The following is a 55,655-nucleotide window of genomic DNA, read 5'->3' on the forward strand; positions in this document are numbered from 1 at the left end:
GATGTATGGCCGCCAGCCCACCGTCTTCCTGCAAAGCGCGCAGCAGCATGGCGCCTGCGTGCGCGACGGCCTGGGCATGCTGGTGGAGCAGGCGGCCGAAGCCTTCCACCTGTGGCGTGGCGTACGTCCGGCCACCGCCGACGTCTTCGCCAGCCTGCGCCGGCAACTGGCACAGTGAAGTGCTCTCCTAGACCATGGATCTCTGCATGGCGGTATGACTGCAGGCGTGCATGACGCCAGGATGGCTGGCATGAACACCGGACCGTATCGGCCGGCAATCGTCACATTCCGTAACGACAGAACAAGAACAGGCACATGAAATCCCTACGCAAGCTGCTCTTCTGGATCATCGTCCTGCCCATCGCACTGGTGCTGCTGCTGCAGGCGTATTTCTTCGTCCAGATCTGGTGGTGGAAGGATCACAACCCCGAGTCCACCAGCTTCATGCGTCAGCAATTGTCATTGCTGCGCGAGAAGGATCCCAACGCGCAGCTGCAATTCCGCTGGACGCCTTATGCGCGCATTTCCAACAATCTCAAGCGCGCCATCATCGCCTCCGAGGATTCCAACTTCTCCGAGCACGACGGCATCGACTGGGAAGCCCTGCAAAAAGCCTACGAAAAGAACGAGAAGAAGGGCAAGGTGGTCGCCGGCGGCTCCACCATCACCCAGCAGCTGGCCAAGAACCTGTTCCTCTCCGGTGAGCGCAGCTACCTGCGCAAGGGCCAGGAATTCATCATCACCTACATGCTGGAATTCCTGCTGGACAAGCAGCGCATCTTCGAGATCTACCTCAACGTGGTGGAGTGGGGCAATGGCGTCTTCGGCGCCGAGGCCGCGGCCCAGCACTATTACCGCACCACGGCCGCCGGTCTGGGCCCTGAGCAGGCGGCGCGACTGGCGGTGATGCTGCCGCGTCCGCGCTACTACGACCGTAATCGTGGTTCGGCCTATCTGGCGGCCCGTACCGGGCTGATCCTGCGCCGCATGAACGCCGCCACGCTGCCGCCGACCCACAAGTGAGCGATTTTCTTGCCGCGTGCGCATGACCGGCGTATGACGTCAGGCTGCCGGCACGGGCCTGACAACAGGCCCCGCGTCGTGCTTGCCTGGCGCCGGGGTTGAACGTACACTTGCGCACGTTTCGCGCCTGAGGTCGCGCCGGCCTGCACCGGCGGCAGCGGGTCGCCGCACTCCCACCCGCGTTCCATCCAGCGAGAGCCCATGATCAATGTATTCGTGTTGCAAAACGGACGACTGAGCCAGGTCAACATCGACAGCCGCACCGACCTGGAACAGGCGGCACCGGTCTGGGTGGACCTGACCGAGCCGAACGACGAGGAGCGCGCCTGGGTCAAGAGCATCTATGGCGTGACCCTGCCGGACGAGGACGAATTCAGCGACATCGAAGCTTCGGCCCGTTACTTCGAAGCCGAGAACGGCGACCTGCACCTGCGCACCGACTTCCTGTTCGAAGGGGATGACGATTCCTCCTCGACCATGACGGTGGCCTTCATCCTGGCCCGCAACATCCTGTTCTCGGTGCATGCGGAAGATCTGCCGGTGTTCCGCCTGGTGCGCATGCGTGCCCGCTCGCGACCCGGCTCCATCGGCGACTACCGCGACGTGCTGCTGGATCTCTACGAGACCGATGCCGAATATTCGGCCGATGCGCTCGAAGGCATCTACCAGAAGCTGGAAACGGTCAGCACCAGCGTGCTCAAGAAGAGCCTGTCCGACCAGGATGCCGCTGACGTACTGAACACCATCGCCCACGAAGAAGACCTGAACGGCCGTATCCGTCGCAACATGATGGATACCCGCCGCGCGGTCAGTTTCCTGATGCGCGGCCGGCTCCTGAGTTCGGAGCAGTTCGAGGACGCCCGCCAGATCCTGCGCGACATCGAATCGCTGGACGGCCACACCGCCTTCCTGTTCGACAAGATCAACTTCCTGATGGATGCCACGGTCGGCTTCATCAACATCAACCAGAACAAGATCATCAAGATCTTCTCGGTGGCCTCGGTAGCCTTCCTGCCGCCCACGCTCATCGCCAGCATCTATGGCATGAACTTCAGGCTCATGCCGGAACTGGACTGGCCCATCGGCTATCCGCTGGCGATCCTGATGATGATCGGTTCGGCGATTGCGCCCTTCTGGTATTTCCGTCGGCGTGGCTGGCTGAACTGACGCTGTCTGCTGACGGCGACGTCCTCATTCCTCTGACATGGCTTCCCGCGCTTGGCCGATGCCGCCGGCGCGGGCAAGGCGGCACACTGTGCCCATCGACAGTCACTACGCCGCAGAGGAGAGCCCCATGTCCACTCGTCATCACTATGTTTCGCTGGCCATCGTCAGCGCCAGTTTCGCCGGTCTCCTGATCGGTTGTGCCAGCCCGCAGCAGCAATATGGTGCGGCCCCGCAATCGCAGAATTATGAACGCGTGGCGTCCTATTCCGGTACCGGGGTGGTGGAAGCCATTGAAGTCACCCACAAGGAAAGCAACGGCGTCGCCGGTGCGGTGGTGGGCGGGGTGGCCGGTGGCCTGCTCGGTAATGCCGTCGGTGGCGGTACCGGCCGTGTGCTGGCTACGGTCGCCGGGGCCGCAGGCGGGGCCTATGCCGGTAACCAGGTCCAACGTAACAGTGCGGCCGGCCATCAGGTCTACAACATCCGCGTGCGCATGAGCGATGGCTCGCTGCAGACCTTTGCGCAGGAGGATAATACCGACTTCCGCGTGGGGGACCGGGTGCGCCTGGATAACGGCCGCATCTCGCGCTACTGATCGCTGTCCACCGGTGTCGTTCATGAGCTGCGTGTGACCCGGCGAGACATCCGTTCTTGAGGACGCTGGCGGGCCGAATGGTCCGGCCTGTCGGCGTGAAAGTTTGGGCCGTCCCGCTTCTGGCAGGACGGCCCTTTTCTTCCTGCGCGGGTGGCCCGAGCGCTCAGGCCGGATAGAGTGCGCCCAGTATGCGTAGCCCGCGCGCGCCTGTCACGGCCGGCAGGTTGCCAGCCAGGCGCAGATCGAAGCGCCGCGCCAACCAGGCGAAGGCCAGCGCTTCCACGTGCTGTGGCGACACACCGAGCGCGGCGGTCGATTGCACACCGGCCCGGCCTTGCAACTGCTCCTGCAGCAGGCGCATCAGGAAGGCGTTTTCGGCCCCGCCACCACAGACATAGACCTGATCCGCGCGGGGCGCATGCGCCACAATGGCGTCGGCAATCGTGGTGGCGGTGAGCATGGTCAGCGTGGCCTGGACGTCGGGCGCCGACAGGGTTTCCCCGGTACGCAGCAGGGCCGCCTGCAGCCAGTCCAGATGGAACAGGTCACGTCCAGAGCTCTTGGGCGGCGCAGCGCGGAAGAAGGCTTCATCACGCAGTTGCGCCAGCAGGCCGGCGTGTACCTGGCCGCTGGCGCCCCAGTCGCCGTTGGCGTCGTAGTTGCGTTGCAGGTGCAACTGTATCCAGCCATCCATGAGCGCATTGCCCGGGCCGGTATCGAAACCATAGGCCTCTTCTTCACCGGCCGGCAGGATGCTGACATTGGCGATGCCGCCGATATTGACCACCACCCGCGATTGCGACGCATCGCCGAAGATGGCGCGATGAAAGGCCGGCACCAGCGGCGCTCCCTGGCCGCCGGCGGCTACGTCCCGACTGCGGAAGTCGGCCACTACGTCGATGCCGGTCAACTCCGCCAGCAGCGCCGGGTTGTTGGTCTGACGGGTGAAGCCCAGTTCCGGGCGATGGCGGATGGTCTGCCCATGCACACCCACCATGCGCAGGTCGGACGCCGACTTGCCGGCCTGCAGCAACAGCTGCGCCACGCAGTCGGCATAGTGCACCGCCAGCGCATTGGCGGCCATGGCCTCGCGTTCGATCTCGTTGGGACCGGCCGCCTGCAGCGCCATCAGATCAGCCCGCAGATGTGCGGGAAAGGGGACGTAGGCCGCAGCCAGCGTCGCCGAGACGGCCTGGCCGTCGAAGTCGGCCAGCACGCCATCGACGCCATCGAGGCTGGTGCCGGACATCAGGCCGATATACAGGGTGGAGGAAACACGCATGGCAAGAACCGGGGAAGAAAAAGAAAAGGGCGGTCGCTGATTCTACAGCGGCCGCCCTGGTACAGGCAGGATGGGTGCCGGCGGGATTACTTGACCGATGCCAGCTTCACATCCGGTGCTCCCGGCACACGCAGCATGGCCATGCGGTGCTGCATGTCGTCGGCCACCGCGCGGAAGCGCTGCATCTGCGGGCCGGTCAATGCCTGGACATTGGGCACTTCCACCGACAGCGGGTTGCGCGGCTGGTTGTTGACGCGGAACTCGTAGTGCAGGTGCGGCCCGGTCGCCCAGCCGGTCATGCCGACGAAACCGATGACGTCGTTCTGACTGACCTTCATGCCCTTCTTGATGTTGGGCGCGAAGCGGCTCATGTGGCCATAGGCGGTGGAGTAGCCGCTCCAGTGCTTGATGACGACGATGTTGCCATAGCCGTTCTGCTGACCCACGAAGTCGACCACGCCATCGGCCGCCGCATGGATGGGAGTGCCGGTCGGTGCCGCGAAGTCCACGCCGGTGTGCTGTTTCCACTGGCCCAGGATGGGGTGCAGGCGCATCGAGAAGCCCGACGAGATCCGGGTGAAGGCCAGTGGCGACTTCAGGAAGGCCTTCTTGAGCGACTTGCCGTCGAAGGCGTAGTAGCCGCCACCACCGGTCTTGCTGGCCGGGTCGCTGAACCACACGGCCTGGTAACGGTTGCCGGCATTGTCGAATTCGCCGGCCAGCACGCGCCCGGTGCGCACCAGGTCACCGTTCTGGTAATAGGTCTCGTAGACCACGTTGAAGCGGTCGCCGCGGCGCAGGTCGGAAGCGAAGTTGATGTTGGTGGCGAACATGTCCACCAGCTGCATGGCGATGGCGTCCGGGATCTGGGCCGCATCGGTGGCCGCGAACAGCGAGGAGAAGATGGTGCCGGCGCGCATTTCCACGCGCCGCTCCAGCACCGCCGGCTGCGCCTGGGCGGTCAGCTTGCCGTCCTGGCGCGAGATGACCAGGTTCTTCGGGGTGTCGCTGCCATCGTCGAGGGTGGCCGACAGCTTGACCAGCTCGCCATTATCGTCGGTCTGGGCCACCACGCGCTTGCCGGCGCGCAACTGCATCACCGCGCGCGCCAGGGTATCGGACTTGATGAAGGCCGTGGCCTCGTCGTCGTCCACGCCCAGGCGATTGAGCAGGGTGGCCAGGGTATCGCCGCTGCGCACCTTCTCTTCGTTGACGTAATACTGCGATCGCTCTTCCAGGGCACTGATCTGCTGTTGCAGGTCAGGCAAGGCCAGTTCCTTGGAGATCGGGTTGACCGGGGCATCCCGCAGATCGGGCTCAGCCGGCGCGAAGCCGGCGGCACCGATGGTGAAGGCCGCCAGGAACAGGGCGCTGGCGCCGAGAATGCGGGTCTTGGGCGAAGAGGCGGCGACTTTGTGTTGGCAGGACTGCAACGCGGAGAAGCACAGGGACGAGAGGTGCTTGAGTTTATCTTGTGGGAACATGCAATGCGAATACGTTAAAATCTGACGTTTCCGTGGCGGATGGCGGGTACGGCTGCAATGCGGCGTTTCCTGTCCCCCCGCCGTGTTGCGCCCGCGTGATTCTTCATACGCACGGTTGTGAATATTGTTCCTGCTGATGAGCTTCTGAGGCGGCGTCCTGGCGCCCAGCAGAAAAACGAAAGTCGGAATTATAGCAACACGATTTAGCGCTCCTGTCCTACAAATGCCTATTTTTTAGTTATATCGATGAACGCCGACCAGTCCACTTCCCCTGCCGCCCCCTCCAAACTGCCCCTCTCCGACAAGGTCCAGGAGGCGCTGGCTATTACCAAGCGCGGCATCGATGAACTGCTCATCGAAAGCGAATTCGCGCAGAAGCTGGCGCGCGCCGAGCAGAGCGGCCAGCCGCTGCGCATCAAACTGGGACTGGACCCGACCGCACCTGACCTGCACCTGGGCCACACGGTGGTCCTGAACAAGATGCGCCAGCTGCAGAACCTGGGGCACCAGGTGATCTTCCTGATCGGTGACTTCACCTCCATGATCGGCGACCCGTCCGGTCGCAATGCCACCCGTCCGCCGCTGTCGCGCGAGCAGATCGAGATCAACGCCAAGACCTATTTCGCCCAGGCCAGCCTGGTGCTGGACGCCAGCAAGACCGAAATCCGCTACAACTCCGAATGGTGCGATGCCTTGGGCAGCCGCGGCATGATCCAGCTGGCCTCGCGCTACACGGTGGCGCGCATGATGGAGCGCGACGACTTCACCAAGCGCTTCAAGGAAGGCACGCCGATCTCGGTGCATGAATTCCTCTACCCGCTGATGCAGGGCTACGATTCGGTGGCCCTGAAGTCGGACCTGGAACTGGGCGGCACCGACCAGAAGTTCAACCTGCTGGTCGGTCGCGAACTGCAGAAGGACTTCGGCCAGGAGCCGCAGTGCATCCTGACCATGCCGCTGCTGGAAGGTCTGGACGGCGTGGAAAAGATGTCCAAGTCCAAGGGCAACTATATCGGCATCACCGAACCGGCCAACACCATGTTCGCCAAGGTGATGAGCATTTCCGACGTGATGATGTGGCGCTACTACGACCTGCTGTCGTTCCGCTCCATCGCCGAGATCGCCACCTTCAAGGCCGAGGTCGAAGCCGGCAAGAACCCGCGCGACATCAAGGTGGCGCTGGCCCAGGAAATCGTGGCGCGCTTCCACTCGCAGCAGGCTGCCGAGGACGCGCTGGCCGACTTCGTGAACCGCTCCAAGGGCGGTATTCCCGACGATATCCCCGAGGTCTCGCTGGCGGGCGCGCCGCTGGGCATCGGCCAGTTGTTGAAGCAGGCCAACCTGTGCGCCTCCACTTCGGAAGCACTGCGCATGGTGGAGCAGGGTGGCGTGCGCATCGACGGCACCGTCATCAGCGACAAGGGCTTGAAGGTCGAGGCCGGCCAGTGCGTGGTGCAGGTCGGCAAGCGCAAGTTCGCCCGCGTCACCCTGGCGTAAGCTGGTGCGCGCATGATTGCCCTGTTGCAGCGGGTCAGCCAGGCCGCCGTGGTGGTGGACGGCCAGACGCTGGGCGCCATCGGCCCCGGCCTGATGGTATTGGTCTGCGCCGAACGCCATGACGGCGTGGCCCAGGCCGATGCCCTGCTCAAGAAGCTACTGGCCTATCGTGTCTTCAGCGACGAGGCCGGCAAGATGAATCGCAGCGTTGCCGATGTGCAAGGCGGCCTGTTGCTGATCCCCCAGTTCACGCTGGCGGCTGATACCAATTCCGGTACGCGCCCGTCCTTCACGCCCGCAGCCGCGCCGGAACCGGGGCGGCAGCTGTTCGAGCACTTCGTGGCGCAGGCGCGCGCGCAGCATGGACCGGACAGGGTCGGCACCGGTCGCTTCGGTGCCGACATGAAGGTGTCGCTGACCAACGACGGGCCGGTCACGTTCTGGCTGCAGGTCAAGCCGCCGGTGTCGGTGTCGTGAAGCACGGCCCGGCTTGAAGCGCGGCCGGACGTCCCCAAATGGATTCGTAAAGCGTGTTGAATGTGGCCTTACTTTTAGGAGGTGATATGAAATTCTGGAGCGATTCTTTCAAGGACGGCGCCTACATCCCCGGCGAATTCGCCTTTGCGGTGATGGATCCCAAGACCCACGTCGCCCTGTCCGGCAATCGCAACCCGCACTTCGCCTGGAGCGACCTGCCGGCCGGCACCAGATCGCTGGCGCTGGTGGTGCACGATCCGGATGTGCCTTCGCGCGGCGACGACGTCAATCAGGAAGGCAAGACCGTACCGCTGGAATTGCCGCGCGTCGATTTCTATCACTGGACCCTGGTGGACATCCCGGCCGAGGTCAGCCAGATCAAGGCCGGCCAGTTCAGCAGTGGGGTGACCGCGCGCGGCAAGCCTGGACCGGCGGTGCTGGGCGACGTCATGCCCGGTGCGCGCCAGGGCATCAACGACTATACCGGCTGGTTCGCCGGCGACGGCGACATGCGCGGCGACTACTTCGGCTACGACGGTCCCTGCCCGCCGTGGAACGATGCGCTGGTGCACCGCTACATCTTCACCCTCTATGCACTGGACGTGGAACAGCTGCCGGTGGCCGGCAACCTGGAAGGTTCGGTGGTGGTGACCGCGTTGCGCGACCATGTGCTGGAGCAGGCCTCCCTCACCGGCCTGTATACCCTCAACCCCAACGCCGTCCCGCGCCCCTGAAACCTCGCATGACCGACATCCTGCTGATCCGCCACGGCGAAACCGACTGGAACGTGGACAAGCGCCTGCAAGGGCATATCGATATCCCGCTGAACCAGGCCGGTCTGCGCCAGGTGCAGGCGCTGGGTGAGCTGCTGGCCGAAGAGGGCATCGATGCCGTCTTCGCCAGCGATCTGCAGCGTGCCCGTGACACGGCCCAGGCCGTAGCCAGTGCCAGCGGACGCCAGGTGCTCATCGAGACCGGCTTGCGCGAGCGCTGCTACGGTGCCTTCGAAGGTCTGCGTCATGTGGAGATCGAGGCGCGCTATCCCGAGGCCTATCGGCAGTGGAAAGCCCGTGAGCCGGATTTCCGCTACCCGGCCGGCGAGCGTATTGCCGAGACCATGCGCGAGTTCTACCAGCGTTCGGTGGCAGCGGTGCAGCGGGTGCTGGCCTCGGGCCCCTACCGCAAGGTGGCCATCGTCACCCATGGCGGCGTGCTGGAGTGCGTGCATCACTGGGCCAGCCAGACCTCCTTCGCCCAGCCGCGTAACTTCGATATCTTCAATGCCAGCGTGAACCGTCTGCATTGGGACGGCCAGCGCGCGCACATCCGTTCCTGGGGAGAAATCGGACATCTGCAGCGCGAGACCCTGGACGAGGTCGATCGCTGAATCATCGGCCCGGATTCTTGCGGGATGGCAATCGGCATTGGCATTGTGCCAACAATTGATTTTGCCCAATAAATAATCAGCCCCAAAGATGTAACCGCGCCCGATTCTTGTTGGGCGAGCCGGTCAATCGCGCTAAAATAGCGCCCTTCCCCGTACCTCCCCCTGATCCACGTCGTGAACATTGGGCCTTATTCCCTGCGCAACAACGTGTTCGTCGCCCCCATGGCGGGCGTGACCGACCGTCCTTTCCGCCAGCTGTGCAAGCAGCTGGGGGCAGGGTATGCCGTGTCCGAGATGGCGGCTTCCGATCCGCGGCTGTGGCACAGCGAGAAGACCTCGCGCCGTATCAACCACGATGGCGAGATGGAACCCAAGGCGGTGCAGATCGCCGGTGCCGATCCGGTGATGCTGGCCGACTGCGCGAAGTACAACGTCGAGCGCGGTGCCCAGATCATCGACATCAACATGGGCTGTCCGGTCAAGAAGGTCTGCAACAGCTGGTGCGGTTCGGCGCTGCTGCAGGATGAGGAACTGGTGGCGCGCATTCTGGATGCCGTGGTGTCGGCGGTGGATGTGCCGGTGACGCTGAAATTCCGCACCGGCTGGAACCGCGCCAACAAGAATGCCCTGAAGATCGCCGCCCGTGCCGAAGCGGCCGGCATCGCCATGCTCACGCTGCACGGCCGCACCCGCGCCGACGGCTACAGCGGTGAAGCGGAATACGAGACCATCGCCGCGGTCAAGGCCGCGGTCAGCATTCCGGTGGTGGCCAATGGCGACATCACCACGCCGGACAAGGCGCGCGAGGTCCTGCGCATCACCGGTGCCGACGCCGTCATGGTCGGCCGTGCCGCACAGGGCCGGCCCTGGATCTTCCGCGAGATCGACCATTTCCTGCGCACCGGCCAGTATCTCCCGGCGCCGCTGGTGAGCGAGGTGGTGCAGCTGATGGATGAGCATCTGCAGGCCCACTACGCATTCTATGGCGAGTACCTGGGCGTACGCACGGCGCGCAAGCATATCGGCTGGTATGTGCGGGAGCTGCCGGGCGGCGAGCAGTTCCGCCGCGGCATGAACCGCATCGAGGACTGCCACCAGCAACTGCAGGCGGTGCGGCAGTTCTTCGCCGATCAGGCCGCGTATGGCGAGCGCCTGCAGTATGGCCTGGCGCAGACGTGCGATGCGCAAGCCGGGCTGGAGCAGGTGGCACTGGCTGCCTGAACCGACCTGGCGGCAGCAGGACAGGACGGATTGCGGGTATCAGGATTCAGGTATCGGGTATCGGATGCGCCTCGCGCGCAATTGATCAACAACACGGCAGATCACGCAGGCCGGCGCGGTTTTATCGGCGCCCGGGCATGCGGTGATCATGCCGGCACAAGAACAGAAGCTATAACGCCATGAGCAAAGAAAGTATCGAGGATGTCGTCAAGAAGAGCCTGGAAAAGTATTTCCGGGATCTCGGAGAGCAACTCCCCACCAATGTCTACGACATGGTGCTGGCCACGGTCGAAAAACCGGTCTTCGAGACCGTGATGGCGCGCGCCGAGGGTAACCAGTCCCAGGCCGCCGAGATCCTCGGCATCAACCGCAATACGCTGCGCAAGAAGCTGCAGCAGCACGGCCTGCTGTAGCCTGCGCAAGGCCGGCGCCGCAGTGCAGGGGGCCGGTTCATGCAGGGGTACAGCCTCCTTCCACGGTTTTTCAGGTTTCCTTTCCCTTACCAGTCTTGCCTACCATGATCAAACAAGCACTCATTTCCGTATCCGACAAGGCAGGCGTGCTCGAATTCGCGCGCGCGCTGTCCGCCATGGGCGTCAACATCCTGTCCACCGGCGGCACCGCCAAGCTGCTGGCCGACAATGGCGTGCCGGTCACCGAAGTGGCCGACTACACCGGTTTCCCGGAAATGCTGGATGGCCGCGTGAAGACGCTGCATCCCAAGGTGCATGGCGGCATCCTGGCGCGTCGTGACTTCCCCGAGCACGTGGCCGCCCTGGACCAGCACGGCATCCCCACCATCGACATGGTGGTGGTGAACCTGTATCCGTTCCAGCAGACCGTCGCCAAAGAAGAGTGCTCCCTGGAAGACGCCATCGAGAACATCGACATCGGCGGCCCGGCCATGCTGCGTTCCTCGGCCAAGAACCACAAGGACGTGATCGTCCTCTGCGACCCGACCGACTACGAAGGCGTGCTGGCCGAGCTGAAGTCGGGCGGCGACCTGCCCTATGAAAAGCGCTTCGCGCTGGCCAAGAAGGTCTTTGCCCACACTGCGCAATACGACGGCGCCATTACCAATTACTTCACCTCCCTGGGCGAAGACAAGCAGCACACCACCCGCAGCGCCTACCCCGCGACCCTGAACCTTCACTTTGAGAAGGTCCAGGACATGCGCTATGGGGAAAACCCGCACCAGAGCGCCGCCTTCTACCGCGACATCAAGAAGGTCGAGGGCGCCCTGGCCAACTACACCCAGCTGCAGGGCAAGGAACTGTCCTTCAACAACATCGCCGATGCCGATGCGGCGTGGGAATGCGTCAAGAGCTTCGACCCCGCTACTGAAGCCGCCTGTGTCATCATCAAGCACGCCAACCCTTGCGGCGTGGCCATCGGTGCCAACCCGCTGGAAGCCTATAGCAAGGCCCTGCAGACCGACCCGACCTCGGCCTTTGGCGGCATCATCGCCTTCAACCGCGAAGTGGATGCGGCTGCGGCCGAAGCGGTGGCCAAGCAGTTCCTGGAAGTGCTGATCGCCCCGTCCTTCAGTGCCCAAGCCAAGCAGATCTTCGCCGCCAAGCAGAACGTGCGCTTGCTGGAAATCCCGCTGGGCAATGGCTTGAACGGCTACGACTTCAAGCGCGTCGGCGGTGGCCTGCTGGTGCAGTCGCCGGATGCCAAGAACGTGCTGCTGGCCGACGTGAAGGTGGTCAGCAAGAAGCAGCCGACCCCGCAGCAACTGCAGGACCTGATGTTTGCCTGGCGTGTGGCCAAGTTCGTCAAGTCCAACGCCATCGTCTTCTGCGGCAATGGCATGACCCTGGGTGTGGGCGCCGGCCAGATGAGCCGCATCGACTCCGCCCGTATCGCCTCGATCAAGGCGCAGAACGCCGGCCTGACCCTGGCGGGTTCTGCCGTGGCCTCCGACGCCTTCTTCCCGTTCCGTGACGGCCTGGACGTGGTGGTCGATGCCGGTGCCACCTGCGTCATCCACCCGGGTGGCTCCATGCGCGACCAGGAAGTGATCGACGCCGCCAACGAGCGCGACGTGGTGATGCTGCTGACCGGAACCCGTCACTTCCGTCACTGATCCTTCGTAGCCTGAAACAAAGACGCCCGGCCTGTGTGCCGGGCGTTTTGCTTGAGGGCGTTGCGGATTGTGGGCCTCATGGCTGTTCCGCGATCAGCCCTTCATGCTGCGCAATGCGGCTCAGGGCGGTCTCGAAGCGATGGCGCGATTCCGCTGTCAGTTGCTGCAGGAACTGGTGCAGTTGCGCATCGGCCTCGTTGCGATTGGCGCACTGCGCGCTGTAGCGCTCGAACTGCGACAGCTGCATCAGCAGTTCGGCCACATGGCGCGGGCATTCGCAGGCTACCGTCGTGGACCGGTTGGCGAAGGCGATCAGTTCCTGGTCGCTCCAGCGGCGCGGTGCCGGTGCCTGCGGCGGCCACGCCGGCGCGCTGCGCGGCGGTGCCGACAACGCCAGCAGGCCGCGCAACCACTGCAGGATCACCACATCGGGCTGCGGCGCGCGCAGCAGGCTGATGCCCACCGCCGCCAGCGTTTCGCATACCGCCTCGCTGGCAAAGCCGTACAGCACCGCCATGGGCAGCCCGCTCAGGCCCGGTGCCGCACTTTCCAGCGCTCCCAGCCAGCCGGCATGCAATTGCGGTTCGTGCAACAGCAGGGCGTCGACCTCATCCCGCTTCAAGGCGAGGCCGGCCTGTTCGATGGTCTCGAAGGGGCCCAGCAATTGCAGCGGACGCCCCAGGCGCTGCAGCAGTCCGGGCTTGTCCAGGCGCTGCGCCAGACTGGTCCCGACCACGGCCAGCCGCCACTGCCCCTGTGCCGCCTGCGGCGGGGTGGGGCGGGCTGCATGCAGCTCCGCATGGGTGGCAGCGACTTGCTGCAACTGCTCCATGTCCAGCCCGGCCAGGCTGCCGATGGCATGCCCCAGTTCGGTCAGTTGCCGGATCAGGGCCAGGCGCCGCACGTCGGCTTCCGAATACAGACGCTGTCCGCTGGCCGAGAGCTTGCCCTGGGTCAGCGCATAGCGCCGCTCCCAGACCCGCAGCGTGGCCACCGGCATGCGCAACATGCGGGCCACCGCCCCGGTGCGGCGCAGTGACTCGGTGGCCGGTCGGTCGCCCGCAACGCTGGCCGGGGGCGCTTTTTCTGGGGACATGACTTCTCCTTTGAATCCGAATTGACGCAGATTATAGGGGATAAATGCGGCCAATGAATCAATGTTGCCGCATTTAATGCGTACAATCCTGAGTCATGAAATCATCCACCTCCTTTGGCGGACACCGCGGCAACAAAGCGCACTTGCCCAGCAAGCTCTGCGCCGTCTGCGGCTTGCCCATGAGCTGGCGGCGCAAATGGGCCAGGAACTGGGATGAGGTCAAATACTGTTCCGACGCCTGTCGCCGCAAGCGTGCTCACGCTGGTTCCTGAGGAGTCGAGTCATGTACCGCAAACACCAATTCGACCTGGTGCTGGACGTCGTGTCACCGGAAGAAGCGGCGCCAGCCACGCCGCAAGTCCGGGCGACCCCGGTGCTGCCCACCCTGGCTGCCGCCCGTCAGCGCATCGCCGCCGTGCGCCCGGGCACCTATGCGCGCACCCGCAACAGCCTGGATGGCGCGGTGACCGGTCTGTCGCCCTACCTCACCCATGGCATGGTCACGTTGCGCGAGGTGCTGGCTGGCGTCTGCGCGCGCCATGCGCTGGAGGTGCAGCACAAGTTCGTCTACGAGCTGGGCTGGCGCGCGTTCTACCGCTATGTCTGGGCGCGCCGTGGCGCCCGCATCTTCGATTCGCTGCATCCCGGTCCGCTGCCGGAGTCGGCCTATGCGCGCGAGTTGCCGGCCGATATCCGCGAGGGCGCCACGGGCCTGCCGGTGATCGACCAGGCCGTGCGCACCCTGTATGCCACCGGCACCCTGCACAACCACGCCCGCATGTGGCTGGCCAGCTATATCGTGCATCTGCGCAAGCTGCACTGGCGCGCCGGTGCCGACTGGATGGTCGGCCACCTACTGGATGGCGACCTGGCCAGCAATCACCTGAGCTGGCAGTGGGTGGCCGGCACCGGCAGTCACAAGCCCTATCTCTTCAATGCCGAGAATGTGGCCAGGTACGCGCCTGCTGCCTGGCATAGCCCGGGTACGGTGCTCGACACCAGCTATGAAGCGCTGGGCCAGATTGCCCTGCAGCCCGATCCGGTGGCGCCTGAACCCGCGGCCTCTGCCCGCGCTTGCCCGCGCATGGCCGAGCCACCCCTGCTGGCGGCACCCCCGGCCAGCCTGGATAGCGTCGCCCCCGACCCGCAGGCCGTGGCCGGACGTGACGTCTGGCTGGTTCATCCCTGGAGCCTGGGCGAACTGCCGGCCGATCTCGCACCCGATACGCTGGTGGTGGGGCTGTACCTCTCCGACTTCCATCTGCTGTGGCCGTGGGCCCGCCGCCGCTGGGACTTCGTCGGCGCGCGCATGCGCGAACTCACGCCAATCTGCTGGCACGGCGACGCCGCCAGCGTGGGACGCGCCCTGAAGGCGGCACGCAGCGTGCGCTGCCAGTCCGACCCGCACCTGGGGCCGTGGCTGCCGCTGTGGGCGCAGTGCATTGCACCGGCAGGGCTGTTTCCGGCGGTGGACAAGCCCAGCGATCTGTTCACCCAGTGGTGGCGACGCAGCACGCACGGCCTGCAGATGGCGACGGAACTCCTGGCGCGCGAGGGTGGGCGCGATGGCTGAGCGCGAACACCAGGAGGGCGGACTGACCGTGCTCTATGACGGCGCCTGCCCCTTGTGCCGCCGTGAAATCGGCCTGTACCAGCGCCTGGGTGAAGAGGCATCGCTGCGCTTCTGCGATATCAGCCGGGAGGGGGCGGAAGTGGCGCTGCCGCCCGGCCTCAGCCGCGCCCAGCTAATGGCGCGCTTTCACGTCCAGCGTGCCGATGGCACGGTCTTGAGCGGTGCTGCAGCCTTCGTGCAGCTGTGGGCCAGCCTGCCGGGCTGGCGCTGGCTGGCCCGGCTGGCGCGCCTGCCCGGCATGCTGTGGCTGATGGAGCGCAGCTATCGCGGCTTCCTGCGTCTGCGGCCGGCGCTCCAGCGTCTGGTCCTGCGCCTGGAAGGGCGCTCGCGGCGGTCCTGATGTCGGTCGGCCTGGTCTGGTTCAAGCGCGACCTGCGCTTGCGCGATCATCAACCGCTGGCGCAGGCGGCACAGTGCGAACGCGCCTTTGGCCTGTTCATCATCGAACCCGCCTGGTTGCAGAGTTTCGAATGCGATCCGCGCCACGTGGATTTCCTGCTGCGCTCGCTGCAGCCGCTGCAGATCGAGCTACGACAGCGTGGCATGCCGCTGTTGGTACGTATCGGCGAGGCGGTGCAGGTGCTGGAAGCGCTGCGTCGCGAATGGAAGCTCACCCATCTCTTCAGCCACGAAGAAACCGGCCCCGCCTGGAGCTATGCCCGCGATATCTCGGTGGCCCGCTGGAGCCGCATCCAGCATGTCCACTGGCAGGAATGGCCGCAGACCGGCGTGATCCGCCGTCTGCGCAGTCGCGATGGCTGGGCCGCGCGCTGGCTGCAGCGCATGGAGGCGCCGCAGGTGGCGATGCCTGCCGGCTTTCGCGCCCCGCCGGGCATGCAGCCCGATCCGCTGCCCACGCTGGCCGATCTCGGCCTGCCCACGCCGCACCTGCAGCCGCCCGCCGGGGAAGCCGATGCCTGGGAGCGCCTGCGGGTCTTTCTCGGCGGTGCCGGACGCGATTACCGGCGTGCCCTGTCCAGCCCGCTGACTGCGCCCGACGCCTGCAGCCGTCTCAGCGCGCACCTGGCCTTCGGCACGTTGTCCATGCGCAGCGTGCACCAGGCCACCGAGCTGGCCATTGAACACACACCGGACCGCGAGCTGGCCTACGGTCTGCGCGGCTTTTCCAGCCGCCTGCGCTGGCATTGCCACTTCATGCAGAAGCTGGAAGACCAGCCCGATCTCGAATGGCGCAATATCGCGCGCTCGCTCGATGGCCTGCGCCCCGGAGATGGCGGGCCGTGGGGCGCACTGGCACAGGAACGCTTCGATGCCTGGTGCGAAGGGCGTACCGGCTATCCCATGGTGGACGCCTGCATGCGCCAGCTATGCAGCACCGGCTGGCTCAACTTCCGCATGCGCGCCATGCTGGTCAGCTTCGCCGCCTACCACCTGTGGCTGCACTGGCGCGCGCCGGGACTGTTCCTGGCACGCCAGTTCCTGGATTTCGAACCCGGCATCCACTGGAGCCAGATGCAGATGCAATCCGGCACCACCGGCATCAATACCCTGCGCATCTATTCGCCGGCCAAGCAGGCGCGGGATCATGATCCCCTGGGTGAGTATGTGCGGCGCTGGGTGCCGGAATATGGCACGCCAGCCTATCCCGCGCCCATCGTCGACGAAAAGAGCGCGCTGGCCCAGGCCAAGGAGGCGCTCTACGGCCATCGTCACAGCCCGGTCGCCCGTCAGGAAGCCGACGCCATCCAGGACAGGCACGGCTCGCGCAAGAGCGGCCTGCCCGCGACCACGCAACGACGCGGCCGCAAAAAGACCGTCGACCCCGGTCAGGGCGTGTTGTTCTAGGGCCTGGGGCGGTCCGATCGGTTAGACTGGCGGGCATGAAAATCCTAGGTATCGACCCTGGCTTGCGCACCACCGGTTTCGGGGTCATCCACAAGCAGGGCAACACGCTGTCCTATATCGCCTCCGGCACCATCAAGACGCCGGATGGCGATTTGCCGTCCCGGCTCAAGGTGATCCTCTCCAGCGTCGGCGAGGTGGTGCGGACCTATGCCCCTGACTGCGCCGCCATCGAGAAGGTGTTCGTCAACGTCAACCCGCAATCCACGCTGCTGCTGGGGCAGGCCCGGGGCGCGGCGATCTGCGCCATGGTCGCGGCTGACCTGGCGGTGGCCGAATACACGGCGCTGCAGGTCAAGCAGGCCGTGGCCGGCCATGGACGGGCGCAAAAGGCGCAGGTGCAGGAAATGGTGGCGCGGCTGCTGAAACTGCCCGGCTTGCCCGGTACCGACGCCGCCGATGCGCTGGGCGTGGCGATCTGCCATGCGCACGGGGGAGGGGTCTTGTCCGACCTGGGGGCGCTGGCCCCGGCGCTGGCGCGCAAGGGCATCCGCATGCGCGGCGGGCGGCTGGTCGGTTAGTTTTTCGTCCTGAAGAGCGCCAGCACGCGCTGCGCCAGCTTCACTATCACCAGCACCACCGCACCGGCGACCACGCCGAAGAGCGCATTCAATACCGCAGGCGCAATCGCGCCCAGTACCGGGCCGATCACCGCAACGCCCTCTACGGCAACCGCTGCCGCTTCGATGGCGTGATGGGCGAACGGCAGGCCGTGGGTCAGGATGCCGCCGCCCACCATGAACATGGCGATGGTGCCGATCACCGACAGGCTGCGCATCATCTTCGGCGCTGCCGCCAGGATGGCGCGGCCCACCACGGCCTTCAGACGGCCCCAGGCGCTGGCGCCGGCATGCTGCACCAGGTACAGGCCACCGTCGTCGAGCTTGACGATGCCCGCCACCAGGCCATAGACACCGGCCGTCATGATCAGCGCAATGCCCACCAGCACCGTGATCTGCTGCTGCAGCGGGGCGCCGGCCACTGTCCCCAGCGTGATGGCGATGATCTCGGCCGAGAGGATGAAGTCGGTGCGCACGGCATCCTTGATCTTCTCGCGCTCGTAGCTGACCGGGTCGATGTCCTCGGGCGCGGCAGCAGCCACTTCGTGGTGTTCCTCGTCATGCGGCAGGTATTTGTGGGCCAGTTTCTCGAAGCCCTCGAAGCACAGGAAGGCGCCGCCCAGCATCAGCAGCGGTGTCACCGCCCAGGGAATGAAGGCGCTGATGGCCAGCGCCGCCGGCACCAGGATGGCCTTGTTCTTCAGCGAGCCCTTGGCGACCGCCCACACCACCGGCAATTCGCGCTCGGCGCGCACCCCGCTGACCTGCTGGGCATTGAGGGCCAGGTCGTCGCCCAGCACGCCGGCGGTCTTCTTGGCCGCGACCTTGGTCATCAGGGAAACATCGTCGAGCACCGTGGCGATGTCGTCGATCAATGCGAAGAAGGCGCTGCCGGCCATGGTTGTCCTTTATTCAAGCTTGTTATCGTTGGATACTGTTTATCCGAACAGTGCTGTATCATCCCGGGATTATCACAGAAGCTGCAGCTCACGCACATCAAAGACGCCATGATCGGTCGCCTCTCAGGAATTCTTCTAGAAAAAATCCCCCCGAATCTGCTGGTCGACTGCCAGGGCGTCGGCTACGAGGTGGTGGTGCCGATGAGCACCTTCTACAACCTGCCCGGGCTGGGTGAGAAGGTGACGCTGCTGACCCACCTCGCCATCCGCGAGGATGCCCACATCCTGTTCGGGTTTGGGACCGCCGAGGAACGCAATACGTTCAAGGAGCTGATCAAGATTTCTGGCGTCGGCGCCCGTACCGCGCTGGCCATCCTCTCGGGCATGTCGGTGGCCGATCTGGCCCAGGCCGTCACGCTGCAGGAGGCCGGTCGACTGACCCGTGTGCCGGGCATCGGCAAGAAGACCGCCGAACGCCTGTTGCTGGAACTGAAGGGCAAGCTCGGTGCCGACCTGGGCGCGGTGGCCGGCGTGGTCCACAGCGACGCCACGGCCGACATCCTCAACGCCCTGCTTGCGCTGGGGTATTCGGACAAGGAAGCCAGCCTGGCCATGAAGCAGGTTCCCAAGGACGCCAGCGTCTCGGACGGCATCAAGCATGCCCTCAAGGCCCTCTCCAAGGGCTAGGCCAGGGCCGACAAGGATCAGAGCATGAGCATCCAGACCGACGATTTCTCCGAACAGCGCATCATCGCCGCCACTCCGGCTTCGGCCAACGAGGAGGCCATCGAACGCGCCCTGCGGCCCAAGCACCTGGACGAATACGTCGGCCAGGAAAAGGTCCGCGCCCAGCTGGAAATCTTCATCTCGGCCGCCCGCAAGCGCGGCGAACCGCTCGACCACACCCTGCTGTTCGGCCCGCCCGGCCTGGGCAAGACCACCATGGCCCACATCATTGCCCGCGAGATGGGCGTGAACCTGCGCCAGACCTCGGGCCCCGTGCTGGAGCGCGCCGGCGACCTGGCGGCGCTGCTGACCAATCTCGAAGCCAACGATGTGCTCTTCATCGACGAAATCCACCGCATGTCGCCGGTGGTGGAGGAAATCCTCTACCCGGCCCTGGAGGATTATCAGATCGACATCATGATCGGTGAAGGCCCTGCAGCCCGCTCGGTGCGGCTGGACCTGCAACCCTTCACCCTGGTCGGCGCCACCACCCGTGCCGGCATGCTGACCAACCCGCTGCGCGACCGCTTCGGCATCGTCGCCCGGCTGGAGTTCTACACCCCGCCCGAGCTGGCGCGCATCGTGACCCGCAGCGCCGGACTGCTCAACGCCCCCATCGTCGACGATGGCGCGCTGGAAATCGCCCGCCGCAGCCGTGGCACGCCGCGTATCGCCAATCGCCTGCTGCGCCGGGTGCGCGACTATGCCGAGGTCAAGGGCCAGGGCCGCATCACCCGCGAGATGGCCGACGCCGCCCTGGTGATGCTGGACGTGGACCCGGTCGGCTTCGACCTGATGGACCGCAAGCTGCTCGAGGCCGTGCTCTTCAAGTTCGGCGGCGGCCCGGTGGGGCTGGACAACCTGGCCGCTGCCATCGGCGAGGAACGCGATACCATCGAAGACGTGCTGGAACCCTACCTGATCCAGCAGGGTTACCTGCAACGCACCCCGCGTGGCCGCATCGCCACCGGCGCGGCCTATCAGCACTTCGGCGTGGCAGCCCCGCGCACCGGTCCCAATGGCGAGCTGTGGGGCGCCTGACCCATCTGTGACATTCCGTTTTCTCGCCAGTTAGGTGACTTTTGCAACAGCTGAAAAACAGCATGACGCGTGACGAGGCAATCAGATGAAATTTTTGTCAGATCTCGTCAAAAAGCGAGTTTTTGCTTGTGCAAAAATTAATCGTCATCGACAATGGATAGCTATTCACTATCTTTCGATGTGAGCCCTCCATGCTAATGTCGAGCCAAGCCCTTCGATACGCGCATCAGCTGCTCGATGCGCGCGCCCAGTCTCGCATCATCCCGCGCATCTCCGAATCCGAACCGCTGTCGGTGGACGATGCCTACGACATCGCCCACAACATCCGCAACATCCGTGTCGCCCAAGGTGAGCAACCCGTGGGCCGCAAGATCGGTTTCGTGGTGCGCAAGAACTGGGAGCGCTACGGCATCATCGACGACACCCGCATCCCCACCTGGGCACCGATGTGGGACACCACGGTACGCTTCGCCGACGACAACCACGGCGCCCAGTCGCTCACCGGCGCGGTGCAGCCGCGCATCGAACCCGAGATTGTCTTCAAGCTCGGCAGGACCCCCGCAGCCGATGCCTCCCTGGATGAGCTGGCCGATTGCCTGGAGTGGATGGCGCATGGCTTCGAAATCGTGGTCTGCCCCTTCCCCAACTGGGAATTCACGGTGGCCGATTCGATTGCCGCCTTCGGCCTGCATGGCACCCTGATCGTGGGCGAGCCGCATGTGCTCTCCTCGGCCACCAAGCATCACCTGCCGCAGATCCTGGCCGGCGCCAGCGTATCGCTGTCCTGCAATACCGAGTCGTCCAGCGTGCTGCGCGCCGCCGGCTTCTGCAATGACGAGATGGACAGCCCTCTGCATGCGCTGTGGCACCTGCACCAGCTGCTGCAGAAGCAGAGCCGCTTCCGCAAGCTGCAGGCTGGCGAAATCATCAGCACCGGCACCTGGACCGACGCCTGTCCGATCGAACCGGGGCAGACCTGGACCACCGCCTTCTCCGGCGTGACCCTGCCGGGTCTGACGGTATCCTTCGTCTAGCCACGGGACGGCGTTTTCATCTTGGCCATCTGGGTTGATGCGGACGCCTGTCCGGGCGTGATCAAGGAGATGCTGTTCCGGGTCGCCGACCGTACCGGCATCATTGTCACGCTGGTGGCCAACCGGCCGCTGCGCACCCCGCCTTCACGCTTCATCAAATCCATGGTGGTCCCGGCCGGTTTCGACGTGGCCGATCGCGAGATCGCCCGCCAGGTTGCGCCCGGAGACCTGGTGATCACCGCCGACATCCCGCTGGCGGCCGACGTCATCGGCCGCGGCGCGCTGGCGCTCAATCCGCGCGGCGAGCTCTATACCGGCCAGAACATCGGCCATCACCTCAGCACCCGCAACTTCATGGAAGAACTGCGCAGCAGCGGCGTGGAAACCGGCGGCCCGGCCGCCTTCAGCACCAGTGACGGGCGCGCTTTCGCCCGCGAACTGGACCGCTACGTCCTCAAGGCCGCCCGCCCCGCCTGAGTCGCGCTTACTGTTCGCGCAGCCAGGTCTGGGTCCGACCCAGCATGGGCATGCCGACATAGCCGCGCACGTTGAGCTTCTGGCCATCGTCGACCACGCTCAGCTTGCTTTTGTAGACCTTGCCATTGGCCGGATCGATGATTTGCCCACCGTTGTACTCGTCCCCGTCCTTCTTCAGGCCCGACAGGATGGTCATGCCGATGACCGGCTTGTCCTTCAGATCTCCTTCGCATTTCTGGCAGACCGGGTTCTGGTCTTCCTCGGGGGCGCGGAACAGCTTTTCTATCCGGCCGCTCAACTCGCCATTGTTCTCGGTGATGCGGATCAGTGCCTTTGGCTTGCCGGTGGAGTCGTCGATACTCTTCCACAGACCGAGCGGAGAGCCATCGGCCCAGGCGGCGGCGCTGGCCAGCAGGCCGGCGATGAGGAGGGTGCGCCCGAGCAGGCGGGCGGGGGATGCGGTGCGGGTCATGCTGGTCTCCTGTTCATCAAGTCGAATGCCATAAAAAAGCACGATTGTTCTAATTTTTTCGATTCAGTCTAGACAAGCCCGCCCTGCAAGGCAAGCACAAAAAAACAAAAGCCGCCGTCCCGGGCTGGGACGACGGCTTGGGCAGGAAAAGGCCGGGCTTACTTCAGCTTGGCCAGTTGTTCCTTCACCTTCTCCAGCGTGGCGCTGAAGTTGGCAACACGTTCCTTCTCCTGCGCCACCACGGCCTCAGGGGCACGCGCCACGAAGCTCTCGTTGGACAGCTTGCCGTTGGCCTTGGCGATCTCGGTGGTCAGGCGGGTGACTTCCTTGCCCAGGCGCTCACGCTCGGCGGCCACATCGATTTCCACCTTGAGCATCAGCTTGACTTCGCCGACGATGGCCACCGGTGCCGGCGACTCCGGCAGCTGCGCCACGATCTGTGCTTCCGACAAGCGTACCAGGCCTTGCAGGTAGGGCAGGAAGGACTCCACCGCAGCGGTGTCGGCCGCTTCCACGATCAGCGGCACGCGCAGCGACGGCGCCAGTTGCATCTCGCCACGCAGGTTGCGGCAGGCATCGGTATAGGCCTTGAACTGGGCGACCCAGGCTTCGGCCTCGGTGTCGATCTTTTCCAGGTCGGGACGCGGATAGGCCTGGCGCATGATGGAGTCGCCCGCCGGATCGGGTTTGCGGTCGGTCAGCGGCGCCACGCTCTGCCACAACTGCTCGGTGATGAAGGGCAGCACCGGGTGCGCCAGGCGCAGCACGCTTTCCAGCACGCGCAGCAGGGTACGGCGGGTGGCGCGCTGTTGCGCCTCGTTGCCGCTCTGGATCTGGGCCTTGGCCATTTCCAGGTACCAGTCGCAATACTCGTCCCAGACGAACTTGTAGATGGCAGTGGCGATGTTGTCGAAGCGGTAGTCGGCAAAGCCCTTTTCCACCTCTGCCTCGGTACGCTGCAGCAGCGACACGATCCAGCGGTCGGCCTTGGAGAACTGCAGCTTTTCCTTGTCGCAGACGCCCTTGACGTGACCGTCGAAACCGCAGTCCTGGCCTTCGGTATTCATCAGCACGAAGCGGGTGGCGTTCCAGAGCTTATTGCAGAAGTTGCGATAGCCTTCGCAGCGGTTCAGGTCGAAGTTGATGTTGCGGCCCAGGGTCGCCAGCGAGGCGAAGGTGAAGCGCAGCGCATCGGTGCCGAAGGCCGGGATGCCCTCGGCGAATTCCTTGCGGGTGGCCTTCTCGATGCTGGGTGCCCGCTTGGGATCCATCAGGCCAACCGTACGCTTTGCCACCAGATCGTCCACCCCGATGCCATCGATCAGGTCGATCGGGTCCAGCGTATTGCCCTTGGACTTGGACATCTTCTGCCCCGAGGCATCGCGCACCAGACCGTGCACGTAGACAGTGTCAAACGGCACCTTGCCGGTGAAGTGCGTGGTCATCATGACCATGCGCGCGACCCAGAAGAAGATGATGTCGAAGCCCGTCACCAGCACCGACGAGGGCAGGAACAGCTTGTAATCCGGGGTTTCTTCCGGCCAGCCCAGGGTGGAGAAGGGCACCAGTGCCGAGGAGAACCAGGTGTCGAGCACGTCTTCATCGCGCTTGACGGTCTTGCCGCCGGCCTGTGCCTTGGCTTCTTCTTCGGTGCGGGCGACATAGATGCCGCCGTCCTCATCGTACCAGGCCGGGATCTGGTGGCCCCACCACAGCTGGCGCGAGATACACCAGTCCTGGATGTTGTTGAGCCACTGGTTGTAGGTATTGGTCCAGTTTTCCGGCACGAACTTGATCTCGCCCGAGGACACCTTCTCCAGCGCGGTCTCGGCAATCGATTTGCCCGGGAAGTAGGTCCCTTCCGGCGCCGGCTTGCTCATGGCCACGAACCACTGGTCGGTCAGCATCGGCTCGATCACCACGCCGGTACGGTCGCCACGCGGCACCATCAGCTTGTGCGGCTTGACCTGTTCCAAGAGGCCCAGCGCCTCCAGGTCGGCCACGATCTGCTTGCGCGCCTCGAAGCGGTCCAGACCCTGGTACTTCTCGGGGGCGTTCTCGTTGATGGTCGCCTTGAGGGTGAAGACGCTGATCTTTTCCAGGTTGTGGCGGGCGCCGACCTGGTAGTCGTTGAAGTCGTGCGCCGGGGTGATCTTCACGCAGCCGGTGCCGAATTCCTTGTCGACGTATTCATCCTGGATGATAGGGATTTCGCGGCCCACCAGCGGCAGCTTGATCATCTTGCCCACCAGCGGCGCATAGCGCTCGTCGGTCGGGTCCACGGCCACGGCGACGTCGCCCAGCATGGTTTCCGGACGGGTGGTGGCCACCACGATGTGACCGCTGCCATCGGCCAGCGGATACTTGATGTGCCACATGGAGCCGTCTTCTTCCTCCGACACCACTTCCAGGTCCGAGACGGCGGTGCCCAGCACCGGATCCCAGTTCACCAGGCGCTTGCCGCGATAGATCAGGCCTTGTTCGTACAGGCGCACGAACACTTCGGTGACGGCCTTGGACATCTTCGGGTCCATCGTGAAGTATTCACGGGCCCAGTCGGTGGAGGCGCCCATGCGGCGCATCTGGCCGGTGATGGTGGAGCCGGATTTCTCTTTCCACTCCCACACCTTCTCGACGAACTTTTCACGGCCCAGGTCGTGGCGCGAGACCTTCTGCGCATCCAGCTGGCGTTCCACCACGATCTGGGTGGCGATACCGGCGTGGTCGGTGCCGGGAATCCAGGCAGTGTTGAAACCGCGCATGCGGTGGTAGCGCGTCAGGCCATCCATGATGGTCTGGTTGAACGCGTGACCCATGTGCAGGGTGCCGGTCACATTGGGCGGCGGCAACTGGATGGAAAACGAGGGCTTCTCCGCGTCGGTGGTGGCGGCGAAGTAACCGCGCTTTTCCCACTCCTCGCGCCAGAATTTCTCAATCTCGGCAGGCTCGAACGACTTGGCTAATTCCATGATTTGACGTGTGTTTTTGCGAAACCCAACATTATAAGGGACGGGGAGGGCAAATCCCTCCACGGGCGCGAAATTGACGCGTCCCCGGGGGCAGGGCAGAAATGCGCAAGGGCGACCCTCAACATGTTGCCGCCAGGCAGCCTGATGGCTTCAATTGCCGCGCTGCACCTCCAGCTCATCCAAAATGAAGCCTTGTTCATCGCCGTATTTGGAGTAAAATCCGGCCCACGACAAGGTCCGCGCAAGCGGCCCGCGTCGCATCGCTAGGGGTCCTGGCACCGGAGCACATGCTCTGGCAGCCGGGTGAGAAATACCCTTGAACCTGATCTGGATAATGCCAGCGAAGGGAAGCAACCGGCAGCATGACGTACCCACGGCACCGTCCCATCCCCGCCGTCCGTCCTCTTCCGCAACCTCCTTTGCTGGCTCCGAGCCAAGAGTCATCAAGCAAAGGAGCCGAAATGAATGCCAACCCGAAATTCCTGTCCGCGACGGCCACCGTCGACGAGGCAGCCGTCCAGCCTCTCCCGAATTCCCGCAAGATCTACGTGACCGGCTCGCGCCCGGACATCCGCGTGCCCATGCGCGAGATCAGCCAGGCCGATACCCCGGCCATGTTCGGCTCGGAAAAGAATCCCCCGATCTATGTCTACGACACCTCCGGCCCCTATACCGACCCGGACGTCAAGATCGACATCCGCGCCGGTCTCTCCACGCCGCGCCTGCCCTGGATCCTGGAGCGCGACGATACCGAAGAGCTGCCCGGCCCCACCTCCGAATACGGCCAGCAGCGCCTGAACGACCCGGCCCTGGCCGAACTGCGCTTCAACCTGCACCGCAAGCCGCGTCGTGCCAAGGCGGGTGCCAATGTCACGCAGATGCACTACGCCCGTCGCGGCATCATCACGCCCGAGATGGAATTCATCGCCATCCGCGAAAACCTGCGCCGCAAGGAATACCTGGAGCAACTGAAGGCCTCCGGCCCCATGGGCAACAAGCTGGCCGACCTGATGGGCCGCCAGCATCCGGGCCAATCCTTTGGTGCGTCGATCCCGGCCGAGATCACCCCGGAATTCGTGCGTGAGGAAGTCGCCCGTGGCCGCGCCATCATCCCCGCCAACATCAACCACCCGGAAGTGGAGCCGATGATCATCGGCCGCAATTTCCTGGTCAAGATCAATGCCAACATCGGCAACTCGGCCGTGACCTCCTCCATCGGCGAGGAAGTGGAAAAGATGACCTGGGCCATCCGCTGGGGCGGCGACAACGTGATGGACCTCTCCACCGGCAAGAACATCCATGAAACCCGTGAATGGATCATCCGCAATTCGCCGGTCCCCATCGGCACCGTGCCGATCTACCAGGCACTGGAAAAGGTCAACGGCAAGGCTGAAGACCTGACCTGGGAAATCTTCCGCGACACCCTGATCGAACAGGCCGAGCAGGGCGTGGACTATTTCACCATCCACGCCGGCGTACGCCTGCAATACGTGCCGCTGACGGCCAAGCGCATGACCGGCATCGTCTCGCGCGGCGGCTCCATCATGGCCAAGTGGTGCCTGGCGCATCACCGCGAGTCCTTCCTCTACGAACACTTCGAAGAGATCTGCCAGATCATGAAGGCCTATGACGTCAGCTTCAGCCTGGGCGACGGTTTGCGTCCCGGCTCCATCTACGACGCCAATGACGAAGCCCAGCTGGGCGAGCTGCGCACCCTGGGTGAGCTGACCCAGATCGCCTGGAAGCACGACGTGCAGGTCATGATCGAAGGCCCCGGCCACGTGCCCATGCACCTCATCAAGGAAAACATGGACCTGCAGCTGGAGCAGTGCCACGAAGCGCCGTTCTACACCCTCGGCCCCCTGACCACCGACATCGCCCCCGGCTACGACCACATCACCTCCGGCATCGGCGCGGCGCAGATCGGCTGGTACGGCACGGCCATGCTGTGCTACGTCACCCCCAAGGAACACCTGGGCCTGCCCAACAAGACGGATGTGAAGGACGGCATCATCACCTACAAGATCGCCGCCCACGCCGCCGACCTGGCCAAGGGCCATCCCGGCGCACAGATCCGCGACAACGCCCTGTCCAAGGCGCGCTTCGAGTTCCGCTGGGAAGACCAGTTCAACATCGGCCTGGACCCCGACAAGGCACGTGAATTCCACGACGAGACCCTGCCCAAGGACTCGGCCAAGGTGGCGCACTTCTGCTCCATGTGCGGCCCGCACTTCTGCTCCATGAAGATCACCCAGGAAGTGCGCGACTACGCCGCCAAGGAAGGCATCTCCGAGATCGACGCCTTGAAACAGGGCATGGAAGTGAAGTCGGTCGAGTTCGTCAAGATGGGCGCCGAGATCTACTCGAAGCAGTAAGCGCAGCCATGCAGATCGAACTGAACGGCAAGCCTCACCCGCTGCCCGAGGGCGCCACGCTGGAACAGCTCATTGCCGGCCTCTCCCTGGCCGGCAAGGCGGTGGCCGTGGCGGTCAACCGCCAGGTGGTGCCCGGCGCGCGCTGGCCCACGCACGCGCTGGCCGAGGCTGACAAGGTAGACGTGGTGCGTGCCATCGGCGGCGGCTGACTGCCTATCGCCATGCAGCGCACCTCACAGACAAGGAATCGACATGAACATGAATGACGCCCCCCTTCAGCAAGAAGACCAGGGCCTGACCATCGCCGGCAAGACCTATCGCTCGCGCCTGCTGGTGGGTAGCGGCAAGTACAAGGACCTCGACGAAACCCGCGCCGCGACTGTGGCCAGCGGCGCCGAGATCATCACGGTGGCGATCCGCCGCGTCAACATCGGCCAGGACCCCAACGCTCCCAGCCTGCTGGACGCGGTGCCGCCCTCCGAATTCACCATCCTGCCCAATACCGCCGGCTGCTACAACGCCGCCGATGCCGTCTACACGCTGCAACTGGCGCGTGAACTGCTGGGCGGTCACAAGCTGGTCAAGCTGGAAGTGCTGGGCGATGAAAAGACGCTCTTCCCCAACATGCCCGAAACCCTCAAGGCCGCCGAAACGCTGGTCAAGGATGGCTTCGACGTGATGGTCTATTGCAGCGACGACCCCATCCAGGCGCGCATGCTGGAAGACCTGGGCGTAGCCGCCGTCATGCCGCTGGCCTCGCTGATCGGTTCCGGCATGGGCATCCTCAACCCCTGGAACCTGTCGCTGATCATCGAGCAGTCGCGCGTGCCGGTGCTGGTCGATGCCGGTGTGGGAACGGCCTCGGATGCCGCCATCGCCATGGAACTGGGCTGTGATGGCGTGCTCATGAACACCGCCATTGCCGGCGCGCGGGACCCCATCCGCATGGCGCGCGCCATGAAGCTGGCGGTGGAGGCGGGGCGTGAAGCCTTCCTCTCCGGTCGCATCCCGCGCAAGTTCGCCGCCTCGCCATCCTCGCCGATGGCGGGTCGCGTGGCCTGACGATGCAAGCCGCCTATCGTCCCACGCCGCCCTGCGTGCTGGTCTTCTCCGGCTCCGACCCCAGCGGCGGGGCCGGCATGCAGGCCGACATCCCGGCCATCACGGCGCTGGGTTGCCATCCCTTGTCGGTACCTACGGCGCTGACCGTGCAGGACAACGTCAGCGTCTTCGCCGTGCAAGCGCTCGATCCGGATCTGGTGCGCTACCAGGCCCAGGTCTTGATCGACCGTTTCGATATCGCCGCCGTCAAGCTGGGTATTGCCGGCAGTCATGCCAATGCGGAGATGATTGCGTCGCTGATCCGCCAATTGCGCAAGCGCAATCCGGAGATGCCGGTGGTGCTTGATCCGGTGCTGGCCAACGGCCGTGGTGACCAGCTTTCGCGCGACGATGCGGCGCGCGTGATCGAGCCGCTCTACGACCTGGCCACCGTGATCACGCCCAACCTGAACGAGGCGCGGCGCCTGTGCGGCGATGTCGCCCCGGCGCGGCAGGCGGCAATGCTGATGCAGCGTGGCTGCGGCCATGTCCTGCTCAAAGGTGGGCATGGTCCGTTGGAAGAGGATGTGATCAATCGCTGGTATGGCCAGGGGTTCCGCTCGGAATTCGCCGAGGACGCCATCGAAAGCGCCCGCTGGCGCTGGAGTCGTCTGCCGGATGAATTCCACGGCAGTGGCTGCACGCTGGCGGCGGCGCTGTCGGCCTGCCTGGCGCGTGGCCTGCCCATGCGCACGGCCATCGAGCTGGCCCAGCGCTACACCCAGCACGCCTTGTCCACGTCCTACGCCATCGCCGCCGGGCAGCGCATCCCCAACCGCGTGCCCGTGTTCGAACCCGAAGTTGATGCCGCTGCGGCGGCAGGAGCCTGACATGAAACCCGACTACACCAACCATCTGCGCGGCCTCTACATCGTCACCCCCGACTGGGACGACACCGCGCAACTGCTCGCCGCCACCGAGCTGGCACTGCAGAATGGCGCCGCGCTGGTGCAGTATCGCCACAAGACCGCCGGCCCCGTCCAGCGGCGCGACCAGGCCAGTGCACTGCTGGCCCTGTGCCGCCAGCATCAGGTGCCATTGATCATCAACGACCACGTCGACCTGTGCCTGGAGATCGATGCCGACGGCATCCACGTCGGCGGCACCGATGCTTCCATTGCCGAGGTGCGTCGCGCAGTGGGGCCGGACCGCATCGTCGGCGCCTCCTGCTACGGCACGCTGGAGCTGGCGCATGCGGCCTATCGCGATGGCGCCAGCTATGTGGCCTTCGGAGGGTTCTATCCCTCGCGCGTGAAGAAGTACGATTTCCGTACCGCGCCGGAAATCATTGCGCAATCCAAACGCGAGATTCCCCTGCCGGTGGTGGTGATCGGCGGTATCACCCTGGAAAATGCGCCGCCGCTGGTGGCGCAGGGAGCGGATATGGTGGCCGTCATCAGCAGCGTCTACCTGGTGCCGGTACAGGAACGCAAGACCAGGCAGCTGGCGGATCTCTACGCCTGATCCGAGACCCGACGCAGCATCGCAGAACGAAAAAAAACCATCCGCGAGGATGGTTTTTTTTCTTGCAGGCCGGTTGCGCGATGTCGATCAGCCTTCCAGCAGGCTGCGCAGCATCCACGCATTCTTTTCATGCAGTTGCATGCGCTGGGTCAGCAGGTCGGCGGTCGGCTCGTCGGCAGCGGCATCGACGGCGGGGAAGAGCGAACGTGCGGTGCGGGTCACGGCTTCCTGCCCTGCCACCAGCTGGGCGATCATTTCCTGTGCATTGGGTACGCCATCGGCTTCGGGGATCGAGGACAGCTTGGCGAATTCCTTGTACGAACCCGGTGCCGGATAGCCCAGGGCGCGGATGCGTTCGGCGATCAGGTCCACCGCCAGCGCCAGTTCGGTGTACTGGCCTTCGAACATCAGGTGCAGGGTATTGAACATCGGACCGGTCACGTTCCAGTGGAAGTTGTGGGTCTTCAGGTACAGCGTGTAGGTATCGGCCAGCAGCTTGGACAGGCCGTCGGCGATCTTCTTGCGGTCCTTGTCGTTGATGCCGATGTTGATCGAGGGGGCTGCCACGTTTTTCTTTGCCATCTTTCGCTCCTTAGCTGTTCGGTTTTTCATAAGCGGGTGAACACAACATTGCGATTCTATTGCAAATCGCATGGGGACAAGCTGCGGCCACGCATTATTGATAAGACAGTGAGGCCGACGTTCCCTATTTCAATCGATTTTTGCGATCAATGCAGGCATATAAATCAATGGGGCCGATAGATAAAAATCTGTCGGCCCCATCGTTTTATTGTTCTCGTCGTATTCAGATCATGGCTTGCCGCGTTGCTGCGCGCTGCGATACAGCGACAGCGACAAGGCCACCGCGCCGATGGCCGCAATGGCCGCGAACAGGAAGACCTGTGGATACCCCAGCTGGCCGGCGATGGCACCGGCCACCGGACCGGTGATGCCCAGTGCCAGATCGAGGAAGACGGAATATGCCGCCAGTGCGGCGCCACGATTGGCGGGCGACACCAGATTCACCGCTTCCACCCCCAGCGACGGGAACACCAGCGCGAAACCGAAGCCGGCCAGGCCTGCGCCCAGCAATGCCAGTTCCGGCGTGGTGGCGCTCCACAGCAGCAGCAGGCCCACCGCTTCGGTCAGGAAGCTGACCACCGCCACCCGATAACCGCCGAAGCGCGTGATCGAATTGGCAAACAGCAGGCGCGCACCGACGAAGGCGCTGGAGAAGGCGGTCAGCGCGAAGGCCGCGCCACTCCAGTGCTGGTCGGCGTAATACAGCGTGATGAAGGTGGCGATCGAGCCGAAGCCGATGGTACCGAAGGCCAGACCCATGCCATAGGCGAACACCTTGCGCAGCACCAGCTTGAAGGACAGCTGTTCGCCCTGCACCACCGGCGTGACCGGGCCGCCACGGGCCAGCACATAACCCAGAACGGTCAGCAGCATGCCGGCCAGACCGATCACGGCAAAGCCCAGCGAGCGATCCAGCACCACGCCCAGCGGCGCGCCGATGGCCAGCGCCGCATAGGTGGCGATGCCGTTCCAGGAAATCATCTTGGCGGTATTTTCCGAGCCCACGCGCCCCACGCCCCACATGATGGCGCCGGTACCGACCAGGCTCTCGCCCAGGCCCAGGAAGGCGCGGCTGGTGAAGAGCAGCACCAGCGACAGGAACGGCAGCGGCTGTGCCAGTGCCGACAGCAACAGCAGGCCCCCGCTGGCCGAGCACAGCAGCATGCCGCGCATCACGGTCTGTTTGGCGCCCAGGGTATCGATCATGCGGCCGGCGTTGGCGCGACTGACGAAGGTGGCGAAATACTGCACGCTGATGCCCAGCCCGGCGACCACCGAGCTATAGCCCAGGTCCAGGTGGATATAGCCCGGCAGCACCGCCATCGGGATGCCGATGGCCAGGTAGACCAGGAAGGTGAAGAAGGCGGTGGCCAGGATCTGCCGCGTGACCTTGATCGGTGGCAGGGTGCGCACGGCAGCCGGCGCAGCGGCGGAAACGGGTGTGGAACCTGGACTACAGGAATCGTCGGACATGGCGGGGGAATTCGGAATGAGGAGGCTGCGCGCGCCGATGCGCGTGAACAGCAGTCCGAATTTTACTCCCGCCACAAAAATGCTGCAGGACAGCAAAAGATTTTTACCTGTCGATTCAGCAACTTAGTGGCATTTGCACGACGTCGCTTGCCCGCAGGATGCGAGTCAACGGGTGCAGCGTAGCGCCGCAGTAGCCTGCTCACGCACGGCCGGCGCATAGTCGGCCCCCAGGATTTCCGGCTCCAGCTCGGCCAGGTCGCGCTGCACGGCTGGTTCACACCAGTGGCCGTTCAGGCGGACCAGCGCAGCCAGCAGGTCGGGCGTGAGGCGGTCCAGCACGGGCCGCACCTGCAGGGCCAGGTCGGGCGGATTGGCGAAGGGCGGATGCTGTTCCACCCGCCACTGCCGATGCAGGTCGCGCTGCACGATCTTGCCGGCGTCGAACTGGTCCTGGAAGAAGCGCCGGGTCCAGGCCACGTCCAGGCCGAGTGGTCGCGCCCTGGCCGCGACATCGTCCAGGATCAGGGCTTCACGTGCCGGGTCGTCGATGGGCGCGTGCGAATTCCATTTGCTGCGCGCCACCGGTGCTGCCACGTCCAGGCGCGTCTTCTGCAGCGTCAGCAACTGTTCGACATCGGCGCGCGAGGCCGGCGGCGGGGTGGTGGCACAGGCCGTCAGGAGCAGGGCGGCCAGGATGGTGAGCAGGCGGGACATCGGCAGGCGGGACATCGGCATGGAGAGCATGGGCAGCAGGACCGTGAAGAAGGGCGGATGAGGGCGCCGGAAAGACCATGGCAAGCGCCGCCCGGCAGTATAGCGCCAGCGCCGGCTGCCCGGCGCCCGCGCCAGCGCCTTATAATCGCGGGATGCAAAATCTTCTCCACAACCTCAACGAAGAGCAGCTCGCCGCCGTGACCCTGCCGGCGCAGTCCGCCCTGATCCTGGCCGGTGCCGGCTCCGGCAAGACCCGCGTACTGACTACCCGCATCGCCTGGCTGATCCAGACCGGACAGGTCTCGCCGGCCGGCATCCTGGCCGTGACCTTCACCAACAAGGCCGCCAAGGAAATGACGTCGCGCCTGTCGGCCATGCTGCCCATCAATACCCGGGGCATGTGGATCGGCACCTTCCACGGGCTGTGCAACCGCCTGCTGCGCGCGCATCACAAGGATGCCGGACTGCCGCAGACCTTCCAGATCCTGGACACGCAGGATCAGCTCTCGGCCATCAAGCGGCTGTTGAAGCAGATGAACGTGGACGATGAAAAGTATCCGCCGCGCAACTTGATGTACTTCATCAACAGCGCCAAGGACCAGGGCCTGCGCGCCAAGGACGTCGATGCCTACGACGACTACAACCGCAAGTTCGTCGAGCTCTACGACCTCTACGACCAGCAGTGCCAGCGCGAAGGCGTGGTCGATTTCGCCGAACTGCTGTTGCGCACCTACGAACTGCTGTCGCGCAATCAGCCGTTGCGTGAGCACTACCAGAGCCGCTTCCGCCACATCCTGGTGGACGAGTTCCAGGACACCAACGACCTGCAGTACAAGTGGTTGAAGCTCATGGCCGGCCAGCACAATGCCGTCTTTGCGGTGGGCGACGACGACCAGAGCATCTATGCCTTCCGTGGCGCCAACGTGGGCAACATGTCGGCCTTCGAGCAGGAATTCCATGTGGAAAACCTGATCAAGCTGGAGCAGAACTACCGCTCCCACGGCCACATCCTCGATACTGCCAACGAACTGATCGCCAACAACAGCAAGCGCCTGGGCAAGAACCTGCGCACCGACGCCGGCCACGGCGAGCAGGTGCGGGTCTATGAAGCCACCAGCGACCTGCAGGAAGCGCAATGGATCATCGAACAGGTCAAGGACCTGATCGCCGAAGGCTGGGCGCGCAGCGAGATCGCCATCCTCTACCGTTCCAACGCGCAATCGCGGGTGCTGGAGCATGCGCTGTTCAGCTCGGCCATTCCCTATCGCGTCTATGGCGGCCAGCGCTTCTTCGAGCGCGCCGAAATCAAGCACGCCATCGCCTACCTGCAGTTGATGGACAACCTGCACAATGACTCGGCCTTCCTGCGCGTGGTCAACTTCCCCACCCGCGGCATCGGCGCCAAGGCCATGGAGTCCCTGCAGGATGCGGCGCGCCAGTATGGCTGTTCGCTCTATGCGGCCGTGCCCTATGTGGCCGGCAAGGCCGGTTCTTCGCTGAATGCCTTCATCAAGCTGATCGAAGGCGCCCGTTTCGAGACCCAGCACCTGCCGCTGCCGGAGACGGTCAAGGTGGTGCTGGACCTGTCCGGTCTGATGACGCATTACCGCAACGAGAAGGAAGGCGCCGACCGCATCGAAAACCTGGAGCAGCTGGTCAGTGCGGCCACGCTCTTCGTCTCCGAAGAAGGCTATGGCCTGGACGCCCCGGCCTTCCTCGGCCCGCAAGCGCAGGCCACGGCCGGCACCGCCATCACCACCGCCGACGGTGTGGAAGTGATCGATGCCGATGCGCCGCTGGTGACCATCATGTCGCCGCTGTCGGCCTTCCTCTCGCATGCCTCGCTGGAAGCCGGCGACAACCAGGCCCAGGCCGGCCAGGATGCACTGCAGCTGATGACGGTGCACTCGGCCAAGGGCCTGGAGTTCGATGCGGTCTTCATCACCGGCATGGAAGAGGGCCTGTTCCCGCACGAGAACAGCGCTAAGGAAGAGGGTGGGGTGGAAGAAGAGCGCCGCCTGATGTACGTGGCCATTACCCGCGCCCGCAAGCGCCTGTTCATGACCTTCTCGCAGACCCGCATGCTGCACGGCCAGACCCGCTACAACATGCGCTCACGCTTCTTCGACGAGATGCCGGAGCAGTCCATCAAGTGGCTCTCACCCAAGATCGCCCAGCACCACTGGTTCGCCAATCCCAAGTCGGCCTGGGATGAGGTGCCGGAAGCGGGCAACAACAAGATCGCCCAGAGCTTCTCGCGCCAGACCGACTCCGGCTGGCGCATCGGCCAGAATGTCGCCCATGCCAAGTTCGGCGAAGGCGTCATCGTCAACATCGAAGGTGGCGGCGGTGCGGCACGGGCGCAGATCAACTTCGGCAAGTTCGGCATGAAGCTGCTGGACCTGTCGGTGGCCAAGCTGGACAAGATCTGATCGCAGCGAGGCCTGACCGCCTCAGGCTCACAGGTCTTCCCAACCCTGCGCGCGCTGACGTCGCGCGTGTTTCAGCCAGGCCCGGACCTGTTCGATATCCCCGAACGCCGCCAGCGCGGCGCGCAGGTCCTGGCCTTCCTGGCGTAGCGCCGTGATGCCCCGGTTGAGGTAGCGCATCATCTTCTCCGGCGTCAGCCTTGCCTGGGATGCCAGGCCATAGGCGCGCCTGAACTGGCGCTCGACGTGGGCGATCTCCTGATCCAGTTCGGTGAGCTGCTCCTGCAGGATCTGGTTGTAATGGGCCAGCCGCGCTTCGCTCACCGTGTCCAGTGTGTGTTGGCCGATGTGTTCCAGTTCCAGCTGCAGCTCCAGGAGCTTGAGCAAGTCATTCTTTTCATAGGCCTGGTTGACCTGCTGCATCAGCGTTGTCTTGCGGGCACGCTCGGCCTCGTCGGGTTCGCGGTCGGGGTGCAGGGCGCTGGCCAGGCGGCGATAGACGGCGCGGATGGACTGGCTCAGTTCGATGCGCTGTGCTTGCTGCTGTTGTTCGGCGGCGCGCTGCTTGGGTGGCTTTTTGCGACTGGCACGTTGCGCATCGCGCTGCTGCGCGGCTGCCATGCGCTCCTGCTCCTGGCGCTCCAGCATGGCTTCCATGCGCTGCATGATTTCCTCGGGCGTACCGCTGGTGAAGTCGTCGTCGGCCGCGGCCGCGTCTTCCCGCTCTTGCGGTTCTGCCGCTGACCCTGGTGCTTTCGGGGCCGGCGCGATGTCCTTCGCCTCATCCACCTCATCCTGCATGCCGTGCTGCTGGTAGATCAGCGTCAGCTCGGCATCGTCGCCCCGCTGCAGCAGCGCCTGCGCCATGTCGGCGATGAGGGCGGACAAGGTGATGCGCTCACCCTTGCCCAGTGCCTTGTGCGACCAGGCGTCGTGCAGGCGGTAGACCGCCTGCCGCTTCAGGCCCAGCAGTTCCTGCTCCAGTGGCAGGTAGTGAGCGGAATATTTCTTGTGGAATTCGTCGCTGGCAGCTTCCCACTCTTGCAGGCGGGTGCGGCGCTTGCCGATCTCTTCGATGAGCGCGTTGAAACTCTGCTGCGCGGGCGACAGCCGGGTGGCGGTTTGGCCGTCGACGATGCTGACGGTATGTGGTGCGGGCTTTTTCATGGGAATGCGATGGTGAGGGGTGCCGGATTATAGGGCCTGCCTGGAGCCTATCCCGGCTGCGTCAGGTGATGAAGCGACCATCCGGATACTGGGCGCACAGGAATTCCACGAAGGCCCGTACCTTGGGACTCTGCAGGCGGCGCGAGGTATGCAGCACCCAGAGTTCGACTTCGCTGCCCATGTCGCCCCATCGCTTCAACTGTCCGGCCTGCACCAGCGCACCGGCCACCGACCACGGCAGCAGTGCCGCGCCGGCCCCGGCGCAGACGGCGTCCTTGACCATCATCAATGAAGACATGCGCAGCACCGGTTGTGGCGCGATCAGCAGCTTGCCTTGGCGCAGCGACCACACATCCCCATCGCGGTAGTTCGGCATCACCACGGCCGGGACGGTCTGCGTCTGGCCCGCCCGCGTACGCGGCATGGGGAGCGTGGGCGCGGCCACCAGCACCAGGCTGTCACGGGCGAAGCAGCGTCCGACCAGATGGCTGTCTTCATCAGGATTGATGCGGATGCAGAGGTCGAAATGCTCCTGCACCAGGTCCACCATGCGGTCTTCTGCGACTACCTCCAATTCGACTTGCGGATACTGCATGCGGAATAGCGCCGACAGCCGCCCCAGCGCCAGCTGCGAGAACACCAACGGAGCGGCGATGCGCAGGCGGCCGCGTGGCGCGGTGCTGCCTTCGCTGGCCTGGGTCATGGCCTCTTCGATTTCGCGTAGCGGACCCTCACTGCGCTGGAGCAGCAGCTGGCCCGCAGTCGTCAACGTGAGCCGTTGCGTGCCGCGTTCGAACAGGCGCACGCCCAGCTGCTGTTCAAGATCGGCCACCCGGCGTGACAAGGTGGCCTTGGCGCGGCCACTTTCCCGGCTGGCGCGGCCGAAGCTGCCGTAGGTGGCGACCAGCTGCAGATCGACGAGGGCGTTGATGTCCATGGTGTCTCAAAAATGATCCGGTAGGTCTCGATTCTATCGTCTGTGTTCCGATCCTGAAACGACATATCGTGTGTTGCATCAACCCACCGCAGTCACTTAACCACAAGGAGCCACACCATGAACACCATTCGTTCCCTGCAACTGATGCAATACGGCGGCCCGGATACGGTCCGCATCGCCGAACTTCCGGCACCCGTCCCCGGTCCCGAACAAGTGCTGGTGCGCGTGCATGCCGCCGGCGTCAATGCCCTGGACTGGAAAGTGCGCGAAGGCTACGTCAAGGATGCCTTCCCGCTGTCACTGCCCGCCGTGCTCGGCATCGAGCTGGCGGGTGTGGTGGAGCAGGTCGGGAGTGACGTCAGCCTGTTCAAGGTGGGTGACCGCGTCATGGGGCCGCTGGGCGGCCTGGGCGCCTATGCCGATCTGGTTGCGGTCGATGCCGACAAGCTGGCCGTGCTGCCCGAGGGTTTGAGCATGGTGCAGGCCGCGGCCTTGCCGGTGGCGGCCGTGTCGGCCTGGCAGAGCCTGCATCTGGCCGGTCCGCTCAAGGCCGGCCAGCGCATCCTGATCCACGGCGCTGCGGGTGCAGTGGGTGGCTTTGCGGTGCAGTTTGCCCATCAGGCCGGCGCCCATGTCAGCGCCACTGCCCTGGGCAGCCATGCCGATTATGTGCATCGCCTGGGCGCCGATCACGTCATCGATTACCAGACCTCGCAGTTCGAAAGCCTGGTCAGGGATGTCGATCTGGTACTGGACTACGTCGGCGGCGATACCCTGGAGCGTTCCTGGTCGGTGCTGGCCGAGGACGGCGCCATCGTCAGCACCGCTTCCCCGGCCATCCTGGCCAGCACCCCGGCAGGCCGTCGCGGCCTGTGGTTCATGAACCAGCCTGACAGCGCCCTTCTGACCAATATCGCCGGACAGGTGGCTGCGGGCCGCCTGCAGTCGCAGATCGCGGGGGTCGTCCCTTTCGAGGACTTGCCGGCTGCCATCGAACGCAGCCGGACCTTGCCGCAGATGGGCAAGACGGTGGTGGATTTCCTGCGCTAGGCCGTCCCTTGCACACTTCCCGCGCATCGAGGCGGCAGTTGGACCAGTGGCGCATCAGTTCCGAGGTGCAGGTGGCGGAAGGTGACGAAGAATTCGCGCAATACCTGCGCGACAGCGTGGCCCGCCAGCGCTGAGCCAGGGCCTCAGCCGCGGGCGATCATGGCCTGCACTTCGTCCCAGGTCGCCGCATAGGCGCCGGCGCGCGAGGCGGCAATGGCGGCGCCGGCCGCAGCGCACTGCAGGTGGACCTGGGTCGGTGCCTCCGGCTGGCGCAACTGGCTGGCGATCCAGCCACCCATGGAAGCGTCGCCGCAACCGACGGTATCGACCACCTCGACACGATAGGCGGGCTGCTCGATGACCTGGCTACCCTTGATCCAGCGCATCCCCTGGGCGCCCAGCGTGTAGAGGATCTCGGCCTGCGGCGCCAGTGCCTGCAGCGTAGCCAGCGCATTGGCGTCGCCCGGGAAGAGGCGCTCCAGATCCTCGTCGGACACCTTCACATAGTGTGCCAGCGCCAGCAGCTGTTGCAGCAGGATGCGATAGGACGGGTTGTCCATCAGCTTGCGCCAGTTCGGATCGAAGGCGATCTTCTTGTTGCGCAGTGCGGCTTCCTGGGCCAGCTGCAACAGGCGCGAGGCCAAGGGTTCGCGGGTCAGGCTGATGCAACCGAAGTGCAGCACGCGGGCCTCGTCAAGCCAGCCCGCCGGCAGCCGCTGCGGGTCGAAATGCAGATCGGCGCTGTCGTCGCCGATGAAGAAGTAATCGGGTGGGGTGGTCGAGGTCACCATCGCCAGCAGCGGCGCCTTGGCATATTGCTGGGTGAAGCGCATGTCCAGTCCGGCTGCTTCGGTGAGGGCATACAGTTCCGCGCCGAACACATCGGTGCTGACGCTGCCGGCATAGCCGGTGGCCACGCCCAGCCGCGCCGCCGAGCGCGCCACGTTCCAGCAGGCCCCGCCGGGAATGGCACGCCACTGGCCGTCGGGCTGGCGGATGAAATCGGTCAGGGCTTCGCCGAAGACGACGAATGCGGCGGGTGCGGTCATGCTGGGTCTCCGTAGGGATATCGTTATGGTCGATCGGTACTGCGGTTGTGGGGGAGCGGCGTACGGCGTCCTCGCTCAGTCCTGCAGCGCGTAGCGCGCGCACACTTCGTCGGTGACCAGGCCGGTGAGCCAGCCGCCGCGCAGGGCGGCGCGCACTGCCTCGGCCTTCTTGCTGCCGCCGGACAGGGCGATCACCGGCCGCTGTGGCCGCGCTGTCAGCGGCGGCGTGGTCACCCGTGCCGACAGCGGCGAAGGCAGCATCGCGCCGTGGCAGTCGAAGGCGTGGCAGATCATTTCACCCACCGCACCCTGGCGCTGCAGTTGCGCCACTTCCTCGTCGTCAATGAAGCCGTCCTCGTGCATCGCGCCCTGTAGCGCAATGGTGCCGATGCCCAGGAAGGTCACGTCGGCGCGCTCGGCCAGGCCGGTCACGATCTTGTACGCGCGGTGATTGCACCACTGCTGGCGGTCGCGTTCGCTCTCGGCCACCCGCGGCGCGGGCAGGAGGTAGAAGCGTGCGCCCAGCTTTTCTGCGGCCTGCAGGGCGACGTCGTAGCGGTTGGCCGAGCCGTCCGAAGCGAAGGCGCCGATCATGGAGACGATCTGGTGCTGCGGTCTTTCCAGTTCGGACAGGCGTTCGATGGCCGCCTTGAGGGTGCGCCCGGAGCCCACGTTGACCACCAGTGGGGCCTCCGAACTGAGCATCTGCTCCATCAGCTCGGCGCCGGCCACGGCCAGCATCTGCTGCACTTCCTGCGATTCGTTGGGATTGTCGGCGCCACCGGCGCCCGGCACCACCCGGCAGACCTCCAGTCCGTAGCGCTGCTGCAGCCCCTGTGCCAGTTCCAGGCAGGAAGAGACGGGGTGTGTGATCTGCACCTTGACCAGATTGGCATCGGCCGCGTAGGCCACCATGCGTTGCGCCATCTGGCGCGAGATGCCCAGCCGTTCGGCGATTTCGTTCTGGGTATTGCCGGCCACGTAGTACATCCACGCGGCCCGCGCCGCCAGATCCAGTTTGGATGCGCTGCTAGACATGTTCTCCTCGCCAGCCACCGGGCGCCTTGCCTCCGGCGGCTTGTGCAGTTTCTTCATATAGGGATGGCCGTCATTTTACGACCAGATCGGCCAAGCTGACCCTCCCCTTTGGGCAAATGCTCATGAAAATTGCAAATGCTTGACACGCCGTCGACTTTGAATGATTATTTGCTCACAAAAACAATAATTGCTCAAACAACCAGCCCACCGGCGCGTGCATCGCGGCTTTTCGCCTCCCGGCAAGAAAGGGGGGGGAGCGTGCAAGGTGGCAATAACATCCGGAGACAAGCATGTCCAAACTTGCGCGCACCCGTGCGTCCAGCCTTACCTGCGTTCGCTTCACCCTGGCCGCTGCGGCCGTCACGACCCTGTTTGCTGCCGGGCTGGCGTACGCCGATCCGGTGACGCTGAACATCGCCTCGATCAACAACCCCGACATGATCGAACTGCAGAAGCTGGCGCCGCAGTTCGAGAAGGCCAATCCCGACATCAAGCTGCGCTGGGTGACGATGGAAGAGAGCGTGCTGCGCCAGCGCCTGACCACCGATATCGCCACCAACAGCGGCCAGTTCGACCTGATGACCATTGGTGCCTATGAAGCGCCGATCTGGGCCAAGAAGGGCTGGCTGGCGCCGATGAGCGGCCTGCCGGCCGACTACGACGAGGCCGACCTGATCAAGCCGGTGCGCGAAGGCCTGTCGGTGGACGGCAAGCTGTATGCGCTGCCGTTCTATGCCGAAAGCTCGATGACCTACTACCGCAAGGACCTGTTCGCGCAGAAGAAGCTGACCATGCCCGAGCGTCCGACCTGGGACGAGATCGGCAAGCTGGCTGCCCAACTGCACGACCCGGCCAAGGGCGTCTACGGCATCTGCCTGCGCGGTCGCGCCGGCTGGGGTGAGAACATGGCCATCATCACCACCATGGCCAACGCCTGGGGTGGCCGCTGGTTCGACGAGCAGTGGCAGCCGCAACTGTCCTCGCCGGAATGGAAGAAGTCGGTCGCCTTCTACGTCGACCTGTTGCGCAAGTACGGTCCGCCGGGCGCCAGCTCCAACGGTTTCAATGAAAACCTGGTGCTGTTCTCCAGCGGCAAGTGCGGCATGTGGGTCGATGCCACGGTCGCCGCCGGCATGCTCTACCACGGCAAGGATTCCAAGGTCTCCGACAAGACCGCCTTCGCACCGGCACCGATGCAGGTGACCGACAAGGGGTCGCACTGGTTGTGGATCTGGTCGCTGGCCGTGCCGAAGTCCTCCAAGTCGCAGGAAGCGGCCAAGAAGTTCGCCGCCTGGGCTACCTCCAAGGAATACATCAACCTGGTCGCCAAGGATTCCGGCTGGGCGCTGGTGCCGCCGGGTACCCGCACCTCCACCTATGCCTCGGCCGAGTACAAGAAGGTCTCGCCGTTCTCGGACTTCGTGCTGGACGCCATCCAGACTGCGGACGCCAACAAGCCGACCTTGAAGCCGGTGCCTTATACCGGTGTGCAGTTCGCGACCATTCCCGAGTTCCAGTCCATCGGTACCGTGACCGGTCAGGCCATCGCCGGTGCACTGGCCGGCAAGACCAGCCCGGACGCCGCGCTTGATGCCGCCCAGGCACAGGCGGTGCGGATGATGCGCCAGGGTCGTTACATCAAGTAAAGAGCAAGCCCCTCGGCAAGCGGGCAGGCAGCACGCCGTCGCCCCTGCCGTGGTTCCTGTCGTTGCGGCGGCATGTCCGGTAAAGCACCGGGACATGCCTGCCGCCTGGTCCTCCCGGCCGTCTCCACCCAGCGTGGATGGCGGTCGGACTGAAGCCGAGGCCGTCATGTCCACGATCCACTCCACCCCTGCGTCGCCCGCCACCGGCGCGCCGCCAACGAGCACCATGATGCAGAGTCCCTCCAAGTCACCGTCGCGGTCCCGGCAGACAAGTCCGCCGCGCAAGGAACGCTTCAATCCCATCCGCCTGATGCAGACGCCTTCGGTGCTGCTCCTGCTGGCCTGGATGATCGTGCCGCTGGCGATGACGATCTATTTTTCAGTCAATCGCTACAACCTGATGGCACCGGACCAGACCGGCTTCGTCGGACTGGAAAACTATGTCTTCCTGCTGGAGGACCCGGCCTTCTGGCCCTCCATCGGCAATACGGCGCTGCTGATCGGCTCGGTGCTGGCCATCAGCGTCATCGGCGGCACCCTCCTGGCGGTACTGTTCGACCAGCCTTTCCGTGGGCGCGGCATCGCGCGCCTGCTGGTGATCGGTCCCTTCTTCGTCATGCCCACGGTGGCCGCGCTGATCTGGAAGAACATGATCATGCACCCGGTCTACGGCATCCTGGCTTACGTGATGCGCCACCTGGGACTGGAGCCCATCGACTGGCTGGCCGAATATCCCATGCTGTCGGTCATCATCATCGTGGCCTGGCAGTGGATTCCCTTCGCCTTCCTGATCCTGCTGACCGCGCTGCAGTCGCTGGACAACGACCAGAAGGAAGCCGCCCAGCTCGATGGCGCCGGTCCGGTGCGCATCTTCTTCTACATCGTGCTGCCGCACCTGAAGCGCGCCATCACGGTGGTGATCATGATCGAGACCATCTTCCTGCTCTCGGTGTTTGCCGAGATCTTCACCACCACGGCAGGCGGTCCCGGTACGGCGACCACCAACCTGACCTTCCTGGTCTATGCCATCGGCCTGCAGCAGTTCGACATCGGCATTGCCTCGGCCGGCGGTATCTTCGCCGTGGTGCTGGCCAATATCGTCTCGTTCTTCCTGGTGCGCATGCTGGCCAGGAACCTCAAGGGAGTCAACGAAAAATGAGCGATCAAAAGAAAAGCCCCCTGTGGGTGGCCGTGCTGGGCTGGGCCTGCGCCATCGTGCTGTTCTTCCCCATCTTCTGGGTGGCGGTGACAGCCTTCAAGACCGAAGCCCAGGCCTATACGCCGTCGCTGGTGTTCCTGCCCACGCTGGACACCTTCCGTGAAGTCTTCAGTCGCAGCAACTACCTGGCCTATGTGCAGAACTCGCTGATCGTCTCGCTCGGTTCGACTGTGCTGTCGCTGCTGCTGGCGGTGCCGGCGGCGTACTCGATGGCCTTCTTCCCGACCGGGCGCACCCAGAAGCTGCTGCTGTGGATGCTCTCGACCAAGATGATGCCGGCCGTGGGCGTGCTGATCCCGATCTACCTGCTGGCCAAGAACACCGGCATGCTCGATACCGTCACCGGCCTGACCATCATCTACACCCTGATCAACCTGCCCATCGCGGTGTGGATGGCCTTCACCTACTTCAATGACGTGCCCAAGGAAATCCTGGAAGCGGCCCGCATCGATGGTGCCAACGCCTGGCAGGAAATGATCTACCTGCTCCTGCCCACCGCCATGCCCGGATTGGCCTCGACAGCGCTGCTGCTGATCATCCTGTCCTGGAACGAGGCCTTCTGGAGCCTCAACCTGACCAGCGTCAATGCGGCGCCGCTGACCGTGTTCATCGCCTCCTACTCCAACCCCGAGGGCTTGTTCTGGGCCAAGCTGTCGGCCGCCTCGCTGCTGGCGATTGCGCCCATCATGGCGCTGGGCTGGCTGGCGCAGAAGCAGCTGGTGCGCGGCCTGACCTTCGGGGCGGTCAAGTGATGATGACAAGGCAGCCGATCACCCACCTCATCTGTGACTGCGATGGTGTGTTGCTGGACAGCGAGAGCATCGCCCTGAGCGTACTGCATCGCGAACTGCTGCCCCTGCTGCCGGCCTGGCCCGACGCCGACGAAGCGCCCACTCTGCAGGAACAGCGCAGCCAGGTGCTGCACGACGCCATCGCCAACCGCTTGGGCATGTACACCGATGTGCTGCTCTCGGAAGTGGATCTGGAGTTCGAACTGGGCCTGGAGGCGGCGCAGATGGAGCGCATCCACGCCACCGTGGCGCTGGCCTGCAGCGAACAGGCGCAGCCGGTGCCGGGCATCGTCGAGGCTCTGCAGGCGATCCGGCTGCCTCGCGCCGTGGCCAGCAACAGCGATGCACCGCGCATTGAAGCCGGCCTGAAGCGCTGTGGCCTGTATCCGCAGTTTGCCGGCCGTATCTACAGCGGCCACGATGTGGCCCATCCCAAACCGGCGCCGGATGTGTACCTGGCCGCTGCCGCCGGCTTCGGCGTCGATCCGGCGCGCTGCGTGGCCATCGACGACAGTGTCACCGGCGTGCGCGCCGCCGTGGCGGCCGGCATGCATGTGCTGGGCTTCACCGGCGTGGCGCACGACCGCAAGGCGATGGCACGGCGCCTGCGCGAGGCCGGCGCGCATCAGGTATTCGAGGACATGAAGCAGTTCCCGCAACTGGTTTGCGAATTGATCTGGCTGCGCTGAACACGAGGCTCGCGCAGCCCCCTACAAGAGAGACGAGGAGAACCCCATGGCAGCAGTGAGCATCAGGAACCTGGCCAAGCGCTATGAAGACAACGAAGTCATGCGCGACATCAACCTGGAAATCGAGGATGGCGAATTCGTCGTCTTCGTCGGCCCTTCCGGCTGCGGCAAGTCGACCTTGCTGCGCATGATCGCGGGGCTGGAAGAGATCAGCGACGGCGACCTCGACATCGGCACCCGCCGCATGAACGATGTGCCGGCCTCCAAGCGCGGGGTGGCGATGGTGTTCCAGTCCTATGCGCTGTATCCGCACATGAGCCTGTACGACAACATGGCCTTCGGCCTGAAGATCGCCGGCAAGTCCAAGGCCGAGATCGATGCCGCCGTGCAGCACGCCGCCAGGATCCTGCACATCGACCACCTGCTGGATCGCAAGCCCCGTGCGCTTTCCGGCGGCCAGCGCCAGCGCGTGGCCATCGGCCGCGCCATCACCCGCCAGCCCAGCGTGTTCCTGTTCGACGAACCGCTGTCGAACCTGGACGCCGCACTGCGGGTGAAGATGCGCCTGGAGTTCGCCAAGCTGCATGACGACCTCAAGACCACCATGATCTACGTGACCCACGACCAGATCGAGGCCATGACCCTGGCCGACAAGATCGTCGTGCTCTCCGAGGGTCGCATCGAACAGGTCGGCTCGCCCCAGCAGCTGTATCACCATCCGGCCAACCGTTTCGTGGCCGGCTTCATCGGTTCGCCCAAGATGAATTTCATCGACGGTATGGTCGCGGCCATCCAGGGTGACGGCGTGCAGGTGCAACTTCCCGCAGGCGGCCTGCAATGGGCCTCGGTGGATGGCAGCAACCTGCAGGTCGGGCAGAAGGTCACGCTGGGCGTGCGGCCCGAGCATCTCAATATTGCACAGGGTCAGGCGGCGCTGCAGGCACGCTGCACGGCGCTGGAACTGCTGGGTGATTTTTCCTACCTCTACGCGGCCTACGAGGGCAGCGACGATGCGCTCATCCTGCGCGTGCCGGACAGCCTCGATCCGCCACACGGCAGCGTGCTCCAGCTGGCGGCCGATCCGGCCCGCTGCCACCTGTTCGGCGCCGACGGCCAGGCACTGCCGCGCCTGGCTTCCAGCGTGAGCGCCTCGCGCACCCATTGAACCCTTCGCCTTCTTCACCTCATCGACAAGGACACGGCATGACCCGCACCGCCACCTCCACCGAGCAGGACGCCGCCGACAGCCTGACCTGGCTGCATATCGGCGCCGGCTCCTTCCATCGCGCCCACCAGGCGGTTTACCTGAACGCCCTGCGTGAGAGCGGCGCCGACCGCCGCTGGCAACTGGCGCTGGCCAATATCCGTGCCGACATGGGGCCGCTGTTGGACGCGCTGGCACGCCAGCAGGGCCAGTACACGCTGGAAACCGTCACGCCCCAGGGCGAGCGCAGCTACCAGCGCATCGCTTCCATCGGCCGCATCCTGCCCTGGGACGACAGGCTCACCCAGCTGATCGCCGCCGGTGCCGAGGAGCGCACCCGCATCATCTCCTTCACCGTCACCGAAGGCGGTTACTACCTGGACCACCAGCACCGGCTCGACACCGCCAATGCCGACCTGGCCGATGACCTGCGTTGTGCCCTTGATGGCAGTGGTGCGCCGCGCACCATCTATGGCGCCATCGCCGCCATCCTGCAGGCGCGCAGCCAGGCGCATCCGCACGCGGCGCTGACGCTGCTGAACTGCGACAACCTGCGCCACAACGGCGAGCGCTTCCGCGATGGCCTGCGCCAGTTCCTGACCCTGCGTGGCGAAACCGCGCTGGCGCAGTGGATGGAGGCGCATACCACCAGCCCCAACGCCATGGTCGATCGCATCACGCCGCGCCCCACGCCGGCCGTGGCGCAACGCGTGAAGGAAGCCACCGGCATCGATGACCCCTGCGCGCTGATGGGCGAGTCCTTCATCCAGTGGGTGATCGAGGATGATTTCAAGGCCGGTCGTCCCCGCCTGGAAGAGGCGGGCGTGGAGATGGTGCAATCGGTGCTGCCCTATGAAGAGGCCAAGATCCGCATCCTCAACGCCAGCCATAGCTGCATCGCCTGGGCCGGCACCCTGGCGGGCCTGCAGTACATCCACGAAGGGACGCTGCGCGACGACATCCGCCAGATGGCCTACGACTACGTGACGCAGGACGTGATCCCCTGTCTCACGCCCAGCCCCATCGATCTGGCAGCTTATCGCGATACCACCCTGGCGCGCTTTTCCAACCCGGCCATCCAGGACACCAACCAGCGCGTGGCCGCGGATGGTTATTCCAAGATTCCCGGTTTCATCCGCCCGACCCTGCAGGAGAGCCTGAACGCCGGCCGCGATCCCCAGGCAACCGCCATGTTGCCGGCGCTGTTCCTGGTGTTCCTGCAGCGCTGGAATGCCGGACAGCTGCCCTATGAATACCAGGACGGCATCTTCGACCCGGCGGCGGTGCGCAGCATGCTGGCTGCCGCCGATCCGGTACGGGCCTTCTGCGCCGATGCGGTGCTGTGGGGCGAACTGGCCGGCGATGCAAGGCTGGAGGCGCTGGTGCGCGAGGCCGTGCAGCGCGTACGGCAGTGGCTGGGGCAGGGCAACTAAAGCGCCACGACCTGCCCCAAGGCGGCATAGAATTGCCGTTCAATAACAATTAACGAGGAGCACCATGTATCTTGGGATAGACCTGGGTACGTCGGAGATCAAGGCGGTGGTCATCGATGACCAGGGTAGCCTGCTGGCGCTGGCCGGTACCGCGCTCGATGTCTCGCGGCCGCATCCGCGCTGGTCCGAGCAGGCCCCGGCCGACTGGTGGCGGGCCGCCTGCGATACGGTGGACAAGTTGCGTGCGGAACTCGGCGCGCAGCGTTTCCGCGGCATCCGCGCCATCGGCCTGTCGGGCCAGATGCATGGTGCCGTGCTGCTCGATGCGCAGGACCAGGTACTGCGCCCGGCCATCCTGTGGAGCGATTCGCGCAGCGCCCCCGAATGCGCCGAACTGACGCGCCGCGCGCCGCGCCTGCATGGCATCGCCGGCAACCTGGCCATGCCCGGCTTCACCGCCCCCAAGCTGTTGTGGGTGGCGCGTCATGAACCGCAATTGTTCGCGCGCATCGCCACCGTGCTGCTGCCCAAGGACTGGCTGCGTCTGATGATGACCGGGTGCAAGGTCTCCGACCCGTCCGACGCGGCCGGTACGCTGTGGCTGGACGTGGAGGGCCGCAACTGGTCCGATGAGCTGCTGGTGGCCTCCGGCATGCGACGCGATCAGATGCCGGCGCTGGTCGATGGCAGCGCGGTCTCCGGCACCTTGCTGCCGGAGGTGGCGCAGCGCTGGGGACTGGCGGCGGACGTGATCGTGGCCGGCGGTGCCGGTGACGGTGCGGCCAGCGCGGTCGGGATCGGTGCGGTCAAGCCGGGCGACGGATTCCTCTCGCTGGGGACCTCGGGTGTGCTGTTCGTGGTCAACGACCGCTTCCGTCCCAATCCGGGACGCGCCATCCATGCCTTCTGCCATACCCTGCCGCAACGTTGGCACCAGATGAGCGTGATGCTCTCGGCCGCCAGTTGCCTGCGCTGGTTCTGCCGTCTCTGCTCGGTGGACGAGAAGAGCCTGCTGGCCGAGATCGAACAGCTGGACCAGGAAGCGCGTGACAATGCGCCGCTGTTCCTGCCCTATCTGTCCGGCGAGCGCACGCCCCACAACGATCCCTACGCTACCGGTGTCTTCCATGGCCTGACGCCGGAACACCAGCGCGCCGCATTGGGCTACGCGGTGCTGGAAGGGGTGGCCTTCGGCATGGTCGATGGCCTGGATGCGTTGCGTGCCGCCGGCACCGACGTGGCCGAATTGTCGCTGGTGGGGGGTGGCGCACGCAGCCCGTATTGGGCACAGTTGCTGGCCGACGCGCTGGAAGTGCGCATCGTCACCCACGTCGGCAGCGAAGCCGGCGGTGCACTCGGTGCGGCGCGCCTGGCCTGGCTGGCTGATGGCGGCGACGAGGCCGAGGTCTGCCGCAAGCCGGCCCGGCAGGCGCAGTACCAGCCGGACCCAGGCAGGCGTGCCGCCTTGCAGGCGCGCTTGCAGCGTTATCGGGACATCTATGCGCCGTTTGCGCCCTTGCATGGGGACGCAGGCTGAAGAAAACGACCGTTGAAAAGCAACAGGCCGTTCTTGCCCACCTGGCAGGAACGGCCTGTTGTTTGATACGGTGATTCAGTGATTCAGCGGCGGTTGAACTTGAACACCGAAATCGCCTGCAACAGTCGCACCGTCTGCTCCTGCAGGCTGCCTGCCGCGGCGGCGGCTTCTTCCACCAGTGAGGCGTTCTGCTGGGTGCTGGCGTCCATCTGGGTGATGGCTTCGTGCACCTGGTTGATGCCGGCGCTCTGCTGCTGGGTGGCTTCCTTGATTTCCCCCATGATGCCGGAGACGCGCTGAACCGATGCCACGATGTCGCGCATGGTGCTGGTGGCTTGCTCCACCTGACGGTTGCCGACGTCGACCTTTTCCACCGAGGCATCGATGAGCTGTTTGATTTCCTTGGCCGCAGCCGCCGAGCGTTGCGCCAGGGAGCGCACCTCCGAGGCCACCACGGCAAATCCGCGCCCCTGTTCGCCGGCGCGTGCCGCTTCCACGGCGGCGTTGAGCGCCAGGATGTTGGTCTGGAAAGAGATGCCGTCGATGAGTCCGATGATGTCCACGATCTTGTGCGAGGCGGCGTCGATCTCATCCATGGTCTTGCCCATGCGTTGCACCGAGGCGCTGCCACGCTGGGCGATGGCCGAGGCGGTCTGTGCCTGGCGGTCGGCATTGCTGGCCGAGTCGGCGTTCTGGCGCACGGTGGCGGCGAACTGTTCGACGCTGGAAGCAGTTTCTTCCAGCGCCGACGCCTGCGATTCGGTGCGGCTGGAGAGATCCATGTTGCCGCTGGCGATCTCGCCGGTGGAGATGGTCATCGATTCGACGTTGCGGCGCACGTCGCCGATGATCGCGCGCAGGTTCACGTTCAGTTGCTGCAACGCCTGCAGCAGCAGGCCCAGGTCACCGCGGGCCGTGGTGTCGATGTGCAGGTCGAGGTCGCCACCGGCCAGGCCATGCACCGCCTTGATAGCCTGTTGCAGCGGCGCCACGATGCTGGCGTGCAGGACCGCCCACGAACCCAGCAGCAAGAGCGCGCCGCCCAGGGTGCCCAGCCAGATCGCATAAGGACTGCCACCAGCCGCTTGAACGGCACTGCCGGCCGCCAGGCCGCCGGTAATGACCAGCAGCGTGAGGATGCTCATCATCCATGCCAGCCGTTTGGCCATGGATAGCTCGCGCAACCCTTGCAGCCAACCCATGATGCCGGTGCTGGCCACGGCGCCGCGATGGATGCGCAGGCCGCGGGCCTGACCGGCCACGAAGCGGCGGTAGGCGCTCTCGGCCGCCTGCACCTGTTCGCGCGAAGGGCGAGTGCGCACCGACATGTAGCCCACGGCCCGACCGTTCTCGCGCACTGGCGTGACGTTGGCCTGAACCCAGTAATAGTCGCCGTTCTTGCAGCGGTTCTTGACCAGCCCGTTCCAGGGCAGGCCTTCCTTGAGCGTGGCCCACATGTCGGCGAAGGCTTCGCGCGGCATCTCGGGATGGCGCACGATGTTCTGCGGCGCGCCGATCAGTTCGGCTTCCTCGAAGCCGCTGATTTCCACGAAGTAAGGATTGACGTAAGTGATGTTGCCTTGCAGATCGGTCTTGGAGACGATGGACTTGCCATCCTCCAGCAAGCGCTCGATGGTGGTGATAGGTAGATTGGTGCGCATTTTTCCCCCGTGCCCTTGGTCGCAACCTTAAGATGGCTGCGATCCTCCCGCTGTTTTAGAAAACCGTAGCGCTTCTTTCCCAAAACGCCGCAGTCCCGTTTTTCATGCCAGGCTGACAAGCCGCCTGACGTCCAATACCGAGTGCATGAGGAGGGGAGGTTCGTGCATTTCCGCAATGAATGCCCATCGTCAGCCTGTAGCCGGCGTGATCGAAGCAGCAGGGAAATGACGTTCTTCACAATCTTAACGCTGAGCTCAGGTTTCGATCCGTCAAAAAGCCGGGTATTTCCCCGGCTGTATCGGCAACGGCAGCGACATTCCTGCGCTAGGAAGGGTAGTGTGCGGGATGGATGCGGGGAAACTGTTTCCCCGCATCCATCCCGCAGTCATGACGCTGGCTTATTGTCGAGGTTGTACCTGGAACAACACACCTTGCTGTACCAGTTCTACCGAAAGTAATTGGTCGGCCACGACTTCGGTCATGCGCTGGCCGGGATTGTCCAGGGCCACCGTGGTCAGGCGGGTGATCAGCGGCAGCAGCCTGGCCTGGTCCTTTGCATCGACGATGAAGCTGCGCGCGGCACTGGCGGCACAGATCAGAAATTCGTCACGCGCAGCCTGGCCGCGGTTGGTGAGCATCACGCCCACGTTGCGCAGTTGGCCGGCCTGGTTGAGGGTGCCGATGAGGGTGGTCTGGGCCGGGCCGACCTTGGTGTCGAGCACGTATTCGTATTGGCCGGGGTGCAGGCGCGAAGCGTCCAGCATGTAGAGATGAGCCATATGCTCGGGCTCTTCCACCTGCATGTCCTTGAGCACATCGGCCAGGCGGCTGTTGAAGCGCGCCGCGAACTGCTTGGGCGTGACCCCCAGCGTGGTCTGGGCAGCTTCGTGCGCGGCCAGTTCGCCATCGATGCGACGGTCGCAACCGCTGAGCAACACGGCGGCCGTCAACAGGGCGCAGGACAAAAGACGCAGCGGGGCGCGGAGGAGTGTCGGCATGATGGTCGAAATGTCGCGTGTTTCATACATTGTGCATCAACACGATGACATGCAATCTGTCCCAGATCAAGCACTGTGCTGCGCCTGTGTGGGTTGGTGATAAAGTACCAATCCGACAATAGACCAGCAACCCGCCAATACAGGGCCAATACAGGCCAATACAGGTCCAACACAGGCCAGTACGGAACCAGCACAGACGCTCACGCCATGACTCCCCAGACCTCTGATCTCCCTCCCTCATCCGCACCCACGTCCGACCTGCATCAATTGCGCGACATCATCCGCCGCTTCTCCAGCGAACGCGACTGGCTACGTTTTCATACGCCCAAGAATCTGGTCATGGCCTTGTCGGTGGAGGTGGCCGAGCTGATGGAGCATTTCCAGTGGCTGCCTACCGGCGCCGACCATGAGCTGGACGACGCCGCCCGCCAAGGCATCCGCCATGAGATGGCCGACGTGCTGGTCTACCTGATCCAGCTGGCCGACCATACCGGCGTGGACCTGCATGAGGCGGTGCTGGAAAAGATGGAGCTCAATGGTCGCAAGTACCCGGTCGAACTGGCCCGCGGCAATGCGCGCAAGTACAGCGACCTGGCCCCGGCGCCGCGACCGGATGCTCAGCAAGGCTGATGCTGGCACCTTCCTTGCAGCGTTCTTCATATCCTCTCGCCACCTGCCCCCGGAGCCTGCCTTGAACAACTGGAACGACGGTTACGTTGTTGATATCGCCTATACCTACGGCTACTACCCCGGCATGAATCCGGCGCGCCTGCCACTGGCTTTCGCCTTCCACGGTCTGCAGGCGCCGGCCATCCAGACTGCCTGCGAGCTGGGTTTCGGCCAGGGCTTGTCGACCAACTTCCATGCGGCGGCGGCCACCACGCGCTGGTGGGGCAATGACTTCAATCCCATGCAGGCGGCCTTCGCCCAGGAGCTGGCCGCGGCCAGCGGCAGCGGCGCGCAACTGGAGGATTCCAGCTTTTCGCATTTTTGCCGTCGCGACGACTTGCCGGACTTCGACTTCATCGCCCTGCACGGGATCTGGAGCTGGGTCTCGCAGGACAATCGCGACATCCTCTTCGATTTCATCGACCGCAAGCTCAAGCCAGGCGGTGTGCTCTACCTGAGCTACAACACCCAGCCGGGCTGGTCGGCTTTCCTGCCTTTGCGCGAGCTGCTGGTGCAGCATACGCAACTGGCCGGCAACCAGGAGCAGGGCTTGCCCACATCGGCCCGCATCGAGGCCGCGCTGGCCTTTGCCGCGCGCATGTTCGAGACCGATCCGGTCTATGCCCAGGCCAATCCCTTCATGCGCGATCGCTTGAAGATCCTGCAGCAGCAGCCAGTGAGCTACCTGGCGCATGAATACTTCAATCGCGACTGGCACGCCGAAACCTTTGCCGAGATCCATCGTCGCTTCTCGCCGGCCGGCTTGCAGTTCGCCTGTCCGGCGCACTACATCGATCACCTGGACATGGCCAACCTCACGCCGGCCCAGCGCCAGTGCCTGTCCGTGATCGACGATCCGGTGCTCTACCAGAGCACGCGTGACTTCATGGTCAACCAGACCTTCCGTCGCGATTACTGGGTGCGCGGCGGACAGTTGCTCGACGAACGCCAGCGGGTGCAGGCCCTGGCGCTGCAAAGCGTGGTGTTGCTGACCGAACCCGACAAGGTGCCGTTGACGATCCAGAACGTCGCCTCCGAGATCACCCTCAATCGCCTCATCTACGAACCCATCCTGCAAGCGCTGTCAGACTACCAGCCGCATACCCTGGTGGACCTGGCGGCCTCGCTGGCGCATCGCAACCTGAACCTGTCGCAGGTGATCGATTCGGCCTTGATGTTGATCGGCACCGGTCATGCCGCGCCCCTGCCGGCCGAAGTCGATGCCGCCACTCAGGCCCAGATCGCGCGCCGCACGGCAGACCTGAATGCCTACCTGTTGCAGCGGGCCACCCTGGTGCTGCCCGACAGCCAGGAGGGCGAGATCAGTCATCTGGTCAGTCCGGTCACCGGTGGCGGGGTCAAGGTGGATCAGGTCGAGCAATTGCTGCTGCTGGCGCGTAGTATCTGTGGCGACGACGTCGACGCTTGGCCGGCCGAGGTCTGGCGCCACATTTCTGCCCAGGGCAAGCGCCTGGTGCGCGAGGGGGTGCGGCTCGAAGGCGAGCAGGAGAACCTGGCCGAGCTGGCGGCCCAGGCACGACTGTTCGCACGCACGCGCTTGCCCTTGCTGTGCGCCTTGCAGGTGGTGTGATATCTGATGCGCTTGCATCTGCGCGTTGCGTCGTCGCGGCCGAGCCTGTAGCATCTCGCGTGGCCGCCTTGCCGGCCATCACTGCCGCGCCTGTCCGGGCGCGGCCACCGGAATTCTCATGAAGGAAAGTCGGTTTTCTGCTTATGTCCCTGTCCCGCACACTTCAAATCCGCCTGACCCTGGCCGCTAGCGCCGCCGTGGTCCTCACTGCTGCCGTGCTGTGCGCCCTGGTCCTGGGCGGCAGCGCGCAAGGCATCGTCCTGGCCGCCGTGGTGCTGGTCTTGTTGTCGGTGCTGTCGTGCTGGTTGCTGGTGCGGCAACTGCTGCAGCCGCTGGCCGCGCTGGAAACCGATCTGCAGCAGATGCAGCAACAACACCAGCAAATACTGGAGCAACGCGACGACGCCCGCTCGCACCTGGAAGAAATGGAAAAGACCCTGGCCCGGGTGGGTCTGGAAGATGCACTCACGGGCCTGGCCAACCGCCGCCAGTTCGAGCGCGGCCTGCTGGAAGAATTCAATCGTGCTGCCCGTACCAATCTGTCGCTGGCCATCATCATGATCGACATCGACTTCTTCGACGAGTACAACGCCACCTATGGCCGCATGGCCGGTGACAAGGTGCTGCGCCGGGTGGGCAGTGCCATTCGCGATACCAACGTGCGACCGGAAGACCTGCTCTCGCGCTTCGGTGCCCAGGAAATCGCGGTCCTGTTGCCGGGCTCGCGGCTGGAAGGCGCACTCATCGTGGCCGAGCGTATCCGCAAGTCGATCGAGCAGCTCAACATCGAACACAGCGCCAGCCCCAGCGGCCGCGTGACCATCAGCATCGGGATTGCCGCCGTGGCGCCGCAGCGCCAGGTGGATGAACCCGATACCGTGTTGCGCGAATCGGAACAGGCGCTGGCCCTGGCCAAGGCCTCTGGCCGCGATTGCATCCGCACCACCGAGGACCTGAAGCAGGCGCATTGAGCGTCGAGAGGGGCGGACATGCCGCACCCCCAATGAAAAATGCCGCCCGGTTCACACAGAACCGCGCGGCATTTTTCCTGGGCTTGCAGGTTCAGGGCTGTTCCGGCCCCGGCACCAGGAACTTGGATTTGGCGCAATACATCTTGGCATTGGTGTCGTTGTAGACGATCTTGCTGCCGGCCTGCGACTGCCGTACCGGGTAGGCCGAGTCATCCTCGGGCGTAAAGCGGATGCCCATGGCGGACTTGATGGCGTCGGTCAGCTTGACCGGCGTGGTGTTGAAATAGGCACCGATGAAATCGGCCTGGCTATTGCTGTCGTTGACCAGGAAGTCGGTGGCCTGCATCCCCCATAGCGAGATATTGCTGGCCTTGAACCAGTAGGCTCCGCCCTCGGTCTTGTAGGGCGGTCCGAAGGCGGCCACCAGGTAATCGAAGAAATATTTGCTGTTGAGCTGATTCAGGCACAGCAGGGCATTGCCGACCTCGATGCCGAAGCTGGGTTGCGGTTGCGGCGCGGCCTGCGCCACGGGCGCCACAGCGGCCGCGCAGGCCAGCACCAGCGCAGTCAAGCGGGTGTTCAGGCGAGGTACGATCTTCAAACGGACTCCCGTAAATTGCCGCAAGGGCAGGTTGGCGGTGTAGCCCACGCAAGGTGGGCCAGGGAGTCCGATTGTAGGGGGCTTTTACGATTTTTTCCAAGCAGCGTAGGGGCCAACGGTCCAGGCTGCTCATCCGGGCCCTATCGCTTGCCGCGCAAGACCCGGTCGCCACGTGCCGAACGGCCTTCCTGCGGCGCTTCGCTGGCAGCCAGATGACCCAGGCCGTCGAGGAAGGAGGCAATGCCGGTGCCCTTGACCAGCACGCAGGGCTTG

The 55,655-nt window shown here is 64.7% G+C and carries 53 protein-coding genes, 2 pseudogenes and 1 riboswitch (1 of these 56 running past the window's edge); of the genes and pseudogenes, 38 read left to right on the plus strand and 17 right to left on the minus strand.

Going from position 1 to position 55,655, the window contains the following annotated elements; genetic code table 11:
• The 4 genes and pseudogenes from aroE to VE092_RS07670 all read left to right on the plus strand — a co-directional run.
• Positions 1–178: pseudogene (gene aroE / locus VE092_RS07655) on the plus strand (shikimate dehydrogenase); the annotation flags it as partial.
• Positions 179–315: 137 nt separating this feature from the next.
• Positions 316–1,023, plus strand: coding sequence for a monofunctional biosynthetic peptidoglycan transglycosylase (gene mtgA / locus VE092_RS07660; protein WP_324875437.1), 708 nt, complete (start codon positions 316–318; stop codon positions 1,021–1,023).
• 201 nt (positions 1,024–1,224) lie between these two features.
• On the plus strand, positions 1,225–2,190 hold the full coding sequence (corA, locus tag VE092_RS07665; protein WP_324875439.1) for a magnesium/cobalt transporter CorA: 966 nt from the start codon (positions 1,225–1,227) through the stop codon (positions 2,188–2,190).
• A 127-nt stretch (positions 2,191–2,317) separates the two neighbouring features.
• The gene (locus VE092_RS07670; protein WP_324875441.1) at positions 2,318–2,785 is read left to right on the plus strand and encodes a glycine zipper 2TM domain-containing protein; all 468 of its coding nucleotides are present in this window, start codon (positions 2,318–2,320) and stop codon (positions 2,783–2,785) included.
• Between the two features lie 163 nt (positions 2,786–2,948).
• Here VE092_RS07670 and VE092_RS07675 read toward each other — a convergent pair whose 3' ends face one another.
• Together VE092_RS07675 and VE092_RS07680 are read right to left on the minus strand one after the other, a co-directional pair.
• Positions 2,949–4,067 carry an anhydro-N-acetylmuramic acid kinase gene (locus tag VE092_RS07675; RefSeq protein WP_324875443.1) on the minus strand — a complete coding sequence of 373 codons (1,119 nt, stop codon included), beginning with the start codon at positions 4,065–4,067 and terminating at the stop codon, positions 2,949–2,951.
• An 86-nt stretch (positions 4,068–4,153) separates the two neighbouring features.
• Complete coding sequence (locus VE092_RS07680) at positions 4,154–5,551, minus strand: M23 family metallopeptidase (RefSeq protein ID WP_324875445.1); 1,398 nt, start codon at positions 5,549–5,551, stop codon at positions 4,154–4,156.
• A 246-nt stretch (positions 5,552–5,797) separates the two neighbouring features.
• Here VE092_RS07680 and tyrS point away from each other — a divergent pair, with 246 nt between their 5' ends.
• The 7 genes from tyrS (at position 5,798) to purH (ending at position 12,222) form a co-directional block, all read left to right on the plus strand.
• Positions 5,798–7,048 (plus strand): tyrosine--tRNA ligase, encoded by a 1,251-nt coding sequence (gene tyrS / locus VE092_RS07685; RefSeq protein ID WP_324875447.1) that lies wholly within the window; start codon positions 5,798–5,800, stop codon positions 7,046–7,048.
• 12 nt (positions 7,049–7,060) lie between these two features.
• Positions 7,061–7,525: a D-aminoacyl-tRNA deacylase gene (gene dtd, locus VE092_RS07690; protein ID WP_324875449.1), complete on the plus strand. Its 465-nt coding sequence runs from the start codon at positions 7,061–7,063 to the stop codon at positions 7,523–7,525.
• A gap of 86 nt (positions 7,526–7,611) precedes the next feature.
• Positions 7,612–8,259 (plus strand): YbhB/YbcL family Raf kinase inhibitor-like protein, encoded by a 648-nt coding sequence (locus tag VE092_RS07695; protein WP_324875451.1) that lies wholly within the window; start codon positions 7,612–7,614, stop codon positions 8,257–8,259.
• A gap of 8 nt (positions 8,260–8,267) precedes the next feature.
• On the plus strand, positions 8,268–8,912 hold the full coding sequence (locus tag VE092_RS07700) for a histidine phosphatase family protein (RefSeq protein WP_324875453.1): 645 nt from the start codon (positions 8,268–8,270) through the stop codon (positions 8,910–8,912).
• 174 nt (positions 8,913–9,086) lie between these two features.
• Complete coding sequence (dusB, locus tag VE092_RS07705; RefSeq protein ID WP_324875455.1) at positions 9,087–10,133, plus strand: tRNA dihydrouridine synthase DusB; 1,047 nt, start codon at positions 9,087–9,089, stop codon at positions 10,131–10,133.
• Positions 10,134–10,312: 179 nt separating this feature from the next.
• Positions 10,313–10,546, plus strand: coding sequence for a Fis family transcriptional regulator (locus tag VE092_RS07710; protein WP_006463627.1), 234 nt, complete (start codon positions 10,313–10,315; stop codon positions 10,544–10,546).
• A 104-nt stretch (positions 10,547–10,650) separates the two neighbouring features.
• Entirely contained in the window at positions 10,651–12,222 is a 1,572-nt protein-coding gene (purH, locus tag VE092_RS07715) for a bifunctional phosphoribosylaminoimidazolecarboxamide formyltransferase/IMP cyclohydrolase (RefSeq protein WP_324875458.1), read from the plus strand.
• A 76-nt stretch (positions 12,223–12,298) separates the two neighbouring features.
• Here purH and VE092_RS07720 read toward each other — a convergent pair whose 3' ends face one another.
• A complete protein-coding gene (locus tag VE092_RS07720; protein ID WP_324875460.1) occupies positions 12,299–13,318 on the minus strand; it encodes a MerR family transcriptional regulator in 1,020 nt (339 codons plus the stop codon).
• A 95-nt stretch (positions 13,319–13,413) separates the two neighbouring features.
• Here VE092_RS07720 and VE092_RS07725 point away from each other — a divergent pair, with 95 nt between their 5' ends.
• Genes VE092_RS07725 through ruvC form a run of 5 tightly spaced genes read left to right on the plus strand, consistent with a single transcriptional unit; the run spans position 13,414 to position 17,335 of the window.
• The gene (locus tag VE092_RS07725; protein ID WP_324875462.1) at positions 13,414–13,590 is read left to right on the plus strand and encodes a DUF2256 domain-containing protein; all 177 of its coding nucleotides are present in this window, start codon (positions 13,414–13,416) and stop codon (positions 13,588–13,590) included.
• Between the two features lie 11 nt (positions 13,591–13,601).
• The gene (locus VE092_RS07730; RefSeq protein ID WP_324875464.1) at positions 13,602–14,891 is read left to right on the plus strand and encodes an FAD-binding domain-containing protein; all 1,290 of its coding nucleotides are present in this window, start codon (positions 13,602–13,604) and stop codon (positions 14,889–14,891) included.
• Positions 14,884–15,291: a DUF393 domain-containing protein gene (locus VE092_RS07735; protein WP_324875466.1), complete on the plus strand. Its 408-nt coding sequence runs from the start codon at positions 14,884–14,886 to the stop codon at positions 15,289–15,291. The genes VE092_RS07730 and VE092_RS07735 overlap by 8 nt, the downstream gene beginning before the upstream one ends.
• On the plus strand, positions 15,291–16,757 hold the full coding sequence (locus tag VE092_RS07740) for an FAD-binding domain-containing protein (RefSeq protein WP_324875469.1): 1,467 nt from the start codon (positions 15,291–15,293) through the stop codon (positions 16,755–16,757). Before VE092_RS07735 ends, VE092_RS07740 begins: the two co-directional genes overlap by 1 nt.
• Before the next feature lie 35 nt (positions 16,758–16,792).
• Positions 16,793–17,335 (plus strand): crossover junction endodeoxyribonuclease RuvC, encoded by a 543-nt coding sequence (gene ruvC / locus VE092_RS07745; protein WP_006463633.1) that lies wholly within the window; start codon positions 16,793–16,795, stop codon positions 17,333–17,335.
• On the opposite strand, the gene VE092_RS07750 is transcribed toward ruvC, so the two are convergent.
• Positions 17,332–18,273, minus strand: coding sequence for a DUF808 domain-containing protein (locus VE092_RS07750; protein ID WP_324875471.1), 942 nt, complete (start codon positions 18,271–18,273; stop codon positions 17,332–17,334). The genes ruvC and VE092_RS07750 overlap by 4 nt on opposite strands.
• 108 nt (positions 18,274–18,381) lie before the next feature.
• Between VE092_RS07750 and ruvA the strand changes: the two genes are divergently transcribed.
• From ruvA to VE092_RS07770, 4 genes are all read left to right on the plus strand, one after another.
• Positions 18,382–18,960 carry a Holliday junction branch migration protein RuvA gene (ruvA, locus tag VE092_RS07755; protein ID WP_077235750.1) on the plus strand — a complete coding sequence of 193 codons (579 nt, stop codon included), beginning with the start codon at positions 18,382–18,384 and terminating at the stop codon, positions 18,958–18,960.
• A gap of 24 nt (positions 18,961–18,984) precedes the next feature.
• On the plus strand, positions 18,985–20,040 hold the full coding sequence (gene ruvB / locus VE092_RS07760) for a Holliday junction branch migration DNA helicase RuvB (RefSeq protein WP_006463636.1): 1,056 nt from the start codon (positions 18,985–18,987) through the stop codon (positions 20,038–20,040).
• Positions 20,041–20,231: 191 nt separating this feature from the next.
• On the plus strand, positions 20,232–21,074 hold the full coding sequence (locus VE092_RS07765) for a 2-keto-4-pentenoate hydratase (RefSeq protein ID WP_324875476.1): 843 nt from the start codon (positions 20,232–20,234) through the stop codon (positions 21,072–21,074).
• A 21-nt stretch (positions 21,075–21,095) separates the two neighbouring features.
• Positions 21,096–21,551, plus strand: coding sequence for a YaiI/YqxD family protein (locus VE092_RS07770; RefSeq protein WP_324875477.1), 456 nt, complete (start codon positions 21,096–21,098; stop codon positions 21,549–21,551).
• Positions 21,552–21,558: 7 nt separating this feature from the next.
• On the opposite strand, the gene VE092_RS07775 is transcribed toward VE092_RS07770, so the two are convergent.
• Together VE092_RS07775 and VE092_RS07780 are read right to left on the minus strand one after the other, a co-directional pair.
• Positions 21,559–22,023, minus strand: coding sequence for a DUF2147 domain-containing protein (locus tag VE092_RS07775; RefSeq protein ID WP_324875480.1), 465 nt, complete (start codon positions 22,021–22,023; stop codon positions 21,559–21,561).
• 158 nt (positions 22,024–22,181) lie between these two features.
• Positions 22,182–24,992 (minus strand): valine--tRNA ligase, encoded by a 2,811-nt coding sequence (locus tag VE092_RS07780; protein WP_324875482.1) that lies wholly within the window; start codon positions 24,990–24,992, stop codon positions 22,182–22,184.
• A gap of 255 nt (positions 24,993–25,247) precedes the next feature.
• A riboswitch (TPP riboswitch) is annotated at positions 25,248–25,358 on the plus strand.
• Positions 25,359–25,453: 95 nt separating this feature from the next.
• Here VE092_RS07780 and thiC point away from each other — a divergent pair.
• The 5 genes from thiC to thiE are packed head-to-tail and all read left to right on the plus strand — an operon-like array spanning position 25,454 to position 29,932.
• Positions 25,454–27,367, plus strand: a complete 1,914-nt coding sequence (gene thiC / locus VE092_RS07785; protein ID WP_324875484.1) for a phosphomethylpyrimidine synthase ThiC — start codon at positions 25,454–25,456, stop codon at positions 27,365–27,367.
• An 8-nt stretch (positions 27,368–27,375) separates the two neighbouring features.
• Entirely contained in the window at positions 27,376–27,576 is a 201-nt protein-coding gene (thiS, locus tag VE092_RS07790) for a sulfur carrier protein ThiS (RefSeq protein WP_324875486.1), read from the plus strand.
• A gap of 43 nt (positions 27,577–27,619) precedes the next feature.
• Positions 27,620–28,429, plus strand: coding sequence for a thiazole synthase (locus tag VE092_RS07795; RefSeq protein WP_324875488.1), 810 nt, complete (start codon positions 27,620–27,622; stop codon positions 28,427–28,429).
• A 2-nt stretch (positions 28,430–28,431) separates the two neighbouring features.
• Positions 28,432–29,298, plus strand: a complete 867-nt coding sequence (locus tag VE092_RS07800; protein ID WP_324875490.1) for a hydroxymethylpyrimidine/phosphomethylpyrimidine kinase — start codon at positions 28,432–28,434, stop codon at positions 29,296–29,298.
• A 1-nt stretch (position 29,299) separates the two neighbouring features.
• Complete coding sequence (gene thiE, locus VE092_RS07805) at positions 29,300–29,932, plus strand: thiamine phosphate synthase (RefSeq protein WP_324875492.1); 633 nt, start codon at positions 29,300–29,302, stop codon at positions 29,930–29,932.
• Positions 29,933–30,019: 87 nt separating this feature from the next.
• On the opposite strand, the gene VE092_RS07810 is transcribed toward thiE, so the two are convergent.
• The 3 genes from VE092_RS07810 to aroQ all read right to left on the minus strand — a co-directional run bounded on the left by VE092_RS07810 (position 30,020) and on the right by aroQ (position 32,731).
• Positions 30,020–30,514 (minus strand): Dps family protein, encoded by a 495-nt coding sequence (locus tag VE092_RS07810; RefSeq protein WP_006463646.1) that lies wholly within the window; start codon positions 30,512–30,514, stop codon positions 30,020–30,022.
• A 228-nt stretch (positions 30,515–30,742) separates the two neighbouring features.
• Positions 30,743–31,987 carry an MFS transporter gene (locus tag VE092_RS07815; protein ID WP_324875494.1) on the minus strand — a complete coding sequence of 415 codons (1,245 nt, stop codon included), beginning with the start codon at positions 31,985–31,987 and terminating at the stop codon, positions 30,743–30,745.
• 165 nt (positions 31,988–32,152) lie between these two features.
• On the minus strand, positions 32,153–32,731 hold the full coding sequence (gene aroQ, locus VE092_RS07820) for a gamma subclass chorismate mutase AroQ (RefSeq protein WP_324875531.1): 579 nt from the start codon (positions 32,729–32,731) through the stop codon (positions 32,153–32,155).
• A gap of 122 nt (positions 32,732–32,853) precedes the next feature.
• Here aroQ and VE092_RS07825 point away from each other — a divergent pair, with 122 nt between their 5' ends.
• Positions 32,854–35,133 (plus strand): UvrD-helicase domain-containing protein, encoded by a 2,280-nt coding sequence (locus VE092_RS07825; protein ID WP_324875496.1) that lies wholly within the window; start codon positions 32,854–32,856, stop codon positions 35,131–35,133.
• A 27-nt stretch (positions 35,134–35,160) separates the two neighbouring features.
• On the opposite strand, the gene VE092_RS07830 is transcribed toward VE092_RS07825, so the two are convergent.
• Positions 35,161–36,297, minus strand: coding sequence for a J domain-containing protein (locus VE092_RS07830; RefSeq protein WP_324875497.1), 1,137 nt, complete (start codon positions 36,295–36,297; stop codon positions 35,161–35,163).
• A 61-nt stretch (positions 36,298–36,358) separates the two neighbouring features.
• Positions 36,359–37,234, minus strand: a complete 876-nt coding sequence (locus tag VE092_RS07835) for a LysR family transcriptional regulator (protein ID WP_324875499.1) — start codon at positions 37,232–37,234, stop codon at positions 36,359–36,361.
• 117 nt (positions 37,235–37,351) lie between these two features.
• Between VE092_RS07835 and VE092_RS07840 the strand changes: the two genes are divergently transcribed.
• Both VE092_RS07840 and VE092_RS07845 read left to right on the plus strand, forming a co-directional pair.
• Complete coding sequence (locus VE092_RS07840; protein ID WP_324875501.1) at positions 37,352–38,284, plus strand: NADP-dependent oxidoreductase; 933 nt, start codon at positions 37,352–37,354, stop codon at positions 38,282–38,284.
• Positions 38,285–38,292: 8 nt separating this feature from the next.
• On the plus strand, positions 38,293–38,418 hold the full coding sequence (locus VE092_RS07845; RefSeq protein ID WP_324875503.1) for a hypothetical protein: 126 nt from the start codon (positions 38,293–38,295) through the stop codon (positions 38,416–38,418).
• Between the two features lie 9 nt (positions 38,419–38,427).
• Here VE092_RS07845 and VE092_RS07850 read toward each other — a convergent pair whose 3' ends face one another.
• Both VE092_RS07850 and VE092_RS07855 read right to left on the minus strand, forming a co-directional pair.
• Positions 38,428–39,333, minus strand: a complete 906-nt coding sequence (locus VE092_RS07850; RefSeq protein WP_324875505.1) for a carbohydrate kinase — start codon at positions 39,331–39,333, stop codon at positions 38,428–38,430.
• A 75-nt stretch (positions 39,334–39,408) separates the two neighbouring features.
• Positions 39,409–40,371 carry a sugar-binding transcriptional regulator gene (locus tag VE092_RS07855; RefSeq protein WP_324875507.1) on the minus strand — a complete coding sequence of 321 codons (963 nt, stop codon included), beginning with the start codon at positions 40,369–40,371 and terminating at the stop codon, positions 39,409–39,411.
• Positions 40,372–40,661: 290 nt separating this feature from the next.
• Between VE092_RS07855 and VE092_RS07860 the strand changes: the two genes are divergently transcribed.
• The 7 genes and pseudogenes from VE092_RS07860 to xylB all read left to right on the plus strand — a co-directional run bounded on the left by VE092_RS07860 (position 40,662) and on the right by xylB (position 48,890).
• A complete protein-coding gene (locus tag VE092_RS07860) occupies positions 40,662–42,017 on the plus strand; it encodes a sugar ABC transporter substrate-binding protein (protein WP_324875509.1) in 1,356 nt (451 codons plus the stop codon).
• Positions 42,018–42,243: 226 nt separating this feature from the next.
• A complete protein-coding gene (locus VE092_RS07865; RefSeq protein WP_414653440.1) occupies positions 42,244–43,176 on the plus strand; it encodes a carbohydrate ABC transporter permease in 933 nt (310 codons plus the stop codon).
• Positions 43,177–43,226: 50 nt separating this feature from the next.
• A pseudogene (locus VE092_RS07870) lies at positions 43,227–43,988 on the plus strand (carbohydrate ABC transporter permease); the annotation flags it as partial.
• Positions 43,988–44,716: an HAD-IA family hydrolase gene (locus VE092_RS07875; protein WP_324875513.1), complete on the plus strand. Its 729-nt coding sequence runs from the start codon at positions 43,988–43,990 to the stop codon at positions 44,714–44,716. The pseudogene VE092_RS07870 and the gene VE092_RS07875, both read left to right, overlap by 1 nt.
• A 46-nt stretch (positions 44,717–44,762) precedes the next feature.
• Positions 44,763–45,881, plus strand: a complete 1,119-nt coding sequence (locus VE092_RS07880; protein ID WP_324875515.1) for a sn-glycerol-3-phosphate ABC transporter ATP-binding protein UgpC — start codon at positions 44,763–44,765, stop codon at positions 45,879–45,881.
• A 38-nt stretch (positions 45,882–45,919) separates the two neighbouring features.
• Positions 45,920–47,353 (plus strand): D-arabinitol 4-dehydrogenase, encoded by a 1,434-nt coding sequence (dalD, locus tag VE092_RS07885; protein WP_324875517.1) that lies wholly within the window; start codon positions 45,920–45,922, stop codon positions 47,351–47,353.
• Between the two features lie 64 nt (positions 47,354–47,417).
• Positions 47,418–48,890: a xylulokinase gene (gene xylB, locus VE092_RS07890; RefSeq protein WP_324875518.1), complete on the plus strand. Its 1,473-nt coding sequence runs from the start codon at positions 47,418–47,420 to the stop codon at positions 48,888–48,890.
• Between the two features lie 83 nt (positions 48,891–48,973).
• Here the strand turns inward: xylB and VE092_RS07895 are convergent, their stop codons facing one another.
• Positions 48,974–50,551: a methyl-accepting chemotaxis protein gene (locus VE092_RS07895; protein ID WP_324875521.1), complete on the minus strand. Its 1,578-nt coding sequence runs from the start codon at positions 50,549–50,551 to the stop codon at positions 48,974–48,976.
• Between the two features lie 399 nt (positions 50,552–50,950).
• Positions 50,951–51,550, minus strand: coding sequence for a hypothetical protein (locus VE092_RS07900; protein ID WP_026052369.1), 600 nt, complete (start codon positions 51,548–51,550; stop codon positions 50,951–50,953).
• 207 nt (positions 51,551–51,757) lie between these two features.
• Here VE092_RS07900 and VE092_RS07905 point away from each other — a divergent pair, with 207 nt between their 5' ends.
• The 3 genes from VE092_RS07905 to VE092_RS07915 all read left to right on the plus strand — a co-directional run bounded on the left by VE092_RS07905 (position 51,758) and on the right by VE092_RS07915 (position 54,781).
• A complete protein-coding gene (locus tag VE092_RS07905; protein ID WP_017455339.1) occupies positions 51,758–52,180 on the plus strand; it encodes a nucleotide pyrophosphohydrolase in 423 nt (140 codons plus the stop codon).
• A gap of 61 nt (positions 52,181–52,241) precedes the next feature.
• A complete protein-coding gene (locus VE092_RS07910) occupies positions 52,242–53,810 on the plus strand; it encodes a methyltransferase regulatory domain-containing protein (RefSeq protein WP_324875526.1) in 1,569 nt (522 codons plus the stop codon).
• Between the two features lie 143 nt (positions 53,811–53,953).
• A complete protein-coding gene (locus tag VE092_RS07915; RefSeq protein ID WP_017455337.1) occupies positions 53,954–54,781 on the plus strand; it encodes a GGDEF domain-containing protein in 828 nt (275 codons plus the stop codon).
• 91 nt (positions 54,782–54,872) lie between these two features.
• Here VE092_RS07915 and VE092_RS07920 read toward each other — a convergent pair whose 3' ends face one another.
• Positions 54,873–55,382, minus strand: coding sequence for a hypothetical protein (locus tag VE092_RS07920; RefSeq protein WP_034310213.1), 510 nt, complete (start codon positions 55,380–55,382; stop codon positions 54,873–54,875).
• 140 nt (positions 55,383–55,522) lie between these two features.
• Positions 55,523–55,655: the end of a DUF2325 domain-containing protein gene (locus VE092_RS07925; RefSeq protein ID WP_017455335.1), read on the minus strand. The gene runs 281 nt beyond the window's last position; the window shows 133 of its 414 coding nt (coding positions 282–414); its start codon lies off the right edge, out of view; it ends in the stop codon at positions 55,523–55,525.

The sequence above is a fragment of the Herbaspirillum sp. genome (assembly GCF_035644555.1).
GTDB lineage: Bacteria > Pseudomonadota > Gammaproteobacteria > Burkholderiales > Burkholderiaceae_D > Herbaspirillum.

What these genes read in the sequence shown, in the direction of transcription:
- mtgA (WP_324875437.1), top strand. Translation starts at nt 316, where the DNA reads ATGAAATCCCTACGCAAGCTGCTCTTCTGGATCATCGTCCTGCCCATC.
- corA (WP_324875439.1), top strand. Translation starts at nt 1,225, where the DNA reads ATGATCAATGTATTCGTGTTGCAAAACGGACGACTGAGCCAGGTCAAC.
- VE092_RS07670 (WP_324875441.1), top strand. Translation starts at nt 2,318, where the DNA reads ATGTCCACTCGTCATCACTATGTTTCGCTGGCCATCGTCAGCGCCAGT.
- VE092_RS07675 (WP_324875443.1), bottom strand. Translation starts at nt 4,067, where the DNA reads ATGCGTGTTTCCTCCACCCTGTATATCGGCCTGATGTCCGGCACCAGC.
- VE092_RS07680 (WP_324875445.1), bottom strand. Translation starts at nt 5,551, where the DNA reads ATGTTCCCACAAGATAAACTCAAGCACCTCTCGTCCCTGTGCTTCTCC.
- tyrS (WP_324875447.1), top strand. Translation starts at nt 5,798, where the DNA reads ATGAACGCCGACCAGTCCACTTCCCCTGCCGCCCCCTCCAAACTGCCC.
- dtd (WP_324875449.1), top strand. Translation starts at nt 7,061, where the DNA reads ATGATTGCCCTGTTGCAGCGGGTCAGCCAGGCCGCCGTGGTGGTGGAC.
- VE092_RS07695 (WP_324875451.1), top strand. Translation starts at nt 7,612, where the DNA reads ATGAAATTCTGGAGCGATTCTTTCAAGGACGGCGCCTACATCCCCGGC.
- VE092_RS07700 (WP_324875453.1), top strand. Translation starts at nt 8,268, where the DNA reads ATGACCGACATCCTGCTGATCCGCCACGGCGAAACCGACTGGAACGTG.
- VE092_RS07710 (WP_006463627.1), top strand. Translation starts at nt 10,313, where the DNA reads ATGAGCAAAGAAAGTATCGAGGATGTCGTCAAGAAGAGCCTGGAAAAG.
- purH (WP_324875458.1), top strand. Translation starts at nt 10,651, where the DNA reads ATGATCAAACAAGCACTCATTTCCGTATCCGACAAGGCAGGCGTGCTC.
- VE092_RS07720 (WP_324875460.1), bottom strand. Translation starts at nt 13,318, where the DNA reads ATGTCCCCAGAAAAAGCGCCCCCGGCCAGCGTTGCGGGCGACCGACCG.
- VE092_RS07725 (WP_324875462.1), top strand. Translation starts at nt 13,414, where the DNA reads ATGAAATCATCCACCTCCTTTGGCGGACACCGCGGCAACAAAGCGCAC.
- VE092_RS07730 (WP_324875464.1), top strand. Translation starts at nt 13,602, where the DNA reads ATGTACCGCAAACACCAATTCGACCTGGTGCTGGACGTCGTGTCACCG.
- VE092_RS07735 (WP_324875466.1), top strand. Translation starts at nt 14,884, where the DNA reads ATGGCTGAGCGCGAACACCAGGAGGGCGGACTGACCGTGCTCTATGAC.
- VE092_RS07740 (WP_324875469.1), top strand. Translation starts at nt 15,291, where the DNA reads ATGTCGGTCGGCCTGGTCTGGTTCAAGCGCGACCTGCGCTTGCGCGAT.
- ruvC (WP_006463633.1), top strand. Translation starts at nt 16,793, where the DNA reads ATGAAAATCCTAGGTATCGACCCTGGCTTGCGCACCACCGGTTTCGGG.
- VE092_RS07750 (WP_324875471.1), bottom strand. Translation starts at nt 18,273, where the DNA reads ATGGCCGGCAGCGCCTTCTTCGCATTGATCGACGACATCGCCACGGTG.
- ruvA (WP_077235750.1), top strand. Translation starts at nt 18,382, where the DNA reads ATGATCGGTCGCCTCTCAGGAATTCTTCTAGAAAAAATCCCCCCGAAT.
- ruvB (WP_006463636.1), top strand. Translation starts at nt 18,985, where the DNA reads ATGAGCATCCAGACCGACGATTTCTCCGAACAGCGCATCATCGCCGCC.
- VE092_RS07765 (WP_324875476.1), top strand. Translation starts at nt 20,232, where the DNA reads ATGCTAATGTCGAGCCAAGCCCTTCGATACGCGCATCAGCTGCTCGAT.
- VE092_RS07775 (WP_324875480.1), bottom strand. Translation starts at nt 22,023, where the DNA reads ATGACCCGCACCGCATCCCCCGCCCGCCTGCTCGGGCGCACCCTCCTC.
- VE092_RS07780 (WP_324875482.1), bottom strand. Translation starts at nt 24,992, where the DNA reads ATGGAATTAGCCAAGTCGTTCGAGCCTGCCGAGATTGAGAAATTCTGG.
- thiC (WP_324875484.1), top strand. Translation starts at nt 25,454, where the DNA reads ATGAATGCCAACCCGAAATTCCTGTCCGCGACGGCCACCGTCGACGAG.
- thiS (WP_324875486.1), top strand. Translation starts at nt 27,376, where the DNA reads ATGCAGATCGAACTGAACGGCAAGCCTCACCCGCTGCCCGAGGGCGCC.
- VE092_RS07795 (WP_324875488.1), top strand. Translation starts at nt 27,620, where the DNA reads ATGAACATGAATGACGCCCCCCTTCAGCAAGAAGACCAGGGCCTGACC.
- VE092_RS07800 (WP_324875490.1), top strand. Translation starts at nt 28,432, where the DNA reads ATGCAAGCCGCCTATCGTCCCACGCCGCCCTGCGTGCTGGTCTTCTCC.
- thiE (WP_324875492.1), top strand. Translation starts at nt 29,300, where the DNA reads ATGAAACCCGACTACACCAACCATCTGCGCGGCCTCTACATCGTCACC.
- VE092_RS07810 (WP_006463646.1), bottom strand. Translation starts at nt 30,514, where the DNA reads ATGGCAAAGAAAAACGTGGCAGCCCCCTCGATCAACATCGGCATCAAC.
- VE092_RS07815 (WP_324875494.1), bottom strand. Translation starts at nt 31,987, where the DNA reads ATGTCCGACGATTCCTGTAGTCCAGGTTCCACACCCGTTTCCGCCGCT.
- aroQ (WP_324875531.1), bottom strand. Translation starts at nt 32,731, where the DNA reads ATGCTCTCCATGCCGATGTCCCGCCTGCCGATGTCCCGCCTGCTCACC.
- VE092_RS07825 (WP_324875496.1), top strand. Translation starts at nt 32,854, where the DNA reads ATGCAAAATCTTCTCCACAACCTCAACGAAGAGCAGCTCGCCGCCGTG.
- VE092_RS07830 (WP_324875497.1), bottom strand. Translation starts at nt 36,297, where the DNA reads ATGAAAAAGCCCGCACCACATACCGTCAGCATCGTCGACGGCCAAACC.
- VE092_RS07835 (WP_324875499.1), bottom strand. Translation starts at nt 37,234, where the DNA reads ATGGACATCAACGCCCTCGTCGATCTGCAGCTGGTCGCCACCTACGGC.
- VE092_RS07840 (WP_324875501.1), top strand. Translation starts at nt 37,352, where the DNA reads ATGAACACCATTCGTTCCCTGCAACTGATGCAATACGGCGGCCCGGAT.
- VE092_RS07850 (WP_324875505.1), bottom strand. Translation starts at nt 39,333, where the DNA reads ATGACCGCACCCGCCGCATTCGTCGTCTTCGGCGAAGCCCTGACCGAT.
- VE092_RS07855 (WP_324875507.1), bottom strand. Translation starts at nt 40,371, where the DNA reads ATGTCTAGCAGCGCATCCAAACTGGATCTGGCGGCGCGGGCCGCGTGG.
- VE092_RS07860 (WP_324875509.1), top strand. Translation starts at nt 40,662, where the DNA reads ATGTCCAAACTTGCGCGCACCCGTGCGTCCAGCCTTACCTGCGTTCGC.
- VE092_RS07865 (WP_414653440.1), top strand. Translation starts at nt 42,244, where the DNA reads ATGATGCAGAGTCCCTCCAAGTCACCGTCGCGGTCCCGGCAGACAAGT.
- VE092_RS07875 (WP_324875513.1), top strand. Translation starts at nt 43,988, where the DNA reads ATGATGACAAGGCAGCCGATCACCCACCTCATCTGTGACTGCGATGGT.
- VE092_RS07880 (WP_324875515.1), top strand. Translation starts at nt 44,763, where the DNA reads ATGGCAGCAGTGAGCATCAGGAACCTGGCCAAGCGCTATGAAGACAAC.
- dalD (WP_324875517.1), top strand. Translation starts at nt 45,920, where the DNA reads ATGACCCGCACCGCCACCTCCACCGAGCAGGACGCCGCCGACAGCCTG.
- xylB (WP_324875518.1), top strand. Translation starts at nt 47,418, where the DNA reads ATGTATCTTGGGATAGACCTGGGTACGTCGGAGATCAAGGCGGTGGTC.
- VE092_RS07895 (WP_324875521.1), bottom strand. Translation starts at nt 50,551, where the DNA reads ATGCGCACCAATCTACCTATCACCACCATCGAGCGCTTGCTGGAGGAT.
- VE092_RS07900 (WP_026052369.1), bottom strand. Translation starts at nt 51,550, where the DNA reads ATGCCGACACTCCTCCGCGCCCCGCTGCGTCTTTTGTCCTGCGCCCTG.
- VE092_RS07905 (WP_017455339.1), top strand. Translation starts at nt 51,758, where the DNA reads ATGACTCCCCAGACCTCTGATCTCCCTCCCTCATCCGCACCCACGTCC.
- VE092_RS07915 (WP_017455337.1), top strand. Translation starts at nt 53,954, where the DNA reads ATGTCCCTGTCCCGCACACTTCAAATCCGCCTGACCCTGGCCGCTAGC.